The organism is uncultured Tateyamaria sp. (genome assembly GCF_947504105.1).
GTDB lineage: Bacteria > Pseudomonadota > Alphaproteobacteria > Rhodobacterales > Rhodobacteraceae > Tateyamaria.
Genome location: NZ_CANNGP010000030.1, coordinates 1 through 54,701, shown reverse-complemented (window position 1 = coordinate 54,701; position 54,701 = coordinate 1). Strand labels below are relative to the sequence as shown.

The window sequence follows — 54,701 nt, the reverse complement described above, 5'->3', positions numbered from 1 at the left end:
AGGGATGGGCGCTGGCCCTCTCGTGCATCGGCTCGCGCCGATACCCTGCCGGGCGACGCGCGCGGCCCAAGGCCGCGCGCTTGTTCGTGAATTGCCCTTGGCTCATACTTGCGGCATAGTTTGCGCATTCAGAGCGGGTAAACCCGCCAGAGCAGAGGCGAGCAGAGACATGAAACTCTCGACCACGATCATTGCCGGGGCAACTGCCCTTGGGCTGGCTGCCTGTGGCGGCGGATCCTCCTATTCCAGCGCGCGGGCGGTCTCCGCGACACCGGTGCTGTTTGCGACCGGTCCGATCTATTCCGCCTGCCGGAGTGGGGGCCGGGATCAGGCCAGCCGGGTGCGGTGTGGATGTGTGCAGGCCGTGGCCAACCAATCGCTGAGTTCCACGGATCAAAGTCGCGGGGCCGGCTTTTTCGGCAATCCGCAGCAGGCTCAGGAGGTACGTCAGTCTGATCGTGCCACGGATGAGCGGTTCTGGCGCCGCTGGAAGGACTACAGCGACAGCGCTGGGCGGCAGTGCTCGTGAGCTAGAGGTCCCTGATCCAGAACTGCAGGGGCTTTTCGGTTTCGTCCCCGTGATCCACGTCTCGCCATGCAAAATAGGACACAACACCGGGAATCCGCGTGTATCCGCGCCCTTCCCAAAAGGATTCAAGGGACCGATACGCACTGGGATAAAGAGGGTGGTCCCGCGACCGTATGACCGAAGCAAAGCACATCTGGCTGTAACCCAGGTCCCGCGCATGGGCTTCGCGCCGATCAAAGAAGGTGTGCCCGACCCCTCGGCCCCGGAAGCGGGGCAACAACACGCTTTCTCCGCAATAAAAGCAGGTGTCGATATCCACGCCACTGCCAGCAAATGCATCCCCGAACGCATCCGCGTGTTCCGCCAGCGGTGCAGCTGTCGCCGCCCCCACCATCCAGTCGCCATCATAGGCAGCCACGATGACCGCGCGGTCGCTTTGCTCGTAAACCTCAAGATAGCGGCGTTCATATGTGATGTCGCCTTCGTACAGGTATGGCCAATCCCGAAAGACCGCGAGGCGCAGCTTTGCCACGTCATCCAGCGCTTCGGTCAGGGCGGGCCCGGTGAGTGTCTCAACCCTCATGCCGCAACCTGTCGCACCCAATCCGCGAGGTTGTAATGCGTGGTGACACGCGCGATTTTGCCATCCCGGATGTCAAAGAACGACCCGGCAGGCAGGGCGTAGGTCTGGCCATTTGCCTCCGGCAATCCCGCATCCGTTTGCAGGTACGTGCCGTTCACGGTGTATTCGGCGGCGGCGCGTGCGCCATCCTTGCCCGAAAAAACAACCATATCGGTCAGCGTTTCAGCGTAGCACTGGTTCATGTGGGCGCAAAACGCCTTGAACAGGTCCTTGCCCCGACGCACCTGCCCCTCGTTCACGTGGTGGGCCACGTCATCTGTCAGACAGGCCAGCATGGCCTCCACATCACCTGCGTTGAACGCCTCGAAGTAGTCGGTCACGATCTGCATCAGCTGACGTCCCTCGCCGGTCCCCAACGCTCAACAAGCCGGGCAATGATCTGGTCGCGGGCGGCGCGGTAGCTCTCCAGCTTCGCATCGCGCGTCTCACCCAAACCTGTCGGGTCAAGGATCGGCCAATATTCGACCTCAAGATGATAGTAGCGCGTCAATTCCAGCGCGCGGCGCTGGCTGGCCGGGCTGAGCGCCACAACCAGGTCGAAGGACGACAGATCGTCGCCCCACTCCTCCATCTCGTCAAAGCTGCGCGAGCGGTGGCGGCTCAGTTCCACATCCAGTTCCTGGCACACAGCGATGGAAAAGCCGTCAATCTCCATGTCGTTCTTGACGCCGACCGATTGGACATAGGTGCCGGTGCCGTAGAACTTCTTCATGATCCCTTCGGCCATGGGGGACCGGACCGCGTTGTGATCGCAGCAAAAGAGGATGGATTGCGGCAGCGCTTTGGTCATCTATCCGCCGAAATGCAGCACGCAGATCAGGGTAAAGAGGCGGCGGGCGGTGTCGGTGTCGACCTCTGCCTTGCCTTCCAACCGCTCCTGCAACACGCGACTGCCCTCGTTGTGGATACCGCGGCGGGCCATGTCGATGGTTTCGATCTGGCTGGGGGGCAGTTTTTTGACCGCCTCGAAATAGCTTTCGCAGATCTGGAAGTAGTCCTTGACCACTTGCCGGAAGGGGCCGAGGGACAGGTGAAACTCGGCCGCCTTCTCGTCAGCTTCGGTGGCAACATCAAAGACCAGACGCTTGTCGCGAATGGACAGACCTACATTGTAGGGCCCCTGCGGTACCGGGCGGCCATCTCGGCCCGGCAGGACAAAGGTATTGTCCTCAAGCAAATCGAACATCGCCACCTTGCGTTCCTGTTCGATCTCGGGGGTTGGGGGCGGTAGGTTGGCATCATCCAACATGATGCGGGCAATTCGGGTCATGGCGCGGGGCCTTCGGCAACGAAACAATCTTTCGCAATGCTTAGGGTCTGGAACCGCGCAATACAATGCCACAATGCCGCGCACCACATTTCATGTCCAAGCGCAGGGATCGCCCTTCTTCTGGCTGAAAATACCTCGGGGGGCGGCGCAGCCGGGGGGCTGGCCCCCCTCTACCCGTTCAACTTGCGCAGTCGGGCCGTCACGGACAGCCCGTGCGCCTCAAGGCTTTCGGAGGCGGCCAACCGCTCTGCCCCCGGACCAATGGCGCGCAGCGCATCGGGCGTCATCTGCGCCAGCGTGGTCCGCTTGACGAAATCCATCACCGATAGGCCGGACGAGAACCGGGCAGAGCGGGCTGTGGGCAGCACGTGGTTGGGGCCACCGATGTAGTCCCCGATCGCCTCCGGCGTCCACTGACCCAGGAAGATAGCCCCGGCATGGGTGATCCTTTCCGACAGGGACACAGGGTCGGCGACACAGAGCTCAAGGTGCTCGGGCGCGATACGGTCCGACAGCTGTGCCGCAACACCAAGGTCCGGCACGGTGATGATCGCGCCGAAGTCCCGCCAGCTGACCCCCGCGATGGCGCGGCGCTCCAGCGTTTCAAGGCGTGCACTCACCGCATCGGCCACCGCCCGGCCAAAGGCGGGATCAGTCGTGATCAGCAGCGATTGCGCGCTTTCGTCATGCTCAGCCTGGCTGAGCAGGTCGAGGGCGATCCAGTCGGGGTCGTTGTCGGCATCCGCGATCACCAGAATCTCGGACGGACCTGCGATCATGTCGATACCGACCTTGCCAAAGACCCGCCGCTTGGCCGCAGCGACAAAGGCATTGCCCGGCCCTGTGATCTTGTCGACAGGCGTAATCGTGTCCGTGCCATAGGCAAGCGCCGCAATCGCCTGCGCGCCCCCGATGCGGTAAATCTCGTCCACGCCGGACAGTTGCGCTGCCAGCAGGACAAGCGGGTTGATGACACCATCGGGGGTGGGCACGGTAATGGTCAGACGTCCCACGCCGGCCACCTTGGCCGGAATAGCGTTCATCAGGACCGAGGACGGATAGCTGGCCAGCCCGCCGGGCACATAAAGACCGGCCGCCGACACCGGCGTCCAGCGCCAGCCCAGCGTCGCGCCCGCGTCGTCTGTCCACTGCGCGTCCTCGGGCATCTGGCGTTCGTGATAGGCGCGGATGCGGGCGGCAGCGAGCGCAAGCGCGTCGCGATCTTCCTGCCCAACCTCTGCCACAGCCTCGACGATCTCGTCCGCGCTGATGCGCAGCGTGTCAGGCGTCAGGGCAATGCGGTCGAAACGTTCGGTCAGCTCAATGACGGCGGCATCCCCCCGCGCCCGCACGTCGGCTATGATGTCGGCCACAACCGCATCCACATCCGGGCTGTCCTCGCGCTTGGCGGACAGAAGGGCGGCAAATTGCGCTTCGAAATCAGCGTCGCTGTAGTCAAGAAACTGGGGCATGGATGTCCTTTCCGGCTGAGGCGGGACATAGCGGGCCGACTGCACAGGCTCAAGGGGCGGGGCGGACGACACGTCCGCCTTACAGATTTAATGTAAGGGGCAGCTTGCTGCACCGGACACATGTTTGAGCGGATGCGCTGGTGATCACCTGTAAGGCGCACCTGTGGTGCGCCGGGCGGAGGGCACCTCCGCCTTACGTGATGGCCCGGATCATGATCAGGTCGGTTTCAGCATGGCCATCGCTCAACGTCGCGTTGGGGATTTGTCCGACTTCTTGAAACCCTGCGCGCGTGTAGAACGCGATGGCACGCCCGTTGCTGGCTGCCACGAACAGTTCCAACTGGCGGATCCCCAAGTCGCGTGCAGCATCCGAAATGCCATCAATGAGTGCACGCGCTGCACCGCTGCCCTGCGCATCGGGTTGGACAAAGAACGCACCCAGCTCAGCCCGGTGCTTTGTCTGCGCCTTGGTGAGAGGGATCAGGCTGCCGATGCCGACAAGGGTCGCAGCACGGAACACGCCAAAGCTATGGCCGATGTCCAAACGCTCTGCAATGGTGTCCAACGGCACAGCCGCAGCTTCATCATAGGTGGTCAGGAACGCCTCAGGATATGTCGACAGCCCCTCAAGCCGCAGCGCGCGCCACGCCGCCGCATCCGCGCCGGTCAACCGGCGCACGGACAGGTCAGTCATCGTGTTTGGGAACGGATTTCGACGGGGCCACGTAGGGTCTGGTCACATCCTTGAGCGTCACGTCAATCGCTTCGACCGACAGGCGCAGCGCCCCATCACCCGCCAACGTCAGCAGGATCTCCCCTGCCCCATCCTCGCCTGCCTCGAACGTGACCGAGAGCAGCGACAGGATCACATCCTTGTCCGACCGGTCCACGCCCTGGCTGGAAACCCGCAAAACGCCATCGAAGGCCAGCAGGGATTGCACACGTTCGGGTGCGTGACGATCTTTGCCTTCATCTTCCCAGCGGAAGCGGTTGACCAGCAGGGCAAAGGACCGCCCACGCGCATCCCAGCGCATTTCCGTGATCGGAAACACCGCATCCTGCACCAACGATGACACCACCTGCAGATCATCCGCATCCAGTGCCCCAAGGTTCAGCGGCGCCTCGCGCCCGTCTTCAAACCGTGCGTCTTGCATCAGTCCCCCGAAATCCGTTCAATATTGGCGCCCACGCCGGACAGCTTGCGCACCACATGTTCATAGCCGCGGTCGAGATGATAGACCCGGGCGACCCGCGTTTCCCCTGTCGCAGCCAGACCCGCGAGGATCAGGCTGACGCTCGCCCGCAAATCCGTTGCCATGACCGGCGCGCCTTTCAGTTGGTCGACCCCCTTCACGGTGGCCGTGCCGCCGTGCACCTCGATATCAGCACCCATGCGCACCAATTCCGGCGCGTGCATGAAGCGGTTCTCAAAAATCTTTTCTTCCAGCACCGATGTGCCCTCGGCCGTGCAGAGCAGCGCCATCATCTGCGCCTGCAGGTCGGTCGGGAAGCCGGGGAAGGGTTCGGTCGTCACATCCACGGCGCGGATGCGCCCGTTCTTGCGCGCGACCTTCAGACCCTTGTCGGTTTCCGTCACGCTGATGCCTGCCGCGTCCAGTTTTTCGCAGAAGGCGCCCACGAGTTCGATCTTGCCGCCGAGCAGTTCAACCTCGCCCCCGCAAATGGCCGGGGCCAGCATGTAGGTGCCCAACTCAATCCGGTCGGTGACAACGCGGTGGGTGGCGCCGTGCAGCTTGTCCACGCCTTGAATGGTGATGGAGGATGTCCCGTCCCCTTCGATCTGCGCGCCCATGGCCCGGAGGCAGGTGGCAAGATCCACGATCTCGGGCTCGCGCGCGGCGTTGTTGATGACCGTGGTGCCCTTGGCGAGCGTCGCCGCCATCATGATGTTTTCCGTTGCCCCGACGGAGGCAAAGGGGAAGTCGATCACCGCCCCCTTGAGCTTGCCCCCATCCGCCTTGGCGTGCAGGTAGCCGTCGCGCAAGTCGATCTCAGCCCCCATCTTGGCCAGACCGTCGGTGTGGATGTCCATGGGCCGCGCACCGATGGCACAGCCACCGGGCAGGGACACCTCGGCATGCCCTTCGCGGGCCAGAAGCGGGCCAAGGACAAGGTTCGAGGCGCGCATCTTGCGCACGATGTCATATTCGGCGCGGGTGTTGATCGCGCCGTGACAGGACATCGCCTGCACCTGCCCGTCCTGCATCGACGTGACCTCGGCCCCGAGCGATTGCAGCAGTTGCGTCATGGTGCGGATGTCCGACAGGCGCGGCGCATTGGTGAGCGTCAGCGGCTCGTCACTGAGCAAGGTCGCCGGCATCAGCGTCAGGCAGGCGTTCTTGGCCCCCGCGATGGGGATCTGCCCGTTCAGGGTGCCGCCGCCCTTGACCAATATGCTATCCATTGTCCTGCTCCTCTTTATTGCCTGCCTGTGCCCGTGCCTTGGCTTGTGCCTTGCGCTTGGCCATGTTTGCCTTTAGCGCCTGTTTGAGCCGCGCGTCGCGGTCGTCTTTTGCCGTGGGCTTGGGTGGGGATTTATCTGCCATGCCGCTTCTGTAACGCAGGGGGCATTTGGCGTCCAGAATGGGCTTGCATGGGTGGCGGTTTGGGGCTATCCCGCCGCGCACGGCGCTGCTGTAGCTCAGAGGTAGAGCACTCCCTTGGTAAGGGAGAGGTCGAGAGTTCGATTCTCTCCAGCAGCACCACCCCTTCCGCTTCCCGATGAAACCATAGAACTCGCAGCAAGCCTCGGGTCTCGACTTACGCGCGCCTCATGCGAGCCACGCTGAGTGCGAGAGTTCGATTCTCTCCAGCAGCACCACCCCTTCCGCTTCCCGATGAAACCATAGAACCCGCAGCAAACCTCAGGTCTCAACTTACGCGCGCCTCATGCGAGCCAAGCTGAGTGCGAGAGTTCGATGCCCTCCAGCAGCATCGTGACCTCTCGGACTCCGCGTGTGCACCGCCCAAGGCTCACCTGCCACAGCACAGGAACGAGCAACCGAAGGTCAGCGTTTGAAATGATGATCAAACATCTCTGGCCACAAAAAAGTGCGGCACAATAAATCACCCGTTAACCTCAACTTGCGAGGATCTTCGTCAGGTCAGGGTTCAGACATGGCACAAGAGCATCGCACATACGTCGCAATCATCGCCACCTGTGCGTTACTGGTGCTCGGCGTTTTTCTTTTTCCGCCGCTTACGACCAGTAGCGAACCTATTGCAGAGGGCATTACCCAGGCTGAATTCGAAGAGTCCGTGACCCAGGAGCTGGCCCATTGCGAAAGTCAGATAAGCAATGTCGATTGCGAATGCTTCGCCAGCATGTCCGGTTACATCCAGTCTCAAAAGGCGGCCAGAGTTCCCTTCGCGGTCTACGCTGACGGCCAAGAGCTTGCCAGAGGCCAAGCATCCAGCAGTTGTTGAAGGGCCGAAACTTGGATCAGCCCACCTAGCCAAGTGGGCTGTTGGTCTGTGCAGCCCGTGATAGAGCGCACCGCGCGCCTACGATGATCCAGTTGCGTGTCGACGTTCGCAGGTTTTCATTGTATCCTTTGGCCAGCACCAAAACGACTGTTCCCGTACGATGCCGCCTTGTGCTTTGAGCAAGGCGCAAATGCTTGTTTTGCAAGCAGACTCTGACGAATGGCAGAAGTTCGCCGACCGCCTTGTGCCGTGACGTCACTTCTACTCGACACGGCTTTGGTCTTTGTCGCACCTAAGCCACAGTACCAAGACCGAATTAATCAAAACCAACAGAAGGAGGCTCCTATGAAACGACGCCCGTTTCTTATCACCGCCCTTGCAACGACTTTTCTCACGGTCCCAGCCTTTGCCGCGGATGTCCCCGATGGAGTGACCCTCGCCGAAGAGCAAACCTTTACCTATCGCGACATTGACGAGTTCTCCTCCCTTGATCCGCAGGTCGTTGAAGACAGGCCTGGTTCTGACATCGCGCGTGACCTGTTCGAAGGGCTTTATAATCAGGATGCAGAGGGAAATACCGTACCTGGTGTTGCGCTGAGCCATGAAGCGTCAGACGATGGCCTGACCTACACTTTCACGCTGCGCGACAACGCAAAATGGTCCGATGGCACGCCTGTGACCGCGGGTGACTTCGTCTATGCCTGGCAGCGCGCCGTCGATCCCGAACTGGCTTCGCCATACGCGTGGTACATGGAACTGATGTCGATCCAGAATGGTGCAGCCATCATCGCCGGCGACATGGGACCCGATGCGCTCGGCGTCTCTGCGACGGACGACACCACGCTGGTGGTGAAACTGTCCCAACCCCTGCCATATTTTTCCAAGATGGTGACCCACGCCACCACCTTCCCGGCCCCCAAATGGGTGATTGAGGAACACGGAAGCCAATGGACGCGCCCCCAGAACATGGTGAGCAACGGCGCCTATGTTTTGACCGAACACGTGCCCAAGGAACGTGCCGTCCGCTCGCGTAACGAGATGTATTGGGACAACGAAAACACGGTGCTGGACAAGGTCACGACACTTGTGATCGGCGACGACGCGCAGGGGCTAACCCGTTGGCGGGCCGGTGAAGTTGACAAAACCGATATCCCGGCAGGCCAGTATCCCGCACTGGCGGAGGAATTCCCGGACGAAGCCTTCGCTCTTCCGGAGCTATGCAACTACTACTTCAACTTTAACCTCGCCTCCGGACCCGAAGCGTTCCAGGACGCACGCGTCCGCCAGGCGCTGGCTCTGGCTGTCGACCGCGAAGTGATCGTGGATCGCGTCTTGCAAGGTGGTCAGTTCCCGGCCTTCTCGTTCACACCAGCCGCAACAGCCGGGTTCGAGACGCCGGATGTCGACATGGCTGGCATGACCCAGGCCGAGCGCGATGCCAAGGCCAAGGAACTTTTGGCAGAGGCAGGCTATGGTGAAGGCGGCGAGCCGCTCAGTTTCACCTACCTCTACAACACCAACGAAGCGCACCAACAGGTCGCCATTGTGGCCAGCCAGATGTGGAAGCAAAAGCTGGGCGTGGATGTGACGCTGGAGAACCAGGAATGGAAAGTGTTTCTTGAAACGCGTGGCGCCCAGAATTACGACATGGCGCGCGGGGCATGGTGCGGCGACTACAACGAGGCGTCGACCTTCCTTGACCTTCTGACCACCGCGTCGGGCTATAATGACGCCAAGTTCTCAAACGCCCGCGTGGATGAGCTTATGGCCGAGGCCAAGTCGTCCAAGGATCCGCAGCCACTTTACACCGAGGTGGAACAAATCCTTGCGGCAGAGATGCCGGTCATCCCGATCTACCACTACTCGACCAACATGATGCTGTCCGAGAGCATCCAGGGTTGGCCTGTCAACAATGTCGAGCAGAATTGGTACGCCAAGGACCTGTATCGCGTCGCCGACTGACGCGACCGCAAACCCTACGCCCCGGCCCGGTGCCGGGGCGTAACAGCGGGGCATTTCCCCCGCCGGAACCTCGGAGCCCACAATGCTCAATTACACCCTTCGCCGTCTGTTGATGGTGATCCCGACGCTGTTGATCCTCGTGATCTTTGCGTTCTACCTGATGCGCCTTGCGCCGGGTGGACCTTTCACCTCGGAACGCCCCCTGCCGCCCGCCGTCATGGCCAACGTGCTTGAACGCTATGGCATGGATGAACCGCTGCATGTCCAGCTTTGGACCTACATCAAGAACATCATCTGCTGCTTTGATTTCGGCCCCTCCTTTGCGCAAAAGGACCGGACCGTGAACGACGTCATCACGCAGGGCTTTCCCGTGACGTTGACCTACGGGTTCTGGTCAGCTGTCTTCGTGCTGGCGCTGGGTGTGCCGCTGGGGATCATCGCGGCGCTTCGGCACAACGGGTTCTGGGACTACACGATGACCGGATTGGCCATCTTCTCCCAGATTTTCCCGAACTTCGTTTTGGCACCGCTGCTGGTGCTGCTCTTTACACTCTCGTGGGGCCTTTTGCCGGGCGGCGGCTGGAACGGGGGACAGTGGCAATATATTGTAATGCCCGCCATCGCGCTTGGTACGTCCTACATGGCGTCTGTCGCGCGCCTGACACGGGGATCGATGCTGGAAGTCCTTGGCTCACCCTATATCCGCACGGCCCGCGCCAAGGGCCTGCCCGAGCGGACAATCATCCTGCGCCATGCGCTCAAGCCAGCGCTGCTGCCAACGCTGACCTATATGGGGCCGGTCTTTGTCTACATGATCACCGGATCGGTTTTTGTCGACGTGTTCTTTTCCACCGGTGGCATCGGGCAGGACTTTATCGACGGGGCCTATAGCCGCGACTATTCGATCCTGCTGGGCCTTGCGATCCTGTATGCCGTTTTGACCTTTGCGCTGACACTGGCGGTTGACCTGCTTTATGCTTGGATCGACCCCAAGGTGCGGGCGGGCCTGTCATGATCGGAGCTGTCAAACGTCGCCTGAACTCCGCCACCTTCGCCGATGAACGCGCCGGAGAGATGGTCGCCTCCCGCTCGTTCTGGGCGGATGCGGGGCGGCGGTTCCTGCGCAATCGCATGGCCGTGTTTTCGGTGGGGATGCTGAGCGTCCTGGTTCTGTTCGCCATCTTCGGCAACCTGTTCTCCCGCTGGTCCTTTGAAGAGATCGACTGGAACGTGTTGGGCCGCATCAAGCAAGACGGTGGCCCGTCGCTGGAAAACGGTCACTGGTTTGGTGTGGATGAGCTGGGCCGCGACCTGTATGCCCGCGTTGTGCAAGGCACACGCACGTCGCTGCTGGTGGGCATCATCGCGGGTCCGGTCTCGGTGATCCTGGGCGCCACGCTGGGGGCACTGTCTGGCTACTATGGTGGGCGTTTTGACCGTACGGTGCTGGGCGCTTACACGATCTGGCTGGCGATCCCCTACATCATCTTCTTTGTTGTCTGGCAGGCCTTCTTTGGCCGTTCGATGAGCCAGATGATCCTTGTCATCATCCTCGTGAACTGGACGGCTGGCCTGCTGATCGTGCGGGGGCAGGTGATGATGCTGAAGAACCGCGAGTTTGTCGACGCCGCGCGGATGCTGGGCATGTCGGACCTTGCCATCATCTTCCGCCACTTGGCCCCCAACGTGCTGTGGGTGGTGGTGATCTACACCTCGCTCGTCATCCCCGAGGTCATCATGATGGAAAGCCTCGTGTCCTTCCTTGGCGTTGGTATTCAGGAACCCAATACGTCGCTGGGGGCGCTTCTGTCTGAAGGGGCCAGCACCATGACCTTTGGCACCCTGTGGCAGTTGGGCTTCCCGGCGGCAATCTTCGTGCTGGCCCAGGTCTCGCTGTTCTATATCGGCGACGGGCTGCGGGACGCGCTCGATCCGAAGGAGCGTTGAGATGAGCCAATTGAACACCACAAAAGCCCGAGGCAGACCATGCTGAGTGTCGAGAACCTGCACATCCGCTTCCGCACCGGCGACGGGCTGGTCCATGCGGTCAATGATGTTTCCTTTTCCGTCGATGCGGGCAGCCGTCTGGCTGTCGTGGGCGAAAGCGGGTCCGGCAAGTCGCAGATCGCGCTCGCCATCATGGGCCTGCTCGCCAAGAATGCCGAGGTTGAGGGGCGCATCATGTGGGACGGTCAGGACCTGCTGGGCACGTCCAACCGTGAAATGAACCGCATCCGCGCGCGCGAGATCGGGATCATCTTCCAGGACCCGATGTCATCGCTAAACCCCTACATGACGATCGAGCGGCAATTGACCGAGATCGTCGAGCATCATGAGGGGATGTCGCGCCGTGCCGCTCGCGCCCGCGCGCTTGAAGTGATGGATGCCGTCCGCATTCCGGATGCCAAGGCCCGCCTGCGCGCCTATCCGCACGAGTTTTCTGGCGGGATGCGCCAGCGGATCGTCATTGCCATGGCGCTGATGTGCCAGCCCAAACTGATCCTGGCCGACGAACCCACAACCGCGCTTGACGTGACAGTGCAGGCCCAGATCATGCAGCTGTTGCAGGACGTGCAAAGCGACCTTGGAACCTCCGTTGTGCTCATCACCCACGATCTCGGGGTGGTTGCGGGGTTCTGCGAAGACGTGCTGGTCCTTTATGGCGGTCGCGTCATGGAGACGGCCAAGACCATGGCCCTGTTCGATCAGCCCGGTCACCCCTACACCCGCGGCCTGTTGCGCGCCGTCCCGAATATCGAGGATCCGTCGGATGCATTGACGGCCATCCCCGGCAGTCCACCGAACCAACACCGCTTTCCAGTGGCGTGCCCCTTCGCGCCCCGCTGCGCGGATGTCGTGGACATTTGCCGCGAAACCCTGCCTCAACTGCGCGACGGCCGTGCCTGCCTGCGCCCCATCGAGGAGCTGACCTGATGCTCTCGGTCCAGAACGCATATGTCGAATTCCGCGTTGCCCAAACCAAGAAATGGCCCTGGTCGCCTGCGGGCGTCGTCCACGCGGTCAATGGTGTCTCCTTTGATCTGGAGGCGGGAAAGACGATTGGGATCGTCGGTGAGTCAGGCTGTGGGAAATCCACGCTGATCCGGTCTGTTGCGGGGCTTGCACCCTTGGTGTCCGGCACTGTGACCCTTGATGGCGAACAGGTGGAGTATGGCAATCGCGCTTCGATGCAGCGATTGCGCGCAACGATGCAGATGATCTTTCAGGATCCCATCGCCTCGTTGAACCCGCGCATGACGATCCGCGAGATTGTCACTGAACCGCTGACTTTCTTCCGGCCCGAGATGGGTGCCGCAGACCGCAAGGCCGCCGCGCTGGCGATGCTTGAACGGGTGGGCATTCCGCCCGCTCAGGCGAACCGCTTTCCGCACGAATTCTCGGGGGGACAATGCCAGCGGATCGGGATCGCGCGCGCGCTGGTGGCCGAGCCCAAGGTGTTGTTGTGTGATGAGCCGGTGTCAGCGCTGGACGTATCCATCCAAGCGCAGGTGGTGAACCTGCTCAAGGAATTGCAGCGCGAGATGGGGCTGGCCCTTGTGTTCGTAGCCCATGACCTTGGCGTCGTCCGCCACATCTCGGACGAGGTGCTGGTCATGTACATGGGTGCCCAGATGGAGCGCGCGCCTGCCGCTGACCTCGTCCGTGCGCCACAGCACCCCTATGCAAAGGCCTTGCTGTCGGCGGTGCCGGTGCCCGATCCAAATGTCCGCATTGCGCCACAGATGCTGGAAGGCGACTTGCCCAGTCCGATGGATTTGCCGCCGGGCTGCCTGTTCGCTTCGCGCTGCCCGCATGCCATGGCGAAGTGCATAAAGGCACGGCCGCCAATGGTGCAGCGTAAAGGACATGAAGCAGCGTGTTATCTGTTGGACGACGCGTCGAAGAAACCAGAACCATCCCTGATCGATGGTTGAGTAACCGGGCGTTCGATACCGTTCGATCCAGCCTGACGACGCGCGGGTGTTTATGGCTCGGCGCGGCCGGTGAAGTTGGTGATATCGGTCCGCAAGTTGGTGATGAACATATTCATCAGGCTTTCAGCCTCGTCATCGTCCAATTCGACCGTCATCCGAACCAGCGCACCGGTCAAATGCGTATTCATGAAACACATTGTTGCAAGCTGATCGTGCTGCGAATCGTCGACCAGGGGTTTGAGGTGACGAAGGAGCGTTTCACCGTTTTTGCGGCTGTCATCCAGATCAAGCTGCTGCAGTTTTTTGTCCCCCTGCGTCGAACAAAGTATGTCCCGCACAGTTGGATTGGATTTGAGAAATTGTTGGTAAGCACGCAAGGATATTTCGATCCGGTCCGCGGCATCCGCGAGACTTGAAACACCGATAAAGTCGGCATCGATACTGTCCCTGATATCAGACATGACCGAAGTCGCCAAAGTTTGTATCAGCGCGCTTTTGTTCGGAAAAAACTGGTAGACGGTTCCGATTGGTACATCCGCGCGCTTCGCAACAGCACTCATTTTCAAACCATCGCTTCCGTGATCCGAGATCATCTCTTCGGCTGCTTTGAGGATCTGCTCGACCCGCGCTTTGCTGCGGGCCTGCACGGGCGTTTTCCGTATTTTGATCGACGTTTCCATGACGATGAGCATCCTGCCAAAAATCCCAATGATTGACTAATATGAGAAAGTCTCACATATTACAAACATGACAGATACTCATATTTAAGAGGAAAGATCATGACAGACACTGTCAACCGTGCATGCATTGTCGGAGCTGGCCCGGGGGGCCTTGCGCTGGCGCGGGCTTTCAAAAATCTGGGTATCGCGTTTGACATATTTGAACGACACAGTGAGGTCGGCGGCGTCTGGGATCTGGAGAACCCGGGCACGCCGATGTACGATTCTGCGCATTTCATCTCGTCCAAGACGCACTCGTACTTCTCAGATTTCCCGATGCCGGATCACTACCCGGACTATCCGTCGAACCGTCAGATCTTTGACTATATGAAGTCGTTTGCGCGTGAGTATGATCTCTATCCTCACATCAGCTTCAACACCGAAGTGACCGAGACGTCGTTCGATGACGATGCCTGGACGGTGACACTGTCCAGTGGACAAAGCCGCACGTATCGTTGGCTGATCTGTGTCTCGGGGACGACCTGGCATCCCCAGCTCCCGGGTTGGGCACTCGAGGCCGGGCACTTCAACGGGGAAGTCCGCCACGCCAATTCCTTCCGCCACATGGACGAATTTCGCGACAAGAACGTGCTGATCGTGGGGGCAGGCAATTCGGGCTGCGACATCGCCTGCGATGCAGCCGTGAGCGGCAACAAGACGTTCATCTCTGTCCGGCGTGGATACCACTTTGTGCCGAAACACATCATGGGCAAGCCCGCGGATGTTTTTGCCGATTCAGGACCAAACTTGCCACTTTGGTTGTCCCAGCGCATCTTCAGCGGCATCCTGAAGGTCCTGAACGGGGATCTCACTCGGCTTGGGTTGCCCAAGCCCGACCACCGCGTGCTTGAAAGCCATCCCATCGTGAACTCGCAACTGCTCCACTATCTTGGGCACGGGGACATTCTTGCCAAGGGCGATGTCGAGCGGCTTGAGGGCAAGCATGTGGTGTTCAAGGGCGGATCCCGAGAAGAGGTCGACGTGGTCATCTGTGCCACCGGCTACGAATGGAAAGTGCCTTATGTCGATCCCAGCCTGTTCAGTTGGAAAGGCAACCGGCCCGACAATTACCTGCACATGTTCTCACGCGCCAACAGCCAGCTTTTTGGGCTTGGATTCACGGAAACGAATGGCGGTATCTACAAGCTCTTTGACGGGATGGCAGATCTGATCGGGCGCACGATTTTAGCGCAGCGGGACGATGCGGTTACATGGGCCAAGCTGCGCGCGCGGATGCAGTCCCACGTCCCGGATCTGAGCGGCGGTATCCGCTACGTCGCAAGCGACCGCCATGCCACATATGCAAACATCGATGCATTGAAGCGGGAGTTCAGGAACCTGCGCAAACACATGGGCTGGCATGAACCCGAAGCGGGTTACTTTAACAAGGCCAAGCAATCATCCGACACGCGAATGACGCTGGAGGCCGCATGATGGGACGCGCATTGATCACCGGTGCCGCGGGCGGTGTGGGCGAGGCGCTGGCGAAACGGCTGTCGCGCGAAGGCTACACTCTGGTACTGACTGACCGTGATGGGGACACCCTTGAAAAGGTGTCAGACGCCCTGCCCCAGCCAGCCGAGCTTCTTGTCGCAGACCTGCGCAGCGAAGTGGGCCTCAAGCAGCTTTGTGATCGCCTCGAAAACCCCAAGTCGCCGATTGATCTGCTGATCAACAACGCCGGAATCATTGTACCAGGGCCAGTCGGATCACTGCCCAATGACCTGATGCGGGCGCATGTCGACATCAACCTGACGGCGCCAATGGTACTGTGTGCTGCTGCCGCACGGGCAATGATCGCGCGGAAGAAAGGATATATCTTCTCCATCATGTCGCTGGCCGCCATCGGGCCGATGAAGAACAGCGCATCCTATTGTGGATCGAAATTCGGTTTGCGCGGTTTCAAGGCTGCGCTAGCGCTTGAACTCGAGCCCCATGGGGTCGGGGTTGGCGGCCTGTTCCCCAGTGCCATCGACACCCCGATGCTCGCAGCCGAGATGGCAAGCCCGGATGGATCACCCCTGAATTTCGTCGGCAATGCAAAGCCGCTGACGCCCGACCAGGTCGCGGACCATGTGGTCAAGGCGATGAAGAAGGGGCGGCTTGAAACCTGGTTGCCAAAGCCCGATGGCTTCATGGCATCGTTGATGATGATGTTCCCCAAGCTGTTCAAGCCGGTTATCGGTTACCTTGAAAAGCAAGGTGAGAAAAAGAAGCAGGATTACCTCAAGGCCCTCCGATCCTCTTGAGACCCCGCGCAACGTAGAACGACCGAAATGTAGTCCGGTCTTGCCATGGAGTTCCAGGTGAAGAACGCAGTACTGAAATACGCCGCCCAAAAGTGTTGCCGCCTTCCGGCGCCGATCGTGCGCTTGCTGGGCGGCAAGCCGATTGAAATTGACGGCCAGCGGCTTGATCCGCTGATCCAGATGATGGTCAAGCACTTCACCGATCCGCCGGGCAAGATCGGCACGGTCGAAAGCACGCGCGAAGGCTTTGACGTTCAGGGGGATTGGTTGACCCATCCACCACACCCGGATGTCACAATCGTCCAGCAGCGTTTCGACGGCCCAAACGGCCCAATTCCCTGCGAAATCCACCGGCCCAAGGCGTTGCCAGAGACAGATGCACCCGTGCTGATGTTCTATCACGGCGGTGGTCACGTCGGCGGCTCACTCAACTCGCATCGCGATATCTGTCGTCAATTGGCCTACGAGGTGAACATGGCGATAGTGGCCGTGGACTACCGACTGGCACCCGAGTTCAAATTCCCCGTTGGCATCAATGACTGCCTTGCTGCCTTTGATGCCGTCGCGCAGCAAGCAGGCGCTCTTGGGTTTGATCCCGAACGCATTGCCGTCGGGGGCGACAGCGCGGGTGGCAATGTCGCTGCCGTCATCGCGCAGCAGCGCCGCGATGCAGAGGTATCGCCCAAGTACCAGTTGATGTGGGTGCCATGGCTGGACCTGAGCAAACAATCGCGGTCTTACAAGCTGTTTGAGCTGGGCTACTACCTCGAAAAACCCAAGATGGAGTGGTATACTGACCACTACCTCCAGACCCCGGAACAGGCACTGGACCCTTTGGCTTCACCACTCCTGGGCGATGCGTCAGGTGTATGCCCCGCGGGTGTGCTGGTTGCCGGTTTCGATCCGCTCAGAGACGAAGGCTTGGCCTACGCCCAAAAGCTCGAAGCCGCAGGTGTGAAGACCGAGCTTCACCTTTTTGAAGACCTTGTCCATATCTTCATCAATATCGGCGGACATGTCCCCGCCGCACGGCGCGCATTCGATCAAGCCGTTGCCTTGCTGAAGAAGAACGTGTGACGCAAGGGGCAGCCCCCTCGCAACGTACGGCACGGTTTCTATAGGTCCTGAAGCGGCCGCACATGTTTATCCGCGTTGCGCGTGTGCAGGATGGGACCTGAAAGCGTGCGCAGCCCGAAATGCGCCTAGCGGACGAATTTCTTGTGCTTCAACCGCTTCGGCTCCAACGAGGGTCAACCCAACTGCCACCGGGTGCCGTTACGCGCGTTTGCTACGCAAACACCCTTTCGCGCACACCTTGAACCCAAATGTAAACCCAAAAAGTTTGTCCGCTTAGCGGACAAACTTTTTGTGTTTCAGTCGTTTGGGTTCAAGGGCATCTGGCCCCAGTCGGCGCTTCTTGTCTTCTTCGTAGTCCTCAAAGTTCCCCTCGAACCACTCCACATGCGCATCCCCTTCGAAGGCAAGGATGTGCGTGCAAATCCGGTCGAGGAAGAAGCGGTCGTGCGAGATCACGACAGCGCACCCGGCGAAATCAACAAGCGCGTCTTCTAAGGCGCGCAACGTCTCGACGTCCAGATCGTTGGTCGGTTCGTCGAGCAGCAGGACGTTGCCACCCTCTTTCAACAGCCGTGCCATGTGCACGCGGTTGCGCTCACCGCCGGACAGCAGCGACACCTTCTTTTGCTGGTCGCCGCCCTTGAAGTTGAAGGACGAACAATAGGCGCGGCTATTCACCTGCGCGTCACCCAGTTCGATCACCTCGGCCCCGCCAGAGATGGCTTCCCACACCGTGTCATTCGCCGCCAGATCATCGCGCGACTGGTCGACATAGGACAGTTGCACCGTGTCGCCCAATTCGATCGTCCCAGCATCAGGCGTTTCCTGCCCCGTCAGCATCTTGAACAGGGTCGACTTGCCCGCACCGTTGGGGCCGATAACGCCGACAATGGCACCCGGGGGCAGGCTGAAGTCCAGCCCTTCGACCAACAGCTTGTCACCCATGTGCTTGGACAGGCCCTGCACATCGATCACTTTCGATCCAAGGCGCTGCCCGTTCGGGATCACGATCTGCGCGCGCGTCAGCTTCTCGCGCTCGGACTGATCAGCCATCTCGTTATAGGCGTTGATCCGGGCCTTGGACTTGGCCTGCCGCGCCTTGGCGCCCTGCCGCATCCATTCCAGTTCACGCTCCAGCGTTTTCTGGCGGCTCTTGTCCTCGCGGGCTTCCTGCTGAAGCCGCTTGGCCTTCTGTTCCAACCATGCGGAATAGTTGCCCTCGTAGGGGATGCCGCGCCCGCGGTCGAGTTCCAGGATCCACCCGGTGATGTCATCGAGGAAGTAACGGTCGTGGGTCACGATCAGGATCGTGCCCTTGTAGTCGATCAGGTGCTGTTGCAGCCACGCGATGGTTTCGGCATCAAGGTGGTTGGTCGGCTCATCAAGCAGCAGCATTTCGGGCGCTTCCAGCAGCAGCTTGCACAGCGCGACGCGGCGGGCTTCACCGCCCGACAGGGTGGTTACATCGGCATCGTCGGGTGGGCAACGCAGGGCCTCCAGCGACACGTCAATCTGGCTGTCCAGATCCCACAAGTTCTCTGCATCGATCTGGTCCTGCAGGGCGGCCATCTCGTCCGCCGTCTCGTCCGAGTAGTTCATGGCCAGCTCGTTGTAGCGGTCCAGAACGGCCTTCTTCTCGGCCACGCCCAGCATCACGTTCTCGCGCACGGACAGGGCCGGATCCAGCTGCGGCTCTTGTGGCAGGTAGCCGACCTTGGCGCCCTCGGCGGCCCACGCCTCGCCGGTGAAATCCTTGTCCATGCCCGCCATGATCTTCATCAGCGTGGACTTACCGGCACCGTTCACGCCCACGACACCGATCTTCACGCCTGGCAGGAAGTTCAGGTGGATATTCTCAAAGCACTTCTTGCCCCCGGGGTACGTCTTGGAAACACCCGACATGTGGTAGACATATTGATAGGCAGCCATGGCATCCTCCCGGAAAAAACTGTCGGGGACCGTCTACCCGGCAAGCTGGCAAAGGGCAATGCGCCGCCGGTCGCGGAATTGCTATTTGGTGAAGCCGCACCACCTGTGTTAGCGGTGACAGACGAAACTTGCGGAAGTACCTGACATGCGGCGGTTTATCCTGCTTGCAGCCTGCTATGTTCTGGGAGGCTGTGCGGTTGGCATTAGCCTCGCACCGCCGCCGAACCTCTACAAGAGCGGGCTGAACTATCCAGATGATCTGGTGCCCGCTGTCTGGCGCACAGCTGAACCCAAGATCTTCTACATGACTGATCGCGAACCGAACGGTAAAACCTATGGCGCCAACAGGTCGGATTCGATGGCGTTCGGGGCAGCTACGGTCAAGTTCGGACGCGATCTGGGGTGGGAAGAACTGCTGGACAGGACCCGCAGCGACTCCGATCAAAGCATTTCGAGCCTCTGGGTGCCGGATTTCGAAGAGATCGTGCGGTTCGAAGCAACGCCATTGCCCTACGCCCGGGCAGACGGACAGCTCAACCACCTGCAAGAGTCATTGGATGTCTACAACGAACAGGCCGCCCGCTTTCAGGCTGTGATCGCGGACGAGATTGCCCAAACCGGCAACCGCAGCCTGCTGGTTTATGTCCACGGCTTCAACAACGATTTCGAAGACAGCCTGACGACGCTTGCCAACATGTGGCACTTTGCCGGGCGCGAGTCCGTTCCGGTTTCTTTCACATGGCCTGCCGGGAACGGGGTTGGTCCGCTTGGTTACTTCCGTGACCGGGATGCGGGTGTCTTTTCCGTACACCACACCAAGGAATTCCTGCGCATGCTGGCGGATATGCCCGAGGTCGACAACATCGACATCATTGCGCATTCGCGTGGCACGGATGTGGTCACGACGGCCCTGCGCGAATTGATGATCGAGGCGCGCGGCGCCGGAGTACACCCCAAGCTTGCCCTCAAAACGGGCACATTGATCATGGCGGCCCCCGATCTTGACGTTGATATCGTGCGCCAGCGCCTGCAGGCCGAACGCTTTTCGGAATCCTTTGAACAGATTAATCTGTACATCAACCCGAACGACGGCGCATTGCGCTTGTCGGCTTATCTGACCCGTTCGATCCGGCTGGGTGCTCTCAAAAACGAAGATTTTGTCGATGGTGAACTGGCAATCCTCCAGAAAGAGGGGCTGGTGCATTTCATCCGGGTGGAAAATGTGCGCGGTGGCTTCGGACATGCCTATTTCCGCGACAACCCGGCGGTGCTGTCAGACGTGGTTCTGGCCTTGCGCACGCGGGCCTTTCCCGGGGGCACATTGCGACCGCTTGAACAGGACGAGGCGGGCATCTGGGTGCTGCACCCGAACTATCCGCTTGAGCGGTTGCCGGATCTCGTTGGCCTCGAAGCGCGCAGGGCGCGTAGCGAAGAACGGTGAGTGACCTTCACGACATGATGGCCCGTTGGGCGCAGCCCGGAACGGTGGCATGGATTGGTGTGCGCCCAGCGCGGGCGGCAGACATACAGGTATTGGATCGGGCCGAGATTTCTGACAGCGGCATCGAAGGCGATCGCGGTCGCGCCGGTAAACGTGCGGTCACGTTGGTGCAGGCCGAACACTTGCCCGCCATTGCCTCCTATCTCGGGCGTGATCAGATTGACCCGACCTTGCTGCGCCGAAACATCATGGTGAGCGGCCTCAACCTTGCGGGCCTCAAGGGACGCGAGGTGCAAATCGGCACGGCTGTCTTGCGCTTCACGACCATATGCGCGCCTTGCAGTCTGATGGAGCGGCTCCTGGGGCACGGCGGGTATGCCGCAATGCGCGGTCACGGTGGCTGGTGCGCCGAGGTGGTGAAGCCAGGCGCGGTTGCAATAGGCGACGGTGTACAGCCAATTGATTGACAAGCCGCAGCGTTTGGCGTCCGGTTCTGCGCACTGACCAAGACGGACCACGACGTGACCCACCCCGCTTTTCCCATGGCCAGACCGGGCCAGATCATCGGCCTTTTGGGTGGCTCCTTTGATCCTGCCCATGACGGGCACGCCCATATCACGCGCCAGGCGATAAAGCGCTTTGGGCTTGACCACGTTTGGTGGTTGGTCTCCCCCGGCAATCCGCTCAAGGCCAAAGGCCCTGCCCCCCTGCCCACCCGTCTGGCGCGCGCGCAACAGGTGATGCAGCACCCGCGCGTAACCGTCACCGATATCGAAGCGCGCCTTGGCACATGTTACACCGCGCAAACCCTCGCAGCGCTGAAGCAGCGGTATCCCGGCGTACGGTTTGTCTGGTTGATGGGGGCCGACAACCTTGCCCAGTTTCATCTATGGCAGGATTGGACCTGGATCATGGAAAACGTGCCCGTGGGCGTTCTGGCCCGTCCCGGAGATCGGATTTCAGCGCGAATGAGCCCCGCCGCACGGCTTTATCGGTCCTATCGAATCTCGGGACGGGCAAGCCAACTTCTGGGTCAATCAGACGCACCGGCCTGGTGTTTCGTGAACGTGGCGATGACAGCGCAATCGTCCACGGCGATACGGGCGCAAGGCAAGTGGACGCCGTCTTCGGATTTGTGATCTCTGACCGCTTGTTTGCCGGGCAAAGCTGCGTTTACATGCGGCCATGTTGCGCACGATTTCGAGACGTTTCTTTCTTGCCAGCCTGGCCGGGTCCACGGCCACAGCTGGCCTCGCAGCGCCACCGACAGCGTCCTTGCGACCGCAAGCGCGTGGCGGCAATCACTTCAAGAAGGCCATTGCCGATCCACAGAACATCATTGCCGAAGCCAAGCTGGGCGGGCGTGTCTGTTATGCGGTGGCCGATGCCCGGACCGGAACAAAGCTGGAAGGCGACAACGCGAAGGTCGGCACGCCCCCCGCCTCCGTCGCCAAGGCCGTGACGGCGCTCTATGCGCTGAACACGCTCGGGGCGTCGCACAGGTTCCAGACGCGCATCGTCGCGACAGGCGGCGTGTCGAACGGCGTGGTGCAGGGTGATCTCGTGCTTGTGGGCGGAGGCGACCCGACGCTCGACACCAACGCGCTGGCAGACCTCGCTGCCGCGCTCAAGGCCAAGGGTATCCGTGAGGTGCGCGGCGACTTCAACGTGGCCGACGGCATGTTCCCTCAGGTCCCGACGATCGACAAGGATCAGCCCGATCACCTGGGCTACAGCCCGGCGCTGTCGGGCATTGCCCTGAATTTCAACCGGGTGCATTTCGAATGGCGGCGGCAGGGCAGCAGCTACAATCTGACCATGGACGCGCGGTCTGATCGGTACCGCCCCGACGTGGCCATTGCGCGGATGCAGCTCAGCGAACGACGCGCGCCGGTCTATACCTATTCGGATGGTGGCCGGACCGACAACTGGAGCGTTGCCCGTGGTGCGCTTGGGAACGGCGGAGCCCGATGGCTGCCGGTACGCAAGCCAGCGCTCTATGCTGGTGACGTGTTCCAGACACTCGCGCGGTCACAGGGTATCGTCCTGAAAAATCCCAAGGTGGTCAGTCGCATTCCGCAGGGTACGACCCTCGCACAGCATCAAAGCGACGATCTGCGCTCCATCCTGCGCGACATGCTGCGCTTCTCAACGAATGTAACGGCCGAGATGGTGGGTATGGCGGCCACCGCCAAACGTAGCGGTCGGCCCTCATCCTTGCGGGCCTCGGCGTCCGAAATGAATCGCTGGGCCAAGGCCGCGCTTGGCACGCCGCAGATACGGCTTGTTGATCATTCGGGCCTGGGAGGCGACAGCGAGATGACGGCGGACGATATGGTGGCAGCACTGGTCAAGGCACGGCAGGACAACGTTCTGCGCCCGATCCTCAAGCCGATCCCGATGCTCGATTCCCAACGCCGTGCGATCACGAACCACCCGATCGAAGTATACGCAAAAACGGGCACGCTGAATTTCGTATCGGGGCTGGCAGGTTACATGACGGCGCGGGACGGCACCGAGATGGCCTTTGCCATCTTCGCCGCGGACGAGGCAACGCGGTCCCGCATCACCCGCGCCAACCGCGAACGACCGCAGGGCGCACGCAGCTGGAACCGGCGGGCCAAGGCCATGCAGCAAAAGCTGATTGAGCGCTGGGGTGCAGTCTACGGCAGCTAGGCGGAGGACACCTCCGCCTTACGGGTTTTGTTCATCACACCATGTCAGAGGTGGATGGCGCAGCAAGCGGCACCTTACATGACCTCCGTCACGCTGCGTTCTTCATTCGGTTCACATCAATGATATCTGCCGTCGCCTGCGCCGTGGCCGCGGACAGAGTCCAGCCCAGATGCCCATGCCCGGTGTTGTAATAGACCCCGGGTTTTGCACCCGGGCCCACCTTGGGCATCATCGACGGCAGCATGGGCCGTAGTCCTGCCCATGGCACGCAATGCTCGGTCGATACATCGGGGAAGAACACCTCGCACCATTCCCGCAGGGGCCGGATACGATCATCGCGGATGTCGAGATTGTAGCCATTGAACTCGGCCGTGCCCGCAATACGGAACCGCTTGCGACCCAAACGCGATGTCACGACCTTGGCCTCATCATCCAGCAAGCTGACCCAAGGGGCCGCTGCCTGGCTCTCTGCATCATCCAGGTTGACGGTGATGGAGTAGCCTTTGACCGGATAGATGTTCACCCGATCGCCCAATTGTGCCGCGATGGCGCGGCTGCCAACGCCCGCACACACGACAATGCCGTCAAACGCCTGCGTCTCGGTTGCACCCGCATCCTCCCAGGTCAGGCGCACACCCGCACCAATATGCGTGATGTCCGTGACCTTGCACTTGTAGTAAAAAGACGCGCCCATCTTCTCGCACCGGTCGCTCAGCGCACGGGTATAGCGGTGAATGTCGCCGGTGAAATCGCTCTGGGTGTAAAAACCACCAATGGTGTCGGCCTGCAACGCGGGCTCCAGGCGCTGCACCTCGTCTGCTGACACCTCGCGACGCTCCAAACCTGCCTTTTCGAGCAGCGCATTCACGCGACGAGCATGATCGAATTCAGACGGCTGGCGGTACACATGAAGAATGCCACGCTGCTCCATGTCGAAATCAGCATCCACTTCCCGCGCGAACTCCAGCAGGTGTTCACGGGCGGCGATGGCCAGCCGTGCCGTTTCAATCGTGTTACGCTCGTAGTCGGGAATGTTGCCCATGAACTCAGCCATCCACGACAGTTTGTGCCAGCTGGGCGCCGGGTTGACGAGCAGGGGCGCATCGGATTTCAACATCCATTTCAGGCCCTTGAAGATGGTGCCCCAGCGGGTCCACACTTCGGCATTGCTGGCCGAGAGCTGGCCGCCATTGGCGAACGACGTCTCCATCGCGGCATAGCGGTTGCGGTCAAACACGCTGACGTCATAGCCACGGCGGGCCAAGGCATAGGCGGTGGTAATACCGGTAATACCGGCGCCGATCACGGCAATATGGGTCATGGGGATCCTCCCAGTGCACGCAGATATGGACGCATCCGGCACCGTGCCGGGCAAGCGTCCCCATCTGTCGCGAGACCTGAGAGCTTCACGGACCAAGAGGGCCGCTTTCTCCTTCGGTGGGCCGGGCGCGTGACGTCCGACCACTCTCCAGATCATCACATGTGCCCCTCCGAATGACATCGAACGGGACGCGGCCGACACGGTTCGTGGTGCCTGAGAGTTTCCGGGGCGTTGCTCCTTCGGCGGCGGGCATGTCCCGCGCTCTCCCATGTCGGCCTCTGCGACTGACCCGCGTATAGAAGGCATTGACGGGTCGTGCAAAGGGTTTTGTCACCCTTACGCAATCACGTGTCCGCCTGTGACGTCCGGGTCAGGCGGGCGGGCACACCAAGTTGCCAAACCGGTCAAATGTGACCGCAGGATTGGTCCAGACGATGGAGGCGTCCGGGTCATTGGCATCCCCGCGATAAGCGCGGTTGTCCGCGATGGTTTCGCATTCGGCAATCGTGCCAACAACCTCGGCAACATTGTCGACCGGAACGCTTTTCATACCCTGCCTGTCCTGCCATGCGCGGATCATCGCATTGGTGATGCAACCCGGCGTACGCGCGCCCAGGCGGCAACGACCTGCCGAGGTATCGCGCAAAAAGATGGACACATGATCGTCCAACTCGGGCACCGCTTCGCCCGAAGCAACCGGAATGGGTGCATTCACATAGGCCGCATAGGGCGAGCGCACCGCGCTGAGGTCGATGGTACAGTCGTCGCCGGCGGCAAAGCAGGCCTGCGCCATTTGTTCCAGTTGATCGAGGGCAAGAAGTGCGATGTCCTGTGCGTCCTCGACCTGCCGGAAGGCGTCCGGCTCTTTCAACGACACCAAGGTCGTCGAACATGTGTCTCCACAAGACCGGACGGGCGCGGCGTATCCCTCGCGGTCGGCCAGTGCCTCGGTCAGGTCGTCATAAAGCGTCTCGTAAGCGCCCATCAGCGCGGCGAGGTCTTCGTGTTCGTCCAGATCGGACAGGCGCGCGTCAGCCTCGGGATAGTTCGCCAGTGCCTCGTAGGGGCTGATTGAAATTTCGAACAGCTTGCCGGCATCCCGCGCGGCGGTGGCCAGTTTCCGGATGCGGGCAATAGCCTGGTCTGCATCAGCAGGCAGGTCACTGTCGGCCAAGGGATTGGGCGCGGGCGCATCCGGGTCGGCGTCGCCGGTGTCTGCGGTCACAGGTGCCGGGTTGGTCTGGGTGGCCGAGCCGCCTTCCTGAAAGAAGGTCAGATCACGTTCGTAACTGCTGGAGGTGGCCGTCTTGTCCGACCCGGCAGCAACCGATGCCTTCTGGCCCCAGCCTTCACCGGTCACGGATGCGCGCATGGTCTCGCGTTCTTCCTTGCTTTGGGTCTTGACCACAGACACCAGGTAGGCGCGCGCACCGCTGACGGCGGCAGAGACATACCCGTCCCCGCAGATCCGGCGAAATGCCGTCGGGTTGGACTGCGCCAGCGCCGCCGCTTCGTCGGTCAGCCGGACCGACGGACCGATGGGGGCTGGCGCGCCTGTCGTAACAGCGACTGTCTCGGCCTTTGGCACGGGACCGCCTGTGTCGCCACGCAGAGGGGGTGCTACGTAGACGCTGTCGTTCAGCACCTCGGCGCGCACCACGTAGGTAACGCTCATCGAGGTGATCTTGGAATTCTTGGAAATCGATGCCTTGCCGTCGACCTTGGCCCCAAACGCGCGCACCGTTGTCGAGGCTGACACGTCCATGGCCTTGGCCAGCGTGTAGCTGTCGGACACTTCCCGGATCGTGATGTTGCTGGTCTGCGCGCCACCGCTGCCTTCCGAAAAGAGAATGCACTCGGTCGGGATTGCCTCGCCGCGCTGTTCGCTCCAGCCCCAGCCCAGCTTGACCACCTCTGGTGCGGCGACCGCAAAGCTGCCGGGGATGTCGCTGCGCCCGCTGGAACGCGCCGACAGGGACGGCGCCGAAGCGAATGACAGCTCCATCGCGTTGTCAGTTTGGGTCGATTGGCTGCTGACGGGCACGGGGCCAAGTCCAACTGCCGCGGCGGCACAAATAGCCTTGATTGGGTGACGCATTCCAAAATCCACTTCATTTCAAATTACAGGTGGCGGGCGGAATATGTGCGCACGTCACCATCCGGGACACGGGGCAACACGGGTGCCCGGACACGCGAAAAAACTGTCGGCAAAAAAGCCATTAAACAAAACAGAACCGCGCGCCGAGGCGCGTGGCACTTACTATCCTAAGTCGAAAGGCCTTCAGTCGAAAGGCCTTCTCGGATCAAGAAAAGGCAGACCGTACGTGTTTCGGCTGGACGCCGCAGCGGGCTGTTACAGCGTCAAATGCCGCGCCCGCGCGCCGCGTTCGATGGCGGCGGCGTGCAAACGGTCGATGTTCAACTCGTACCGCATCTCTTCCAGCAGGCGCAGTTCCGCCTCGTCCAATGTGCCGTCGGCGGCTGCCACGTCGCAGGCCAGGGCATAGGCCGTTTCGAACAGGCGCTCTGGCAACGCCTCGCGCACCAGGCCAAACAAGGCATCCAGCCCGTCTTCCTGTTCGAAGAGGTCGAACACCATCTGCGCCATCCGGTTCAACCGGTCGAGGTCATAACCCGCAAAGACAGGCAGGTTGTTCACGGCCGAATTGATTTTGACCAGTTCGGCGGTGCGAATATCCTCGTCCGAGGCGGACACGGCGATCATCATGGCGACCAGTGCATCCTGCGCCGTGAGGGAGAGTTGTGAAGCGGCCATGGTCCGGTGTCCTTTCTGGGTGCTTTCCCCCTCAATATTGACGGCTGGGGCAGCCCGCAATAGGTAGCGGCGGGATTGTCCCTGCGGGGACAGTCAGCCAGGGCCGCGCATAGGGCGCAGGCCCACCACATGGGATCATATGAGATGTCGAGTTTCCGTGACGCCGCGATGAGCAGCAAAGCCTGGCCGTTCGAAGAGGCGCGCCGCTTGCTCAAACGCTATGAAAAGGCGCCACCGGAGAAAGGATATGTCCTGTTCGAGACGGGCTACGGCCCCTCGGGTCTGCCTCATATCGGCACCTTTGGCGAAGTGGCCCGCACCACGATGGTGCGCCGCGCGTTCGAGGCGATCTCGGACATCCCGACCAAGCTGATCTGCTTCTCGGACGACCTTGATGGCATGCGCAAGGTGCCGGGCAACGTGCCGAACCCCGAGGTGTTGGAACAGCATCTGCAGCGCCCGCTGACGGATGTACCGGACCCGTTCGGCACACATGAAAGCTTTGGCCATCACAACAATGCCATGCTGCGCCGGTTCCTTGACACGTTCGGGTTCGAGTACGAATTCATCTCGGCCCGCGAATTCTATGCCTCTGGCCGGTTTGATGAAATCCTGCTGCGCTGTGCCGAGAAATACGATGATCTGATGAAGATCATGCTGAAGTCGCTGCGCGAAGAGCGGGCGGCGAGCTACTCCATCTTCCTCCCGCTGCATCCGGAAAGCCGCCGGGTGATGTATGTGCCGATGAAGCACGTGGATGCGGTGAACGGCACGGTCACTTTTGATGATGAGAGCGGCAAGGAATGGACCCTGCCCGTCACCGGCGGCAACGTGAAGCTGCAGTGGAAGCCTGACTTCGGCGCCCGTTGGGCGGCGCTGGGTGTCGACTTTGAAATGTATGGCAAGGAACACGCCACCAACGAAAAGATCTATGACGCGATCTGTCGGGCGCTGGGGGTGCAGCCGCCGAACCACTTCAGCTATGAGCTGTTTTTGGATGACCAGGGTCAGAAAATCTCCAAGTCGTCGGGCAACGGGGTCAGCATCGATGAATGGCTGACCTATGCCAGCACCGAGTCACTGTCGTATTTCATGTACCAAAAGCCGAAGACGGCGAAGCGGATGTTCTTTGACGTCATCCCGAAGGCAGTGGATGAATACCACCAGCAACTGCGCGCCTATCCGGGGCAGGACGACAAGGGCAAGGCGGCGAATCCGGTGTGGCACATCCATTCCGGCGACGTGCCGGAAAGCGATATGGTTGTGCCCTTTGCGATGCTTCTGAACCTTGCGTCCGTCAGCCAAGCCGAGGACAAGGACAAGCTGTGGGGGTTCATCCGCCGCTACGCGCCCGAGACCGGACCCGAGACGCATCCAGGCATGGATAAGGCCGTGGGACATGCAGTGCGTTACTACAACGACTTCGTGAAACCGGCCAAGGTGTACCGCCTGCCGACCGATCCCGAACGCGAGGCGCTGGAGGCGCTGAAGGCCGAGTTGGAAGCCTATGACGGACCCATCGATGACGAGGCATTGCAGTCGGTTGTCTATGCCGTTGGGCGCGACCGGTTCGATCCGCTGCGGGGCTGGTTCACAGCGCTGTACGAGGTGCTTTTGGGGGCCTCGCAAGGACCACGATTTGGTGGGTTCATTGCCCTTTACGGGGTGCAGGAAACCATCGCGCTGATCGAAAAAGGGCTGGCCGGAGAGCTGGTGAGCTGATCTGCCCCCGCGGGGACAAGGTGTTCGGTCATGTCATTGAAATTTAAATGACTTGTGAAAGCCGGGCGGGATCAACCGCTTGGCTTCTGCACGTTGGGGTCAGGCAAAATTAACCATGCGCGACGCATGCTGCTGCCCGAGGACGGGCGGCATTGTATCATTGGCCGATATGACAGGCCTTTGCGCCAATCCGTATTGCGCCGTCCAGTTTGTTGGTGCCCACGGAGCCTTGTCCTCGGATCGTTGCCACTGGATTGCCGGTCATTCCCGAGGCAAAAGTAGTTGAGCGGATAAAACCGATCAGCCACCAACACGCGCTTCATAAATTAATACGTTCATCAGCGACGGAAATCTTCGGGCTTTGCGTTTGATATGGACACAACTTCGCAGGAGTGTCCGATGAACCAATCTGCCATTGCAGTCCTTGTGTCCGTTCTTGCCACCTCTTCGCTGTCCGCTGAAACCTTTTCTGCCGAAGTCTGGGCCGACAACTGGTTCGAGATGCGCGTCAACGGAGAGAAAGTGGCCGAGGATAGCGTTCCGATCACCACGGAACGCTCTTTCAACGCCGAGAGTTTCCAATTCGAAGCCGCCCGGCCAATGGTGATCGGCCTTGTCGCAAAGGATTTCAAGGAAAACGATACCGGTCTTGAATACATCGGCACAGGACGCCAACAGATGGGTGATGGCGGTGTCATCCTGCAGATCAAAGATGCCGCAGGCGAGACCGTCGCAGTCAGCAACTCGGAATGGCAGTGTCTGGTGATCCACACTGCACCGCTGGACAAATCCTGCGAAAGTGAGGCCAACCCGGTTGCGGGACAAGGATCTTGCAGTTTTGACATGACGCAGGAACCGGTGGGCTGGGATCTGATCGACTTTGACGCGTCGGATTGGCCACAGGCGAATGAATTTTCCGCGCGCGAAGTCGATCCGAAAGACGGCTATGACGAGATCGATTGGGTCGAGGGTGCCGAGCTGATCTGGGGACCGGACCTTGAGCAAAGCAATACCGTTCTGTGTCGCCTGACCATCAACTGATCACCAGGACAAGGAGCTGCACGCATGACCCGCACTGCATTTGCTTTCCTCTTATCTTCCATGACCCTCTTCGGCTTTTCCGCAGCTGCGCATGAAGACCATTGCGCAGCGGTTGCAGCATCGGTGGCTGATGCTGGCTTTGATGAAAGCGTTGTGGTGTCCTGCACGGATACCCATGCGACCATCACCTCGGACACCTATCCCGATCATGAATTGATGACCGGGATCGTCGGTACAAATGAACAGGTGCCTGTTCCGGCGGAGTATGCGGCGCCGATCATCCTCGGGCCCGTGTTGGGGGACACCCCCCTGACCCGGGACGCGGCGTTGGGTGTCGCTGTCAACGGTGTGCCGATCTATGACTACACCGCTGGCGGAGAAATGAGCGAAGCTGATCTGGCGCGCCATCAGGCCCAACATGACACGTGGCAAACCCAGCAACTTGACGCATGCGGCGGGCATGCGGGACGCGGCGATGACTATCACTACCATGTCAAACCGACTTGCATGATTGAAACCATGGAGAATGCCGGAGATGACGCCATCATAGGCTGGGCGTTTGACGGGTTTCCAATCTACGGGGACAATAACCCCGACGGCACTGCAATTGCCGATGGTGCGCTGGATGTCTGCAACGGGCAGCCTGACAGCATTTTTGGCTACCGTTACCACACTTCGGAAGATGCGCCTTACATCGTGCAATGTTTGATGGGTGAGGTGCGTGATTTTGACAGCCTTCCTCGTGTTCGCCCTCTGTCAGCCGCAGACGGTGGCGGTGTTGAGTCCGGAAGGCCGCCGAAAGGCGGGGTCGAGAACCTGATTTTTACGCAAAACGACGATGGCAGCCGCAGTATGGACTACCGCTATGAAGGAGGCGAATACTACATCCGCTATGCGCCTTCCGGGCGTCCGAACTGCTATGATTTTACAACGAAGACCGTCACGAATGAGGGTCAAGTGACGGAAGGCGAGTTCTGTCGGTGATGGTCGTTTCGGCATTTGGTTGAGTGTTGAGCTACGGACCTCGTCCGATTGATATTGGGGCCATGACGCCCGAGGCTCATTTCGGTGGGAATTCGCGCAAACGGGCCGTCTCACAGCCAAATTCTTGCCATGGTTGCATTTGCAGCCGACAATTCACTGATTCGAACATGCGACTTTCGTATCGACACCGCTAGCCATCGTCTTGGGGAACAAAGAGGTATTCTATGCCTGTTTTCTTAACGATCACGGACTCCGACATCACCAATCCCACGTTCTGGGCGGCGCTGGATATTGGCCGGGACAGCACGATTGACGTCTCTGGCGTCAGTGACACGACCAACATTACCCTGACAGACAGTTCGATCACATTCGAAGACACCGTGTCCGGTGTCGTGACGACCTATTCAGATGCCGACATCACCTCGGGATCGTTCAGCCAGTTCGTTGAATTCGTTGGCAACAATGGGAACAGCGAGGTCGGCGGGTCGGTCGGCTTGAACGCGGGGGGTTACACCGGAGGCAGTGGCAACGACACTCTCACCGATGACGGAACCCTTGGCGGAGCCATAAACGGGGGCGGAGGAAACGACACCCTGACAGGCGGTGTTGGCAGTAACAATATTGATGGCGGTGAAGGCAACGATCTGCTGCTGGGCGGAGGCGGCAACAACAACCTTAGTGGCGGTGAAGGGAACGATACGCTCTTTGGTCAGGACGGCAGCGGGAACCTGGATGGCGGTGTTGGTGACGACGTTATCTTTGCCGGTCTGAACACCACTTTTGTCCAGGGCGGCGCAGGAACGGATTCACTGATCCTGCCTGATGGATCGACATTCACACCCTTCTCTGCTGGCTCCGACGGCGGCAATGTCACGCTGCCGAACGGAGAAAACTTCGTCTATCTGAGAATCGGAAGTGTCACGATTGCCTGCTTCACCGCTGGCATGCGGATAAGGACAGCGCATGGTGATGTTCCGGTGGAACATCTGGAGCAGGGCGATCGCGTTGTGACGCTGGATCATGGGCCCCAGCCAATCAAATGGATCGGAAAGCGCACTGTTAGTGGACGCGGCCCTCATGCGCCGATACGTTTCCTGCCCGGCAGTATTGGAAACAGCAGGAGCCTCAGGCTTTCGCCGCAACATCGCGTGCTTTTGTCCGGCTGGAAATGCGAGCTTCTGTTTCATTCCCGCGAGGTTTTGTGCGCTGCCAAGCATCTGTGTGACGGCGACCGGATCTTTCGAGAGCCTTGCGCGGACGTCACCTATGTCCATTTCATGTTTGATCGGCACGAAATCGTGTTTTCTGACAATGCTCTGCTGGAGAGCTTTTTCATTGGCGACCATATCACCGACGCGGAACAGGGTTGCTATTCAGAGCTGGTTGACCTTTTTCCGGAACTGGCCCGTCACGGCCCCGATACGATGCACACCGCCCGCCCCTGTGTGAAGGCATTCGAGACCTCTTTGTTGTCGTAGGGCGCCCTGCCCGAATGACGGGCGGCCCTTACCGGGTCGCGATTTAGCCTTTGTCAGGTGGAACACGCGGCATTGCCTGCACTTCATGGCGTTCTAGGTTTTTCCCAAACAAAAGGGAGAAGACAGATGCGCAAGTGGATGATGGGAATGGTTCTGGCCGTCGGTCTGGCGGGTGCTGCAATCGCGCAGGAGACCGAGATCGAAGCGGTGATCACCAGCCAGATCGAAGCCTTCAAGACGGATGATTTCGCGCAGGCCTTTACCTTTGCCGCACCGTCGATACAGGGGATTTTCCGCACACCCGAGAATTTTGGGCGGATGGTCACCCAGGGATATCCGATGGTTTGGCGTCCGGCGGACGTCACCTATCTGGACCTGCGCGAAGAGGCCGGAGGGTATATTCAGACCGTGCGGATTGAAGATGCGGACGGGGTGATCCATTTTCTGGCCTACAGCATGATCGAAACCGGGGACGGCTGGAAAATCAGTGGGGTACAGTTGTTGGACGCGCCCGGCGCAAGTGCGTGAGCGTCATGGTCGTGATCGGCACGTCTGCTGCACTTGAAACTTTTCTTATCATATGATAAATGGTATCGTATCTTTTGAGGATGCTGATATGATTCATGCTGCACAGCAGGTTGAACAACCACAAGCCATCGCGCCCCTGAGCGATCCCCAGCGCATTGCCACGGTGGTCAAGGCCATCGTGCGGGTCGCAGAGGCGTGGTCCCTGACCAACGCGGAAGCGGCCGCCTTGTTTGATGTGCCCACGGCCACGTGGAGCCGGATGAAAGCGGGTGCCTTCAAGGGCAACCTTGATCAGGACAAGATGATGCGCGCCAGCTTGTTGATCGGTATCTTCAAGGGGCTGCGCCTGCTGTTCAATGGTCCACTGGAGGCGGGTTGGCCCAAACAACCGAATACAGGTCTGGCCTTTGGTGGTCAGGCCCCGATTGATCGCATGATTGCCGGCGGTATTCCCGCGATGATATCCGTTCGGCACCATATCGATGCGCTGCGGGGCGGCGTGTGAGCGATGTCGATGACATCCCGGTTCGCCCATTTGTCGAGGCCGCAACCACACGTCTGATCTCGACCGCTTACATTGATGAGCCCGCGCTGGCGCCATTGGCCGATGATGAGGACGATCTTGCCTTTTTGGCAGAGTTGGAGGGTCGGTCGTCGTCGCGTCGCGGCCTGCCCGGGTTCATTCCATCGGGGATCCATCCGGACGAATTGGTCACCGAACATCATGGCTACGGCTGGACCTATATCAACGCCGCATTTTGTTACACGCGGGAAACGGGGAACCGTTTCAGCGGCCCCGAGCGCGGAGCCTGGTATGCGACGTGGGGAGAGGACCGGGTTGAGACGGCCCAGTCCGAGGTGGGGTGGCACCTGACGCAGGAACTGCATGCCACCGGTATTTATGAAAACGTGACGGCCTACCGGGAGCTTAACGCCTCGTTTGCGACGGAATTGCACGATCTGAACGGAGCGGGTCTGGGCACCGAGTTGGACCCTGATCCCGTCGTTGGGTACCCGGCCGGTCAGCGTTTGGCCTCCCGGTACATGGCTGCGGGGTCAAACGGCTTTCTTTACCCTTCAGTTCGGAGGGCCGGAGGCGCGTGCATGGCCGCATTTCGACCGCATCTGATCCAGAATGTCAGACAAGGGGATACCTGGGTATTCACATGGTCAGGGCAGCCTGACCCGCTGATTTCAGCCGCTTGACAATAACCGTAGCCGTGGAGGCACGCGCCATCAAACAGACCTTGATCAACCGATGGCCGCTTCGACCGCACGATAGAACGGGGCGCTGGCATGGACCTCCTGCCATGGCTTGTGCCCGCAGTGTTCCAGCAGCGTGAAAGTCGCAGCGGGAAGTGCAGCCTGCAGCGGCAACCGTACACCTTCTGCGGGGCGCGGATCGTAATCGCCGTGCAGTGCAACGACCGGACAGCGGATGGCTGACAAGGCCTGCAAAAGCGCACCGGATTTGCGCATAGCGTCGGCCTCGGTCCAAACAGCTTTGTGGATCGCAGCATCGAACCGCACCTGCGGGATCGGCGAGGCATCCCGCGCAAAAGTATCCGATACGTCATTGAGCTCGATGAACCGGTGGACTTGATTGGGATCGCCGTCTTGTGGGCGGAGCGCGGCGAGTTCCACCCGCTCCTCATCAGTCAGACGGGACGCCTTTGTCGTTTTGATTGCACCGGTGTACCGTGCATCGAACGGACCGCTGCCCACAAGGATCAGCGTGCGCAGCAACGCAGGATGGCTGGCTGCAAGCAAACAGCCCAGCCATGCCCCCCATGACCATCCGATCACGACAGCAGGTGGCGCGCAGTACCGTTCGATTTGATCCCGCAACTGGGCGACCTGTCCATCCACAGATCGTTCTGTCTGAAAGGGTTCCAGTACCGCATGCCCTCTGCGCCCGAGTTCTTGCGCGAAGGGTTCGATCTCTCCCGCACCGCCGGGGCCACCGTGAAGCACGACGACAGAGGATGGGGTTGGCCCATGTTGGCGCATGTCTTGCTGCATTTCGGACATTCTGAGCCTCGGCTCTACCTCTGGCTGGGTGGCATTGTCGGACCAAGACCGGCGCAGATACGACCGTCTATTCAGCAGCCTGTGCTGTCGGTTTTGGCTCGGTATCGTGATCCTCGTGCAATGGCCTGAGACCGGTAATCAACCGCGCCCCTTTCGAGAAGGTGAGGTAGGACCAGAACCAATTCATCGCGACGAAGATCGGGTTGCGTACGCCGATCAGGAAGTAGATGTGCGCAATCCCCCATAGCCACCACGCCACAAAGCCCGAGAGTTGCAATTTGCCGAAGTCGATGACGGCGGCGTGCCGCCCGATGGTCGCGAGATTGCCGGCGTGCCGATATCGGAAGGGTATGTTGTGCGATTGGCCCGCCGCCAGTGCCGCGATCCGTTTGCCCACATACTTGCCGCCCTGTTTGGCGGCTGGCGCAATGCCCGGCACGTCGAGGCCGTCTTTCCACAGCACTTGGGCGGCATCCCCGATCACGTAAACATTCGAGTGATCCGGTACGCTGAGGTCGTCATTCACAGCCACCCGGCCGGTACGGTCCGTGGGCGCGTTGAGCCAACGGCCAACGTTTTTAACTGCAACGCCCGCGCCCCAGACCTTGCACGCCGACGGGATGAAAATATCAGACAATTGCACCCCCGCTTCGGTGATGTCTTCGACGCGGGTGTCGACCATCACCTCGACCCCCAGTTTCTCGAGCGATTTATGCGCTTTTTGGGACAGGTTCTCTGGAAGGGCTTTGAGCAACCGATCGCCTGCCTCGATCAGGATGATGCGGGCATCGCGCGAGTTGATGCGATGGAAATCTGCGGCCAGCGCGTGGTTTGCCAGTTCAGCGATAGCACCTGCCATTTCTACGCCCGTGGGGCCACCACCCACCACAACAAAGGTCAGTTGGCGGCGCTGTTCAGCGTCCGAGTTTGAAATCTCGGCCCGTTCAAAGGCCATAAGCACCTGTTTGCGGATTTCGGTCGCATCGATGATCCGTTTGAGGCCGGGGGCGTGTTTTTCCCATTCGTCGCGCCCAAAGTAGGAGTGGTGCGCACCCGAAGCCACGATGAGGTAATCGTAGTCGAACTGCTCCTCTTCGGTGATGACCTGCTGTTTGCCCTTGTCCACGTCCAACACTTCGGTGAGCGCGACCGAAACGTTCTGCTGGTTTGAGAAAATCCCCCGGATGGGCCAAGCCACATCTGCCGGCGACAGGTCAGCCGTCGCCACCTGGTAAAGCAATGGTTGGAACAGGTGGTAGTTTCTGCGATCGATAACCTTGATATCGACCGGGGCGTTTTTCAGCGCGCGGGCCGCGGCAAGACCGCCGAAGCCTGCACCAATGATAACGACCTTTGGACGGGGTTGTTTTGACATGATCCACCTCGCTGCGGTTGCAAAGAGTATTGCTGCACGTGCATCTAACATAGGTCGTGGCTGTGCGCAGACTATTCCAGATTTGATGCACAGGATGTGAGCCGCTGTAACAATTGGCCCCGGCGTTGCGCGTGTGCGGCCTGCGCCGCACGGTCCTGTCGGCACCCGTTAACCCCTTGTTGATACTTCCCTTGCCCGTGACAGCCGGGTCCCCTGGCTGGGTTCAGGTTGACTGCGTGACATGGGCCGTTTCGGCCTCTGCGGAAAAGGGATGAATGGATGAACAAGGCAATTACTGATGGCGTGCTGCTGATGCCGCCCGCCTTTGCGGATGGTTTGAGTGTCTGGTCGAGCGGCGATGGTACCCCGGGGTCAGACAGCTATCAAAACGCGCCCAATGCGGCGTTTGTACCAGCGGACCAGGATTTCGGCGGTTGCCTTGAATTGCAGAAGACGTCGAACACCACGCGTGTTCGGTACAAGGGTGAAACGCCCTTGCTTCCCGGTTGCTATCTGCGCGTGACCGCGCGCCTGAAAGCGATCAGTGGCAGCCTGCCTTCGGTGAGCATCGCAGGCTATGCCGCGCGCACCGACGGCACTCCGGTACCCGGTGTTGATACGACCGGAGACAGCGTGCCCCTGACCAATTATGGCGAGATCGTCGAAGTGTCCGCCATCATTGGAGCGGGCAACCGCCCTGGTGTGGATCTTGTGTGGGGCGCGGACGCAGATTACGGCCACTTCGGTCTGGACCTGACCGGCCCCAACGGCGGGATCGTTCGCATTGACGATATCATCATCGAAGACATCACATCCGTGTTTCTGCGCGACATACTGGCCGTTGTGGATGTCCGTGACTTTGGCGCCATTGGCGATGGTGCAACCGACGACAGCGATGCGTTTGACGCGGCAAACACAGCAGCCAATGGTCGGACCATCCTCGTTCCGGAGGGCGTGTTCCGGCTTGAGCAGAACGTCACGTTTGACGAGTTGGTCAAGTTCGAAGGCACGCTGAGCATGCCGGACGACAAGATGCTTTTGCTGCGCAAAAGCTATGATCTCCCAACCTATGTCGAAGCATTTGACGACGAGGTTTTGGCTTTCAAGAAGGCCTTTCAGGCCCTTTTGAACAGCTCGGACCATGAAAGCCTGGACATGGGCGGACGCCGGATTGCCGTGTTCGAACCCATCGACATGCAGTCGGCTGTACCGAACCGCGATCAGTACAACACACGCCGGGTGATCCGGAACGGTCAGTTCGAAGCGTTGGGTGACGGTTGGAGCACACAAACGGTCACCAGCCAAGCGACCTATTCGTCATCAGACGGGCGCACCCTGACCAATGTGACCAACATTGCCAACGTACCGGTAGGTGCCCTTGTCACCGGGAACGGGTTTGGCCGCGAAGTCTATGTTCGCAGCAAGAACGTGGGCGCCGGTACCATCGAACTGAATGCCCCACCCTATGATGCGGAAGGCACACAAGTTCTGACGTTCAACCGGTTTGATTACCTGATCGACCTGAGCGGCTTTTCGAAGCTGTCGAAGTTCAACATGTCGAACATCGAGTTCCAGTGTAACAACAAGTGCTCCGGCATCATGCTGGCCCCTGCCGGTCCAACATTCGAGTTGCAGGAATGCTTCATAAGCCGTCCGAAGGATCGTGGAATCACCTCCATCGGAGGAGGATGCCAGGGCATTCTGATAGATCGCTGTCAGTTCCTGTCCGCCGAGGAATCTCAGACCGTATCGAACCGCAACTCGATCGGGTTCAATGTCAATTCCAATGACGCCAAGGTCCGAGATTGCCGGGCCACTCAGTTCCGACACTTCATGTTGCTCGGCGGTCAAAACCATCTGATCAAGGGCAACCATTTCTTCCAGGGTGACGGTGAGCCTGACGGCTTCCGCACCGCCGGTATTGTTCTGCAGGCCAACTACACCGCCAGCGTGGTCACTGGGAATTACATCGACAACTGCTTTGTCGAATGGACGAATGAACGTGACCCCACACCGGAGTTTACTGCTGGATTTTCTTTCAGCTCGTTCAGTCTGACCGACAACGTGTTCTTGTCAGGCGATGTGGCACCCTGGTTCAGCTACCTCGTGGTCAAGCCGCATGCTGCTGGCCATTTCCTGAACGGCGTTACAGTGACCGGCAACCGCTTCCGGTCGATCAATGGCAACATTGATCGCGCAGAGCGTGTCGATACAAGCTTTGCCGATCTGGACTATGATCGGAACCGCGCCGTCTGGTTCAAGGGGAATTCGTACCACAATGTGCGTGAACATGCTGAAAACCCGCTGGTTATCTCACATACACAGGGTACGAACAGCCGCACCTGGACGGTCGAGACCGACAATAGGCTGCCCTTTGAAAGCTACTGTCAGTTCGTGGATTCTGTCTCGTTGACCGGGGACTTGCGCAACACGTCGAACCAGCGCCGCTACGAAGCGCCTGTGGGTCGTGGCCGTGCAGGGTCAGAGGAAGACGCATTCACGCTGGAGTTCAGCGAGGACATGAGAGGTTCGATCCGGGCGACAGTTCGGATGGACCGGGGCTGATCCGGCACGGATCAGAACGACCGCCACATTCCAAGCTTGAGGGCGAGGATTCCATCCTCGCCCTCAAGCCCAAGAACGAAGCTGGCGCCGTCGGGCTTGGGCTGCCAGATCACGGATGGGGCAAGGGTCGCCGATGCGTCACCGTCCGCACTGGTTACAAAAACCTGCATCATCACCTTGAACCGGTCGTTGAGGGCGAGGCCAAGGGTTGAGTCCAGCTTCAGCGTATCGGGGCCCTGGTCAATCGCCCATTCCACCGCACCATCGACTGCCATCCAGCCGTGGCGGTCCCACAGCTTAATCCCCCGCCCATAGCTAAGACCGGTGCGCAACAACGGCTCCATGACCAGTCCAAAGGTGCTGCCGATCCCGATATCGTAGGCCAGTTTGTACTCCCGCTCTCCGGTGGGGATCGGTTTGCGCATGAAGACGAATGCCGTGCCTTCACCCAGCCGCCCTTGCGTCATGTCTACATCGACCTTGACCCCCAGCGTAAGCTTGGGTCGGAACCCGTACTCGGCATAAAGTGTTCCATCAAGCCGTCCGGTTTCTTCGTAGACACCACTGTACGAGAGGAACCCCTTTTTGTGCTCTTGCAACCACGCCCCTCCCTGCGCGCCCGGCGCAAGCGCCAGCAGCAAAAGGGTCAGGACGAGGCGCATAACGGGTTCTTCTTGTTTCGTTAACAAGGAATGACCGTGGCCCGGACATGGTTAACAATTGATTAGGATCAGGTTTTAGCCTTTTTTTGCCGGTCCGCCCTGCGGCATGGGCTGTCCTACCCTATATGGAGCGGGAGCCATTTGGAGAGACGCCCATGCAATGCCCCATCGACGGAACGCCCCTTGTCATCACCGACCGCAGCGGGGTCGAGATTGACTATTGTCCGCAATGTCGGGGCGTGTGGCTGGACCGGGGTGAGCTGGACAAGATCATCGAACGGGCCGCCGCCTATTCCGCGCCGCCCCCACCGCCCGAAGCGCCCCGCGCGCAGCCAGACAGAGACTATGAAGATCGCGGCGATCGCCGGTATGATCAGCGTCGCGGTCGGCGCAAAAAGGGGATGGGCGACTTGTTGGGCGACATCTTCGATTTCTAGGTCAGACGGCTCATCAGAACCATCGCCAACAAAGCGCAGCCAAGACCTGCATACTCTCTGGCGTGCAGCGTTTCACCGAAATGGAGCGCGCCGATCAGCGCCAGAGCGATAAGCGTGAGCATGGAATACGCCACCCCCGCTTGCGCCAGCGTGACATGTTGCATGGCGTAGAACCAGAAAAACGCCGACACACCGTAGAGCGCGACACCAAGCAGGACGAGGGCCGACCACACGGGTTGGTTCCCGTCGGCGGCGAGTTTCAGCACGTAGTCGCCTGCAATGACAACCAGCGCTGTCACGAAAGTAAAAGCAAATCCAAAAACAATGTGGTCCATTTGAAAGCCCTTGAATGAGGGCCTCGCGATGGTCTGCGGGGCTATGAAAATATGAAGTATCTTAGCACGTCGAAGTACTGCCCCGTAGTCGGGTATTCCTGACGTGTCAGGCGACGGGCGCAGTAGCGCAGGCGCGGAACCTCTGCACTTCGGGTGCGGCGCCTGTCAGCGAGACGGTGACGGCGGCGGTTTGGGTGAAAGCGGTGACGGTTGCGTTGAATTCGAGCCCGTCCAGCACGTTGCCAAAGCCCACATCGGTGACAATGAGTGTATTCGCCTCTGTGCTGTGGCGCGTTGTCGAGATCGTGTTGGGTTGTGCACCATCAAAGCGGATGGAGAACGCGGCTGCGTTGGGCCAGCCGTCGGGGCTGGTGACCGCGATGGCATAGAGGCGGGTGGCGTGGTCGTAGGTGACCGCGATGTCAACCGTCGGTTCGGTGTGTGAGAGAGTGCAGATGGGGGTTGGTGTGAACTCCCATGCGAGGGCTGGTGTGGTGAGAAAGATAAGAGAAAAAATAATACGCATGGCATGATGGTAGCGCAGTTTTGGGCCTGGTACACACTTGGAGATGTCGGTCAGGCACAATCGAAAATGCTTGTGCTTTGGCTCCGAAGCTGTCAGGGCGGGCGCGCATAGCTATTCTACTCGATGTTCTGTTTTTCCTCACGGCACGCAGTCTCTCGATCATGACGACTACGCCGGACCGCTGCATCCTGTGAGCGGTATCAATTGAAGGAAGATATCACATGGCCACTGGCACAGTGAAATGGTTCAACACCACCAAAGGTTTCGGTTTCATCGCTCCTGACGGCGGCGACAAGGACGTGTTCGTCCACATCTCGTCCGTCGAGCGTTCCGGTCTGACCGGTCTGGCAGACAACCAGAAGGTCACGTTTGACCTGGAATCCGGCCGCGACGGCCGCGAGAGCGCAGTGAACATCGCTCTGGTGTAAGGGGATGGTGGGGTAAAGCCCCACCCGACCCGTTTGAGATTTGGCGCGGCGTCCGAAAGGAGGCCGCGTTTTTTTGTGCGGTGCCAATTTCTGCTATGATGGATGTGTAGGAGGAGACAGATGCTCAAAATTGATCCCGCCGCCAATTGCCAGACCGTCATCACCACGTTCGAATGCTCCCCCGGCACCTGTGCCGACCTGCTGGACAAGCTGCAGGGGGCATACGCTGCCTTCATCTCGCGCCAGCCAGGGTTTGTGGCCGCCGGGCTGCACGTGAACGACGCGCAGACGCGGATTGCCAATTACTCGCAATGGCAGCGGCGCGAGGATTTTCAGGCGATGCTGCGGACGGAGGAGATGCGCGAGCGGAACCGCGAGATTGCCGGATTATGCACGCGGTTCGAGCCGGTGATGTATGAGGTTGCGGGGGTGTTTTGAGAGTGTAGGGGCGGGCAATACTGCCTGCCCTAAGGATTTCTCATGGTCTCTCAGCGACGAAACGCAGAGTTCAGGTCTTCGATGGCATTTTGTTGTTGAGCGGACAAATCAGCCGTGACCAATCCCGACAAGACGTCCTGAAGACTGTCCCAAGACGACCCGGTGTCGATCTTAACCAGTCGCCGCGCAAGACGACGGACCGCATCGGACGCGTCATTGCATTGTGTCAAAAGCCACCGGCCAAGGACCTCCATCTCGCGCGCTTCGTCATTGGTGCACGTTGAGTGGGCAAGCATAAGCTTGTGCAATTTGTCACGTTGTTCACTGGTCGGTAATCCATCCAATTCGATAAACGCCTGAGCAATTGCACAAATCGCAATGCGTTCGTCATCAATGCCTTCGACCGGATGTGCATTGGTTTGGCGGCGGAAGGCCAGTCTGCGCGGGGCGTTGATGGCTGTGGTGGCCAAATCCTGTGCCGTATCAAGCGCTTCGCGTGGGTTGGTGCGGATCCACCACCAAATTGCGCCGCCGACAGCGGCTAGGATCGCTAGTAATACGGGCATGTACGGGTCCTCGTTACGCACTCACTTTCAGGCACTATTCAATTGTGTGGGGAATAATTCAATACGTGGGTGAATTGAATTTTCTATTTGGCCCGAAGCGATGAAGTTTAGCATGAACCGGGGAGTTGAGTGCTGAGGGCAGCGACCGGCCTGGAGGGCGCTTTGGCTGGGTGGGTCAGTGTGGTCGCCCTTAAGCATAGATGTCGCGTGTGTTGTGAAGGTCCTCGCCAATAGCGCCCTCCGGGGGGAGGTCGGGCGCTGCCCGGCGGTGCCGCCAGACGAGGGAATAAAACGGACTGACCGCTCGGTCAGCTCAGAAATCAGTATTGGGAATTGGAGAAAGCGGTGGCTGGCTAAACCCAAAACTAGTTGCTGCGTTCCGGAATCCTTTTAAGGACGTCAGTGGGCTTAAAACTTTCTAAAAAGCCCATTGTCGCTTCAACCAAGTCACCTGAGTCTACAACAGAACCAGATATTTCGAATTTCATACCTTTATCAAAACCTATCACCGACAGCTCTGCAAAAATTGGCCGCCCGTTGTTTGCCAGTTCTTGCTTTGCGAATGGAATTCGCACTCTTTTGAGTTCTCGTTTTATCTCCCGAAGCTCTTCCATCTTTTTTTCGCGAAAACAGTCGCTGTGCTGGTCCAGCGTCCGGATTACTTCGAATGCCCCGAGCACCCAAAACCAAAAGTTATCGTAGTAGTCAGTAAAGTCATGGATGACCAAGCTACCTGACTCATCAGGGCCCCAAGACGCCGCAATCTCCTTGAGTTCGACCGCTTTTCTACCAAGGGCTTGGACTTGGGTGCTTGTGTAGATGGAGAAACCCAACAGTGGATTCTCTTCCAATATGTCACTAAGTGCAGATGTAACCATATCTAACGCTTCCGCCGCTTCACATTCCCACCGCGTTGCCCAGCCCGCCCAGCCGTTGACCGTCCCGATGCCTTCTGCGCGTCGTCCACGGCCTTCTCCACCGCGTATTGCCGCGCCAGGGGGTCATCCGCCACAACCAGATCGACGGTTTCCAGCCGTTTGACCTCGTCCCGCAGCCGCGCCGCTTCTTCGAACTCCAGGTTCTCTGCCGCCTTGCGCATGTCGGCGCGCAACCCGTCGAGCACCGCTTGCAGGTTGCCACCTGCCATCTGGTTGTCGATCTTGGCGGTGACGCGGTTCATGTCCGTGTCGCCTTTGTAGAGGCCCGCCAGCACATCCTCGACGTTTTTCTTCACCGTCTCGGGCGTGATGCCGTGTTCTTTGTTGTAGGCTTCCTGCTTGGCGCGGCGGCGGTTGGTTTCGGCCAGTGCGCGCTCCATCGAACCCGTAACCTTATCGGCGTACATGATCACGCGGCCGTCGGCGTTCCTTGCCGCGCGGCCGATGGTTTGGACCAGCGACGTCTCCGAGCGCAAGAACCCTTCCTTGTCGGCATCCAGAATGGCCACCAGGCCGCATTCGGGGATGTCGAGCCCTTCGCGCAGCAGGTTGATGCCGATCAGCACGTCGAAGGCCCCCAGCCGCAGGTCGCGCAGGATTTCGATCCGTTCCAGCGTGTCGATGTCGGAGTGCATGTAGCGGACGCGGATACCCTGTTCGTGCATGTATTCGGTGAGGTCTTCAGCCATACGCTTGGTCAGCGTGGTGCAGAGCGTGCGCATGCCTTGCTTGGCAACCTTTTGGACCTCGTCCAGCAGATCATCGACCTGCATTTCAACGGGGCGGATTTCGACCGGCGGATCCAGAAGGCCGGTGGGGCGGATGACCTGTTCGGTGAAGACACCGCCGGTCTGTTCGATCTCCCACGCCGCCGGGGTAGCCGAGACGAAGACGGATTGCGGGCGCATGGCATCCCATTCCTCGAATTTGAGGGGGCGGTTGTCCATGCAGCTTGGGAGCCGGAAGCCGTGTTCGGCCAGCGTGAACTTGCGCCTGTAGTCGCCTTTGTACATGCCCCCGATCTGGGGGACCGAGACGTGGCTTTCATCCGCGAACACGATGGCGTTGTCGGGGATGAATTCGAACAGCGTGGGAGGAGGTTCGCCCGGAGCGCGGCCCGTGAGGTAGCGGGAGTAGTTTTCGATGCCGTTGCAGACGCCCGTTGCTTCGAGCATTTCCAAATCGAAGTTGGTGCGTTGTTCGAGCCGCTGCGCTTCGAGCAGCTTGCCCTCGCCCACGAGCTGGTCGAGCCTGATCTTGAGTTCTTTTTTGATGCCGATGATGGCCTGGTTCATCGTCGGCTTCGGGGTCACGTAGTGCGAGTTGGCGTAGACGCGGATGTGGTCCAGCGTGGCCGCCTTTTCCCCGGTAAGCGGGTCGAATTCCGTGATGTTTTCCAATTCTTCGCCGAAGAAGGACAGTTTCCACGCCCGGTCTTCAAGGTGGGCGGGGAAGATCTCCAAGCTGTCGCCGCGCACCCGGAAGCTGCCGCGTTGGAAGGCGTGGTCGTTGCGTTTGTATTGCTGGGCGACCAGATCCGCGATGACCTGTCGCTGGTCGTATTCCTTGCCCACCTTGAGGTCCTGCGTCATCGCCCCGTAGGTCTCAACGCTGCCAATGCCGTAGATGCACGAGACGGACGCCACGATAATCACGTCGTCGCGTTCCAGAAGCGCCCGCGTGGCCGAGTGGCGCATGCGGTCGATCTGTTCGTTGATCTGGGATTCTTTCTCGATATAGGTGTCGGACCGCGCGACATAGGCTTCGGGCTGGTAGTAGTCGTAGTACGACACGAAGTATTCCACGGCGTTGTCGGGGAAGAACCCTTTGAACTCGCCATAGAGCTGGGCCGCGAGGGTCTTGTTCGGCGCTAGAATAATGGCCGGGCGCTGCGTTTCCTCGATCACCTTGGCCATGGTGTAGGTTTTACCGGTGCCCGTTGCGCCCAAGAGCACCTGATCACGGTCGCCGCCCATGACGCCTGCGCTCAATTCCTTGATCGCCGTGGGCTGGTCGCCTGCGGGCTGGAATTCTGTGTTCATCACCAGTTGCTTGCCGCCTTCGAGTTTCAGACGGGTTCGGACATCCTCGGCGGGGTTGGCGAGGTAGGTGACGGGTTCGGGGGAATCGGTGCGCGCGTATGCCATGCCGCTAACTTGGCGCGATAGGGCGCAAGCGCAAGTGGCTGCGACGCCTTGCTGACAGGAATTGACAGTTACTCCTGCGAATGCAGCCACGCAGAGGTTGGATATTATGCCCGCATAAACGCATATGGCATCGGAACAACGAGCCAAGACTGCACGGCCCATAGTCTGGTCACTGATACTTCCCGAATTGGTCGCCCAGTTGAAAAACCCCCGAGACGCTGTTTTGCTAAAACTCGCGGAGTGATGCCCAACCTCTGACCCACAGGGCCGTGATAGATTTGAGACACTTGCTGACAGTGACTGTCGTGGGATCCCGCAGCCGTGCAAAGTGTTTTGGTCTCAAATCACTTGGTTCTATCTTGTGGCGAAACCATCCACGCAGGCATCGTGTGCGCAGGGCTATACATGGCACCAAACACCCCATCTGTCCGGTCGGCGCATGACCGCGTAAAGGAGATCCACTCGATCGCCCTTGCCGAGGTTCTGACACGGTCCGGCGCCTTCGATGTGTGGCGTTACTTCGGAGAGTTGAACGACCTCAAGCAACGGCCAGTGTCGACCACTTGGCGCGAGGCCTTTGTGATGGTGTGTTGCGTAGGTCAAATTCGAGCCGCCAAGGTGGTTGGGAACCTCAAGCGTCTGCGCAACATGCTTCCTCCCGAAGAATTTGCAGAATTCGACACACGGATGCGCGACTACCTCGCACCCATTGCTCTGACCAACCACGGCTTTAGAGAAGGCAACTTTGCGACCGTCGATCCAGCACCAATCTGGTCGCATGTGAAGGGCCTGACACAGCAGTTGGAATCAGAAGGGCTACGGGTCTTTTTGAACTCAGGGACGCTTTTGGGGGTGGTTCGTGATCAATCGCTGATTGCACATGATGATGACATTGATCTTGCTGTGATACTGGATGCAGACAGTGCCGTTTCTGCGGCGGCCGCATGGCGCCGCCTTTCGGAGCGCCTGCGCGAGATCGGTCTGTCGGACGCAAGCACCCAGAAGGCACCAGAGATCCACAAATTGACGCCCATTGGCACCTTCGAAGTCGACCTGTTCCCAGTCTGGATAGAGGCCGGGAGGGTCTTTGTGTACCCGCACACATTCGGAGATTTGACCTATGACGATCTGTTGCCGCTGGGTGTGTGCAACATGACAGGCTGTGCCATTCCGCGTGCGCCTGAGAAGATGCTGGCCGTCAACTACGGGGAAGACTGGCGCGACCCCGACCCGCTGTTCACCTTCAAATGGACCAAAGCAAACGAAAAGTTTGTGGATTTCATGCAGGCGCTCCGCGGATGATAGGACCTGACCGACGACAACGCACTTTGCTGACCTATGGCACATTTGACCTTTTTCACATTGGGCATGTGCGGCTTCTTGAACGATTGAAGGCCTTTGGCGATCGGCTGATTGTCGGTTGTTCAACGGATGCCTTCAACGGGATCAAAGGCAAGGCCTCTGTCATGCCCTATGAGGAGCGGCGCGATATCCTTTTGGCGTGCCGTCACGTGGACATGGTCATTCCCGAAACCTGTTGGGAGCAGAAACCGGAGGACGTGCGCACCTATGACGTTGATCTGTTCGCCATGGGGGATGATTGGGCCGGGCGTTTCGATTTCCTGAGCCCGCTATGCGAGGTGATTTACCTGCCGCGCACGCCTAATATTTCGACAACAGAGCTGCGCGAGAAGACGTTGGAATTTAGGGGCATGTCGCCTCCGTCCAATGCGGCGGAATAGACCCTTGCGCGCCTGGGGTTGTGTCGTGCTAAACACCCAGCGCACGAGGGAGCCAGCTTATGCGCGCACGAATCTTTCAACCTGCCAAGACAGCCATGTCGTCGGGTACTGCCATGACCAAGCACTGGGTGCTTGAATTTGCACCAGCGTCGGCCCGGTCGGTCGATCCGCTGATGGGCTGGACGTCGTCCTCGGACACGCAGGCACAGGTGCGCATGTCGTTCGATACGAAGGCGGCGGCGCTGGACTATGCCAAGGAACATGGCATCGATGCGCAAGTGCAAGAGCCCAACAAGCGCAAGGCCAATGTCCGGCCCGGTGGTTACGGCGAGAACTTTGCCACCAACCGGCGCGGGTCTTGGACTCACTAGCGGCGTTGTAAATCGGGCCAAAGTCGTCTTGGGATCGGGCTAGAGATTCCGCGAGAGCATGCTTGATCCTTTATAGTCAGTGCTTGTGCGTCCTTTTCCGGTGGATGAGCTGTTGAGGCGAACTTATTCAAAATACCTGAGGCACCTTCTGGCTGGCGAGACGCTCTAGGAAAGCCTCACACTTGTCGGCCTCGTTTTCGCTGTGCAAACCGACAGCGCCAGATCAACGACCGTGGGTTTTATTCTGCCCTTTTCCGGACATTGACCGCCATCGTCCACGCAACCGCGCAGCTTCCCCGAAGCAGATATCGACCATGCAGTGCAGCATTTGGTCAGCTGGACGACGGCAAACCGAGGCAAAGCTGCCGCCGCTCAAGTTCGTTTTCGGTCCGTCATTGGATTTTAGATGACCCACCCAAAGACGTATCCCGCCGCAAGTGACCCCAGAACCGCAAGAAGCAGATAGAGAAGAAACGGCTTCAGTTTAAGTACCGGAGCAATAGCCATGGCGCCCCATATGCTGACTACACCACCCGAAACCAAAAACGCCATGGCAGCACCTTCGGACATGCCGTTGTCAATCAGGCCGCGCGTCAACGGCAGAGCGGCATAGCCGTCAATGTAGGCCGGCGCACCGACGAAGACAGCCGCAGGTATGGCCCACCATTGATCTTCGCCAACATAGGCCGCAAGCGCCCCTGGGGTCAGCGCTGCGTTCAAGGCATATTCTGCGGCAAATGCCGGGATCAGGCACATCAGGATGAGCCGCGTTGTGGCCCAGAATTGTTTGCTGAAAGACCGCCGACGCGCGCCCGTTTGCCAAATCCATGGATCAAAGGACTGATCTCTGCTGCATCGTGCAGCGCTCAGTTGGCGGGCCAGACCATTGTCGCGAAGCGCGTTCAATGCCCAGGGTTTCTTGGCAAACAGTCCGGTGATTGCGCCACCGAACATACCCAATCCAAACGCTGCGAGCGTCTTTCCAACAGCAAAACTCAGGCCAAGAGTTGCCGCTGTTGTCGCCAGCATTGCGGGGTCTGTGATCGGGGAGGATAACCAGAACGCCATGATCGGAGCCAGCGGAACACCAGCCGCCAACAATCCAGCCATCAAGGGCAACACTGTCACACCGCAGACTGGCGTGATGGCTCCGATCAATGACGCGGCCACCACCGTGCGTACTGTCCTGCCCTCGAACACGCTGGCAATATGTGCATCCGCTCCGCTGGCGATGATCCACGCTGCAAGAAGAATGCCCGGAATGACGATGGGGGCGACCGCAACCAATCCCCACACGACGAACTGGGCGGCATTCATCGCATGTGCCGGCCAGGATAGACCTATGCCGATCAAGAGGAAAAGGCATACACCCCACACCACAGATTTCTTGTTTGCATGTCGGCGCGCAACAGTCTGATCGGTCATCGGATACTCCTCTGACCTTGAAAAGTAAGGCCAGACAAAGCATATGTGAAACGAATAGTATAAATTTCTGATATTGGAAAAACAGATGGGAAAGCTGGACAGCGACTTGCTGCGCACCTTTGTCGCCGTGGCCGAAGCGGGAAGCGTCACGGAAGGTGCGGCGCGCATCCACCGATCACAATCCGCGACCAGCCTTCAGGTCAAACGCCTCGAAGCAATCCTCGGACATCCGGTTTTTGAGCGCCACGGGCGAGGCGTTGTCTTAAGCGATGCAGGTCGTCTACTGCTGCCCGTCGCACAAGACGTGACCATGCGCCTCGACGCAGTGTTGCGGGACATTTCCCAAGATGTGGTTACGGGAAAACTATGCGTTGGCATTCCCGACGATCATGGACGGGCCAAGCTGGCGGAGATCGTCGCGGCATTCACCCGTCATCATCCAAAGGTTGAACTGGATGTGACCTGTGCGTTGAGCACGGAATTCCCGGAAGCGCTCGCAAAGGGAACTCTGGATCTTGCAATTTACGAGGTGGAGCGCCCCCAAAAGTACGAAGAAGTGCTCTTTGAAGATCCAACATGCTGGGTCGCATCAAAGCATCGGGACTTTTCAGCCGATGAAATCCTGCCGGTGGCCTTGTTCGACCACGCTTGCTGGTGGCGCGACGCAGCCATCGCGTCCCTGGAAGCCAGAGGGAAACCATACCGGGTCGTCTACTCCAGCCAAAGCGTCTCTGGCGTGATCGCAGCCGTCGAAGCCGGGATCGCCATCGGTCTGCTGGGCCGCTCATCGCTACATTCAGACCTATCAATTGTGGGGACGGATTTGGGTTTCACGAGCACGCTCGCCTCGAAACTCGTGATGGCCGGAAACACGGCGACGGAGACCGGACCGCAGGACGCGATGAAAGCAGCTATCCGCGCCGCATTTTTGGTCAAGGCCTAAGAAAGCATCCGTTTGATGGGTCGCAGCGAATACACGTCCTTGGCGCCAATGCAACTGAGGCACGCGAGTTCATAACCGCAATTGGTGCCGATCTTGGAATTAAGCCTTTGGCAAAACCATAGCCAAGGCGCATGATAGTTTGTCGATCAGTTCTTCAATCTGCCCCTCTTCCACAATGAATGGCGGTGCCAGTAGGATGTGGTCCCCATGCTTACCATCGCGGGTACCGGACATGGGATAGCAAATCAAACCCTCCGCGAAGGCTGCCTTCTTGATTTTTCCAGCCAGACCAAGTTCGGGCGCGAACGGTGTTTTGCTCTCGCGATCTGCGACAATCTCAACCCCGCGGAACAGTCCACGCCCACGGACATCACCAATATGAGGATGCTGGCCGAAAGCGGTCTCGAGGGCGGCGTGCAGCTTGTCGCCCATCACACCTGCGCGGGCGGGCAGATCACGTCCGGTCAGTTCCTGCACGACCGCCAGGGCCGCGGCCGTCGCAACCGGGTGGCCAAGATAGGTGTGACCGTGTTGGAAAAAACCTGTGCCGTTTTCGATGGCAGCGTAAATCTTATCGGTACACATCATCGCACCAATCGGCTGGTATCCGGCTCCCAGCCCCTTGGCGATACACAAGATGTCAGGGGTCACCCTGTCATGAGCGCAGGCAAACAAGTGCCCGGTCCGCCCCATGCCACACATGACTTCGTCCAGGATCAGCAGCACACCGTATTGATCACAAATCTCGCGAATACGGGCAAAGTATCCATCAACCGCAGGGACCGCACCCAGTGTGGCACCCACGACCGGTTCAGCCATGAACGCCATGACTTTTTCCGGTCCAATGCGCAAAATCTCGGCTTCGAGTTCGTTGGCGACGCGCTGGCCGTAATCAAAGCTGCTCTCGCCATCGGCGCGCCCAATGTATTCGTAACACGGCGCAATATGACTCATGTCGACCAGAAGCGGCCCGAATTGCGCGCGCCGCCATTGGTTCCCGCCGGCAGACAGCGCACCCAGGGTATTGCCATGATAGCTTTGCTTGCGGGCGATGACGTGTTGACGTTTTGGTTGGCCGATCTCAACGAAGTACTGGCGGGCCAGTTTGATCGCACTTTCAACCGCTTCTGAGCCGCCGGAAACGAAATAAACCCGGTCCAGAGTCCCCGGGGCATGTGCAACCAGAAGATCGGCCAATGCTTCGGCCGGTTCTGACGTCATGAACCCTGAATGTGCAAAGGCAACTTTCGCGACCTGATCCTGAACGGCTGCGATCACGGTTTGGTCCGAATGGCCCAGACAAGAAACCGCCGCGTCGCCGCAATCGAGATAGCGCTTGCCCTCCGCATCGATCAGGTAACACCCGTCTCCGCCAACAGCGGTGGGTAGAATTGTCTTGGTGTGACGTGGAAACACATGGCTCATGTCGGTTCTCCTTGAAGCATTGGCATCAAAGCCGCGACCGAAGCTGCATATCCACACGTGGAGTGCCCGAGGCCTCCGGGCGCACGCGTACCATTGGGCGCAGCCAATACGTCAGGACGTGTCACGACCTAGCCTTTCATCCTGTTGCCAGCAGGATCGTAGAGCGGCCCGATGGTCACCGTCGCGTCGAACATGTCGCGCGCAATGTCGATTTGCACTCGACTGCCGTCATCGATGCTGCTTTTGACATGACCCAGCGCAACGGGCTTGCCCACACGGTAGCCAAAGGCGCATGAACTGGTCTGACCGATGATCTTGCCATCCAAATAGATCGGCTCGTGCCCCAAGGGCACCGCAGTTTCATCGTCAAGCTTAAGCGAGATCACATGCGACATTGCGCTGTTCGCGCGCCGTTCAGCCAGCGCGTCGGCCCCGATAAACCCGCCTTTCTTGCGGGTGGCAAAATCCAGGCCGGCCTCGATCGGAGAAACGTCACTATCCAACTCATGCCCCATAGCGCAAAACCCTTTTTCAATTCTCATCGAGGACTGGGCGAACAGGCCCGCTGGCTTTGCTCCTGCAGCCGTCAGCGCGGCATAAACGGTCGATGCGTTTTCAGATTTCATGGTAATTTCCCAACCCGCCTCGCCAACATAGGACAATCGCGCAGCTCGCACATGTTTGCCCCCGATGTGAGCAGGGCCAACCTTGAAATAGCCCAGCGCGTTCAGTTCCGGCGCGCCACATTCACTCACGATCCGCGCGGCATCTGGCCCCATGAGGCCCAGAACCGCATAATCTGTCGTGCTATCTGTCAGCGTGACATCAAAGGCATCGGAATGCATGCGGAACCAAGCCAGATCACGCTTGATTGCATTGGTGCCAACAAAAAGACGGTAGTGGTCTTCGGCGATGCGTTGCGCGGTTATGTCGCTTTCAAAAGTGCCGCGCGCGTTCAGCACGGCGGTGTAGATCACAGACCCCGGCGCACGGGCCACAAAACCCGAACAGGTTTTCAAGAGGAACGCTTCCGCGTCCGGTCCCTGCACCTCGATCTTGCCAAAAGGCGAGGCATCGAAAATCGCGGCACTTTCGTGTGCGGCCATAACCTCGGCGCGCACGTTTTCAAACCAGTCGGGCCTGCCGAATGTCATGGCAGGTTCAGCCGACTTACCGAAATAGAGCGGACGCTCCCAACCGTAGAACTGCCCCATATGCGCACCAGCCGTCCTGTATTCACTGTCAAGCGGTAGCGCACGCAAGTTGCGAGCTGTAGCGAGTTGCTTGCCCGGAAAGGCGATGTCGTAGTGGGTGCCAAGAATCTCTGGGGCCCGCGCCATCAGGTGTTCAATATTGTTGAAAACAGGTGCAAAACGTTTGGCATCGGCCTCGGTCAAGTCATAGGCCGGGTGGTCATGCACAATGCAATGAGCCAAGTTCATGCCTGCACCGCCACCAGATGCAATCCCGACCGAGTTCATACCACACCCAAGGAACAGCCCCTTGGTTTCAGCAGTTTCGCCCAGCATGAAAGTACCATCGGGCGTGAAACTTTCTGGTCCGTTCAGCAGCGTTTTGACTTCGGCAGTTTCCAATGCTGGCAGACGATGAAGCGCGTTCATCATCATCGGTTCAAAATGATCCCAATCCTCTCCCAACAGGCCGAACTCAAAACTCTCATCCAACACACCGGGCGCGATGGGCTTGCCCATAGGTTCAAAACAGCCAACCAAAAGCCCGCCGGAATCATCGCGGATATAGAGGTGGTTATCGTGATCTGACAGCGTTGGCATGTTGCCTGCGATGCCGTCTACGGGTTTGGTCAGCAGGTAAAAATGCTCGCACGCCAACGCAGGCACTTCGGCCCCCGCCATCGCGCCGATCTCACGCGACCACAGACCTGTACAAAGCGCGATGGCGTCACACATCACCGTACCTTGCGTGGTTTCCACACCTTTGACGCGCCCGTTTTCGGTCAGGATTCCGGTAACACCCGTGTCTTCAAACAGCTTTGCGCCCAAGGATTTTGCGCCTTTGATCAGTGCAGCGCAGACATCTGAGGGCGAAACACGCCCGTCATCCGGCGACCAGACGGCCCCCAGAACATCCTCTGCGTGCATCAGCGGCCAACGCGCCTTGGCTTCCTCTGGCGACACCGATTTGGCATCAATGCCGTACGCATGGGCCAGCGCCTCCTGCCGCTTAATATGGATCAGGCGATCCGGATTCGTCGCAATGGACAGAGACCCCTTTTGAATCCAGCCGACATTCTGACCGGTTTCTTCTTCGAGCTGCGAATAGAGCTCTACCGAATACTGGATCATCCGGGTGAGGTTTTGCGAATGGCGCAGCGCCCGACCTGCGCCGCCGAATGCCACGTGGTGCCGCTGGTGAGCTTGTTTCGTTCAAGCAATACCGTATCGGACACGCCCATTTTGGCGAGGTGATAAAGGGTGGAGCAGCCCATGATACCGCCGCCGATCACGACGACCGAAGCATGCGAAGGAAGATCAGACATAGACGTACCCCATCAGGATCGGATCGTGCTCGGAGCCTTCATTCATCAGCGCATCAAACAAAATTCTTTGATTCAGCATCGGACAGTGAAGCTCCGAGCCCAACTCTCCCAAAAAGAAGATGCGGATCGCGGCGCAGTGCACCCGGCCAATTTCAACCACTTTGGAGGTCATGAACAGGAAGTCATCAAATGTCCCGCCGGAGAGTACATTCAACAGATCACACAGTGGCTGCCGACACAATCTGTACGACCGCTGTTTCACTGCTCACACGTCCCCGCCACCAAGTTGCCGGAGATGGTGACTGAAAGTGCCGCAGACTATCGCAAAAAGCTGATAGGGCTGGTGCGTGACCAAAAGGAACTCTCGCTATTGCGGAGCGTGATCTCTGGAAACAGATGCAAGCTGCCCAGAAATGCATCAACAGCCGGTGTTTGAGCAACTTGGCCCGAGGCAAAATGTCGAACCTATTATTCAGCCACGATTGGCGAACAGAATCACTCTGTCGGCCACAGCAAATGACAACACGAGACTGGGGGCAGACGAAAATCAATGCAAAGAGGTGGTCGCGGAATTTCGGACCGGTCGTTAAGGTGGATCGCATGATGAAAGTGACGATCCAGAATGAAGAA

The 54,701-nt window shown here is 59.4% G+C and carries 54 protein-coding genes, 1 tRNA gene, 1 pseudogene and 2 riboswitches; of the genes and pseudogenes, 30 read left to right on the top strand and 26 right to left on the bottom strand.

Annotation, left to right across the window (positions count from 1 at the left end):
- Positions 1-169: 169 nt before the first annotated feature.
- A complete protein-coding gene (locus tag Q1A75_RS16805) occupies positions 170-529 on the top strand; it encodes a hypothetical protein (RefSeq protein WP_299551473.1) in 360 nt (119 codons plus the stop codon).
- 1 nt (position 530) lies between these two features.
- On the opposite strand, the gene Q1A75_RS16800 is transcribed toward Q1A75_RS16805, so the two are convergent.
- The 9 genes from Q1A75_RS16800 to Q1A75_RS16760 form a co-directional block, all read right to left on the bottom strand.
- Positions 531-1,112, bottom strand: coding sequence for a GNAT family N-acetyltransferase (locus Q1A75_RS16800; RefSeq protein WP_299551471.1), 582 nt, complete (start codon positions 1,110-1,112; stop codon positions 531-533).
- Entirely contained in the window at positions 1,109-1,504 is a 396-nt protein-coding gene (locus Q1A75_RS16795; protein WP_299551479.1) for a ketosteroid isomerase-related protein, read from the bottom strand. The genes Q1A75_RS16800 and Q1A75_RS16795 overlap by 4 nt, the downstream gene beginning before the upstream one ends.
- Positions 1,501-1,962 carry a low molecular weight phosphatase family protein gene (locus Q1A75_RS16790; protein ID WP_299551468.1) on the bottom strand — a complete coding sequence of 154 codons (462 nt, stop codon included), beginning with the start codon at positions 1,960-1,962 and terminating at the stop codon, positions 1,501-1,503. The genes Q1A75_RS16795 and Q1A75_RS16790 overlap by 4 nt, the downstream gene beginning before the upstream one ends.
- Positions 1,963-2,442: a UPF0262 family protein gene (locus Q1A75_RS16785; RefSeq protein WP_299205767.1), complete on the bottom strand. Its 480-nt coding sequence runs from the start codon at positions 2,440-2,442 to the stop codon at positions 1,963-1,965.
- Positions 2,443-2,612: 170 nt separating this feature from the next.
- On the bottom strand, positions 2,613-3,914 hold the full coding sequence (hisD, locus tag Q1A75_RS16780; protein WP_299551465.1) for a histidinol dehydrogenase: 1,302 nt from the start codon (positions 3,912-3,914) through the stop codon (positions 2,613-2,615).
- Positions 3,915-4,107: 193 nt separating this feature from the next.
- Positions 4,108-4,608 (bottom strand): GNAT family N-acetyltransferase, encoded by a 501-nt coding sequence (locus tag Q1A75_RS16775; RefSeq protein WP_299551462.1) that lies wholly within the window; start codon positions 4,606-4,608, stop codon positions 4,108-4,110.
- Positions 4,601-5,068: a DUF2948 family protein gene (locus Q1A75_RS16770; protein ID WP_299551459.1), complete on the bottom strand. Its 468-nt coding sequence runs from the start codon at positions 5,066-5,068 to the stop codon at positions 4,601-4,603. Before Q1A75_RS16770 ends, Q1A75_RS16775 begins: the two co-directional genes overlap by 8 nt.
- Complete coding sequence (murA, locus tag Q1A75_RS16765) at positions 5,068-6,339, bottom strand: UDP-N-acetylglucosamine 1-carboxyvinyltransferase (RefSeq protein ID WP_299551456.1); 1,272 nt, start codon at positions 6,337-6,339, stop codon at positions 5,068-5,070. The genes Q1A75_RS16770 and murA overlap by 1 nt, the downstream gene beginning before the upstream one ends.
- Entirely contained in the window at positions 6,332-6,481 is a 150-nt protein-coding gene (locus Q1A75_RS16760) for a hypothetical protein (protein WP_299551454.1), read from the bottom strand. The genes murA and Q1A75_RS16760 overlap by 8 nt, the downstream gene beginning before the upstream one ends.
- A gap of 84 nt (positions 6,482-6,565) precedes the next feature.
- Between Q1A75_RS16760 and Q1A75_RS16755 the strand changes: the two genes are divergently transcribed.
- From Q1A75_RS16755 to Q1A75_RS16725, 7 genes are all read left to right on the top strand, one after another.
- Positions 6,566-6,640 (top strand) — tRNA-Thr (locus Q1A75_RS16755).
- A 412-nt stretch (positions 6,641-7,052) separates the two neighbouring features.
- The gene (locus Q1A75_RS16750) at positions 7,053-7,361 is read left to right on the top strand and encodes a hypothetical protein (protein WP_299551451.1); all 309 of its coding nucleotides are present in this window, start codon (positions 7,053-7,055) and stop codon (positions 7,359-7,361) included.
- 345 nt (positions 7,362-7,706) lie between these two features.
- Entirely contained in the window at positions 7,707-9,323 is a 1,617-nt protein-coding gene (locus Q1A75_RS16745; RefSeq protein ID WP_299551448.1) for a peptide ABC transporter substrate-binding protein, read from the top strand.
- An 82-nt stretch (positions 9,324-9,405) separates the two neighbouring features.
- A complete protein-coding gene (locus Q1A75_RS16740) occupies positions 9,406-10,338 on the top strand; it encodes an ABC transporter permease subunit (RefSeq protein ID WP_299551445.1) in 933 nt (310 codons plus the stop codon).
- Complete coding sequence (locus Q1A75_RS16735) at positions 10,335-11,270, top strand: ABC transporter permease (protein WP_299551442.1); 936 nt, start codon at positions 10,335-10,337, stop codon at positions 11,268-11,270. The genes Q1A75_RS16740 and Q1A75_RS16735 overlap by 4 nt, the downstream gene beginning before the upstream one ends.
- Before the next feature lie 39 nt (positions 11,271-11,309).
- A complete protein-coding gene (locus Q1A75_RS16730) occupies positions 11,310-12,257 on the top strand; it encodes an oligopeptide/dipeptide ABC transporter ATP-binding protein (RefSeq protein ID WP_299551439.1) in 948 nt (315 codons plus the stop codon).
- On the top strand, positions 12,257-13,258 hold the full coding sequence (locus Q1A75_RS16725) for an oligopeptide/dipeptide ABC transporter ATP-binding protein (protein ID WP_299551436.1): 1,002 nt from the start codon (positions 12,257-12,259) through the stop codon (positions 13,256-13,258). The genes Q1A75_RS16730 and Q1A75_RS16725 overlap by 1 nt, the downstream gene beginning before the upstream one ends.
- A 50-nt stretch (positions 13,259-13,308) precedes the next feature.
- Here the strand turns inward: Q1A75_RS16725 and Q1A75_RS16720 are convergent, their stop codons facing one another.
- Complete coding sequence (locus Q1A75_RS16720; RefSeq protein WP_299640528.1) at positions 13,309-13,938, bottom strand: TetR family transcriptional regulator; 630 nt, start codon at positions 13,936-13,938, stop codon at positions 13,309-13,311.
- 99 nt (positions 13,939-14,037) lie between these two features.
- On the opposite strand from Q1A75_RS16720, the gene Q1A75_RS16715 reads away from it, so the two are divergent.
- From Q1A75_RS16715 to Q1A75_RS16705, 3 genes are read left to right on the top strand one after another with little or no spacing between them, the layout of a single operon-like run.
- On the top strand, positions 14,038-15,411 hold the full coding sequence (locus Q1A75_RS16715; RefSeq protein ID WP_299551430.1) for an NAD(P)-binding domain-containing protein: 1,374 nt from the start codon (positions 14,038-14,040) through the stop codon (positions 15,409-15,411).
- Positions 15,411-16,226 carry an SDR family NAD(P)-dependent oxidoreductase gene (locus Q1A75_RS16710; RefSeq protein WP_299551427.1) on the top strand — a complete coding sequence of 272 codons (816 nt, stop codon included), beginning with the start codon at positions 15,411-15,413 and terminating at the stop codon, positions 16,224-16,226. The genes Q1A75_RS16715 and Q1A75_RS16710 overlap by 1 nt, the downstream gene beginning before the upstream one ends.
- Before the next feature lie 57 nt (positions 16,227-16,283).
- The gene (locus tag Q1A75_RS16705; protein ID WP_299551424.1) at positions 16,284-17,303 is read left to right on the top strand and encodes an alpha/beta hydrolase; all 1,020 of its coding nucleotides are present in this window, start codon (positions 16,284-16,286) and stop codon (positions 17,301-17,303) included.
- Between the two features lie 273 nt (positions 17,304-17,576).
- Here the strand turns inward: Q1A75_RS16705 and ettA are convergent, their stop codons facing one another.
- A complete protein-coding gene (gene ettA / locus Q1A75_RS16700; protein ID WP_299551421.1) occupies positions 17,577-19,232 on the bottom strand; it encodes an energy-dependent translational throttle protein EttA in 1,656 nt (551 codons plus the stop codon).
- Positions 19,233-19,377: 145 nt separating this feature from the next.
- On the opposite strand from ettA, the gene Q1A75_RS16695 reads away from it, so the two are divergent.
- The 4 genes from Q1A75_RS16695 (at position 19,378) to dacB (ending at position 23,349) form a co-directional block, all read left to right on the top strand.
- Positions 19,378-20,673: an alpha/beta hydrolase gene (locus Q1A75_RS16695; protein ID WP_299551418.1), complete on the top strand. Its 1,296-nt coding sequence runs from the start codon at positions 19,378-19,380 to the stop codon at positions 20,671-20,673.
- The gene (locus Q1A75_RS16690) at positions 20,670-21,140 is read left to right on the top strand and encodes an MOSC domain-containing protein (protein WP_299551415.1); all 471 of its coding nucleotides are present in this window, start codon (positions 20,670-20,672) and stop codon (positions 21,138-21,140) included. The genes Q1A75_RS16695 and Q1A75_RS16690 overlap by 4 nt, the downstream gene beginning before the upstream one ends.
- 75 nt (positions 21,141-21,215) lie before the next feature.
- Positions 21,216-21,812: a nicotinate-nucleotide adenylyltransferase gene (locus Q1A75_RS16685; protein WP_299551476.1), complete on the top strand. Its 597-nt coding sequence runs from the start codon at positions 21,216-21,218 to the stop codon at positions 21,810-21,812.
- A gap of 46 nt (positions 21,813-21,858) precedes the next feature.
- Positions 21,859-23,349: a D-alanyl-D-alanine carboxypeptidase/D-alanyl-D-alanine-endopeptidase gene (gene dacB / locus Q1A75_RS16680; protein ID WP_299551412.1), complete on the top strand. Its 1,491-nt coding sequence runs from the start codon at positions 21,859-21,861 to the stop codon at positions 23,347-23,349.
- Between the two features lie 88 nt (positions 23,350-23,437).
- Here the strand turns inward: dacB and Q1A75_RS16675 are convergent, their stop codons facing one another.
- The 3 genes from Q1A75_RS16675 to Q1A75_RS16665 form a co-directional block, all read right to left on the bottom strand.
- Positions 23,438-24,670 carry a D-amino acid dehydrogenase gene (locus Q1A75_RS16675; protein ID WP_299551409.1) on the bottom strand — a complete coding sequence of 411 codons (1,233 nt, stop codon included), beginning with the start codon at positions 24,668-24,670 and terminating at the stop codon, positions 23,438-23,440.
- Between the two features lie 54 nt (positions 24,671-24,724).
- Positions 24,725-24,831, bottom strand: a riboswitch (glycine riboswitch).
- Positions 24,832-24,860: 29 nt separating this feature from the next.
- Positions 24,861-24,949: riboswitch (glycine riboswitch) on the bottom strand.
- A gap of 91 nt (positions 24,950-25,040) precedes the next feature.
- Positions 25,041-26,768, bottom strand: coding sequence for a hypothetical protein (locus Q1A75_RS16670; RefSeq protein ID WP_299551406.1), 1,728 nt, complete (start codon positions 26,766-26,768; stop codon positions 25,041-25,043).
- 255 nt (positions 26,769-27,023) lie between these two features.
- Positions 27,024-27,446, bottom strand: a complete 423-nt coding sequence (locus tag Q1A75_RS16665; RefSeq protein WP_299205837.1) for a tellurite resistance TerB family protein — start codon at positions 27,444-27,446, stop codon at positions 27,024-27,026.
- Between the two features lie 144 nt (positions 27,447-27,590).
- On the opposite strand from Q1A75_RS16665, the gene Q1A75_RS16660 reads away from it, so the two are divergent.
- The 7 genes from Q1A75_RS16660 (at position 27,591) to Q1A75_RS16630 (ending at position 34,405) form a co-directional block, all read left to right on the top strand.
- The gene (locus Q1A75_RS16660; RefSeq protein ID WP_299551403.1) at positions 27,591-29,168 is read left to right on the top strand and encodes a lysine--tRNA ligase; all 1,578 of its coding nucleotides are present in this window, start codon (positions 27,591-27,593) and stop codon (positions 29,166-29,168) included.
- A gap of 399 nt (positions 29,169-29,567) precedes the next feature.
- Positions 29,568-30,209: a PEBP family protein gene (locus Q1A75_RS16655; protein ID WP_299592475.1), complete on the top strand. Its 642-nt coding sequence runs from the start codon at positions 29,568-29,570 to the stop codon at positions 30,207-30,209.
- 24 nt (positions 30,210-30,233) lie between these two features.
- Positions 30,234-31,193 carry a YHYH protein gene (locus Q1A75_RS16650; protein ID WP_299555436.1) on the top strand — a complete coding sequence of 320 codons (960 nt, stop codon included), beginning with the start codon at positions 30,234-30,236 and terminating at the stop codon, positions 31,191-31,193.
- Between the two features lie 224 nt (positions 31,194-31,417).
- Positions 31,418-32,671: a Hint domain-containing protein gene (locus tag Q1A75_RS16645; protein WP_299555439.1), complete on the top strand. Its 1,254-nt coding sequence runs from the start codon at positions 31,418-31,420 to the stop codon at positions 32,669-32,671.
- A 126-nt stretch (positions 32,672-32,797) separates the two neighbouring features.
- A complete protein-coding gene (locus Q1A75_RS16640) occupies positions 32,798-33,199 on the top strand; it encodes a DUF4864 domain-containing protein (protein ID WP_299555442.1) in 402 nt (133 codons plus the stop codon).
- 88 nt (positions 33,200-33,287) lie between these two features.
- On the top strand, positions 33,288-33,704 hold the full coding sequence (locus Q1A75_RS16635) for an antitoxin Xre-like helix-turn-helix domain-containing protein (RefSeq protein WP_299555445.1): 417 nt from the start codon (positions 33,288-33,290) through the stop codon (positions 33,702-33,704).
- The gene (locus Q1A75_RS16630) at positions 33,701-34,405 is read left to right on the top strand and encodes an RES family NAD+ phosphorylase (protein ID WP_299555448.1); all 705 of its coding nucleotides are present in this window, start codon (positions 33,701-33,703) and stop codon (positions 34,403-34,405) included. The genes Q1A75_RS16635 and Q1A75_RS16630 overlap by 4 nt, the downstream gene beginning before the upstream one ends.
- A gap of 45 nt (positions 34,406-34,450) precedes the next feature.
- Here Q1A75_RS16630 and Q1A75_RS16625 read toward each other — a convergent pair whose 3' ends face one another.
- The gene (locus tag Q1A75_RS16625; protein WP_299555451.1) at positions 34,451-35,230 is read right to left on the bottom strand and encodes an alpha/beta hydrolase; all 780 of its coding nucleotides are present in this window, start codon (positions 35,228-35,230) and stop codon (positions 34,451-34,453) included.
- A gap of 67 nt (positions 35,231-35,297) precedes the next feature.
- A complete protein-coding gene (locus Q1A75_RS16620; RefSeq protein ID WP_299555454.1) occupies positions 35,298-36,605 on the bottom strand; it encodes an NAD(P)/FAD-dependent oxidoreductase in 1,308 nt (435 codons plus the stop codon).
- A 279-nt stretch (positions 36,606-36,884) separates the two neighbouring features.
- Between Q1A75_RS16620 and Q1A75_RS16615 the strand changes: the two genes are divergently transcribed.
- Positions 36,885-39,170 (top strand): glycosyl hydrolase family 28-related protein, encoded by a 2,286-nt coding sequence (locus tag Q1A75_RS16615; RefSeq protein ID WP_299555457.1) that lies wholly within the window; start codon positions 36,885-36,887, stop codon positions 39,168-39,170.
- Between the two features lie 11 nt (positions 39,171-39,181).
- On the opposite strand, the gene Q1A75_RS16610 is transcribed toward Q1A75_RS16615, so the two are convergent.
- Positions 39,182-39,832: a hypothetical protein gene (locus Q1A75_RS16610; RefSeq protein ID WP_299555460.1), complete on the bottom strand. Its 651-nt coding sequence runs from the start codon at positions 39,830-39,832 to the stop codon at positions 39,182-39,184.
- A 155-nt stretch (positions 39,833-39,987) separates the two neighbouring features.
- Between Q1A75_RS16610 and Q1A75_RS16605 the strand changes: the two genes are divergently transcribed.
- Positions 39,988-40,269, top strand: coding sequence for a zf-TFIIB domain-containing protein (locus Q1A75_RS16605; protein WP_299555504.1), 282 nt, complete (start codon positions 39,988-39,990; stop codon positions 40,267-40,269).
- On the opposite strand, the gene Q1A75_RS16600 is transcribed toward Q1A75_RS16605, so the two are convergent.
- Complete coding sequence (locus Q1A75_RS16600; protein ID WP_299555463.1) at positions 40,266-40,604, bottom strand: DMT family transporter; 339 nt, start codon at positions 40,602-40,604, stop codon at positions 40,266-40,268. The genes Q1A75_RS16605 and Q1A75_RS16600 overlap by 4 nt on opposite strands.
- A 106-nt stretch (positions 40,605-40,710) precedes the next feature.
- Complete coding sequence (locus Q1A75_RS16595) at positions 40,711-41,130, bottom strand: hypothetical protein (RefSeq protein WP_299555466.1); 420 nt, start codon at positions 41,128-41,130, stop codon at positions 40,711-40,713.
- 221 nt (positions 41,131-41,351) lie between these two features.
- Here Q1A75_RS16595 and Q1A75_RS16590 point away from each other — a divergent pair, with 221 nt between their 5' ends.
- Both Q1A75_RS16590 and Q1A75_RS16585 read left to right on the top strand, forming a co-directional pair.
- On the top strand, positions 41,352-41,558 hold the full coding sequence (locus Q1A75_RS16590; RefSeq protein ID WP_299208486.1) for a cold-shock protein: 207 nt from the start codon (positions 41,352-41,354) through the stop codon (positions 41,556-41,558).
- A 120-nt stretch (positions 41,559-41,678) separates the two neighbouring features.
- Positions 41,679-41,996 (top strand): antibiotic biosynthesis monooxygenase, encoded by a 318-nt coding sequence (locus tag Q1A75_RS16585; RefSeq protein WP_299555469.1) that lies wholly within the window; start codon positions 41,679-41,681, stop codon positions 41,994-41,996.
- Positions 41,997-42,046: 50 nt separating this feature from the next.
- On the opposite strand, the gene Q1A75_RS16580 is transcribed toward Q1A75_RS16585, so the two are convergent.
- From Q1A75_RS16580 to uvrB, 3 genes are all read right to left on the bottom strand, one after another.
- The gene (locus Q1A75_RS16580; protein WP_299555472.1) at positions 42,047-42,562 is read right to left on the bottom strand and encodes a hypothetical protein; all 516 of its coding nucleotides are present in this window, start codon (positions 42,560-42,562) and stop codon (positions 42,047-42,049) included.
- Between the two features lie 365 nt (positions 42,563-42,927).
- A complete protein-coding gene (locus tag Q1A75_RS16575) occupies positions 42,928-43,440 on the bottom strand; it encodes a hypothetical protein (protein WP_299555475.1) in 513 nt (170 codons plus the stop codon).
- Between the two features lie 2 nt (positions 43,441-43,442).
- On the bottom strand, positions 43,443-45,647 hold the full coding sequence (uvrB, locus tag Q1A75_RS16570) for an excinuclease ABC subunit UvrB (protein WP_299555478.1): 2,205 nt from the start codon (positions 45,645-45,647) through the stop codon (positions 43,443-43,445).
- 405 nt (positions 45,648-46,052) lie between these two features.
- Here uvrB and Q1A75_RS16565 point away from each other — a divergent pair, with 405 nt between their 5' ends.
- From Q1A75_RS16565 to Q1A75_RS16555, 3 genes are read left to right on the top strand one after another with little or no spacing between them, the layout of a single operon-like run.
- The gene (locus Q1A75_RS16565; protein WP_299555482.1) at positions 46,053-46,949 is read left to right on the top strand and encodes a LicD family protein; all 897 of its coding nucleotides are present in this window, start codon (positions 46,053-46,055) and stop codon (positions 46,947-46,949) included.
- The gene (locus tag Q1A75_RS16560; protein WP_299555485.1) at positions 46,946-47,389 is read left to right on the top strand and encodes an adenylyltransferase/cytidyltransferase family protein; all 444 of its coding nucleotides are present in this window, start codon (positions 46,946-46,948) and stop codon (positions 47,387-47,389) included. Before Q1A75_RS16565 ends, Q1A75_RS16560 begins: the two co-directional genes overlap by 4 nt.
- Positions 47,390-47,448: 59 nt before the next feature.
- Complete coding sequence (locus tag Q1A75_RS16555) at positions 47,449-47,760, top strand: ETC complex I subunit (protein WP_299555488.1); 312 nt, start codon at positions 47,449-47,451, stop codon at positions 47,758-47,760.
- A 402-nt stretch (positions 47,761-48,162) separates the two neighbouring features.
- Here the strand turns inward: Q1A75_RS16555 and Q1A75_RS16550 are convergent, their stop codons facing one another.
- Positions 48,163-49,185, bottom strand: coding sequence for a permease (locus Q1A75_RS16550; protein ID WP_299555491.1), 1,023 nt, complete (start codon positions 49,183-49,185; stop codon positions 48,163-48,165).
- Between the two features lie 85 nt (positions 49,186-49,270).
- Here Q1A75_RS16550 and Q1A75_RS16545 point away from each other — a divergent pair, with 85 nt between their 5' ends.
- Positions 49,271-50,128, top strand: coding sequence for a LysR family transcriptional regulator (locus tag Q1A75_RS16545; RefSeq protein WP_299555494.1), 858 nt, complete (start codon positions 49,271-49,273; stop codon positions 50,126-50,128).
- 99 nt (positions 50,129-50,227) lie between these two features.
- Here the strand turns inward: Q1A75_RS16545 and Q1A75_RS16540 are convergent, their stop codons facing one another.
- The 3 genes and pseudogenes from Q1A75_RS16540 to Q1A75_RS16530 all read right to left on the bottom strand — a co-directional run bounded on the left by Q1A75_RS16540 (position 50,228) and on the right by Q1A75_RS16530 (position 54,333).
- Positions 50,228-51,553, bottom strand: coding sequence for an aspartate aminotransferase family protein (locus tag Q1A75_RS16540; protein ID WP_299555496.1), 1,326 nt, complete (start codon positions 51,551-51,553; stop codon positions 50,228-50,230).
- Positions 51,554-51,681: 128 nt separating this feature from the next.
- Positions 51,682-54,071: pseudogene (locus Q1A75_RS16535) on the bottom strand (FAD-dependent oxidoreductase).
- Entirely contained in the window at positions 54,064-54,333 is a 270-nt protein-coding gene (locus Q1A75_RS16530) for a hypothetical protein (RefSeq protein ID WP_299555499.1), read from the bottom strand. The pseudogene Q1A75_RS16535 and the gene Q1A75_RS16530 overlap by 8 nt, the downstream one beginning before the upstream one ends.
- Positions 54,334-54,701: the final 368 nt, after the last annotated feature.

Coding starts and splice junctions, on each gene's coding strand:
- Q1A75_RS16805 (WP_299551473.1), top strand. CDS start 170: ATGAAACTCTCGACCACGATCATTGCCGGGGCAACTGCCCTTGGGCTG.
- Q1A75_RS16800 (WP_299551471.1), bottom strand. CDS start 1,112: ATGAGGGTTGAGACACTCACCGGGCCCGCCCTGACCGAAGCGCTGGAT.
- Q1A75_RS16790 (WP_299551468.1), bottom strand. CDS start 1,962: ATGACCAAAGCGCTGCCGCAATCCATCCTCTTTTGCTGCGATCACAAC.
- Q1A75_RS16785 (WP_299205767.1), bottom strand. CDS start 2,442: ATGACCCGAATTGCCCGCATCATGTTGGATGATGCCAACCTACCGCCC.
- hisD (WP_299551465.1), bottom strand. CDS start 3,914: ATGCCCCAGTTTCTTGACTACAGCGACGCTGATTTCGAAGCGCAATTT.
- Q1A75_RS16775 (WP_299551462.1), bottom strand. CDS start 4,608: ATGACTGACCTGTCCGTGCGCCGGTTGACCGGCGCGGATGCGGCGGCG.
- Q1A75_RS16770 (WP_299551459.1), bottom strand. CDS start 5,068: ATGCAAGACGCACGGTTTGAAGACGGGCGCGAGGCGCCGCTGAACCTT.
- murA (WP_299551456.1), bottom strand. CDS start 6,339: ATGGATAGCATATTGGTCAAGGGCGGCGGCACCCTGAACGGGCAGATC.
- Q1A75_RS16760 (WP_299551454.1), bottom strand. CDS start 6,481: ATGGCAGATAAATCCCCACCCAAGCCCACGGCAAAAGACGACCGCGAC.
- Q1A75_RS16750 (WP_299551451.1), top strand. CDS start 7,053: ATGGCACAAGAGCATCGCACATACGTCGCAATCATCGCCACCTGTGCG.
- Q1A75_RS16745 (WP_299551448.1), top strand. CDS start 7,707: ATGAAACGACGCCCGTTTCTTATCACCGCCCTTGCAACGACTTTTCTC.
- Q1A75_RS16740 (WP_299551445.1), top strand. CDS start 9,406: ATGCTCAATTACACCCTTCGCCGTCTGTTGATGGTGATCCCGACGCTG.
- Q1A75_RS16735 (WP_299551442.1), top strand. CDS start 10,335: ATGATCGGAGCTGTCAAACGTCGCCTGAACTCCGCCACCTTCGCCGAT.
- Q1A75_RS16730 (WP_299551439.1), top strand. CDS start 11,310: ATGCTGAGTGTCGAGAACCTGCACATCCGCTTCCGCACCGGCGACGGG.
- Q1A75_RS16725 (WP_299551436.1), top strand. CDS start 12,257: ATGCTCTCGGTCCAGAACGCATATGTCGAATTCCGCGTTGCCCAAACC.
- Q1A75_RS16720 (WP_299640528.1), bottom strand. CDS start 13,938: ATGGAAACGTCGATCAAAATACGGAAAACGCCCGTGCAGGCCCGCAGC.
- Q1A75_RS16715 (WP_299551430.1), top strand. CDS start 14,038: ATGACAGACACTGTCAACCGTGCATGCATTGTCGGAGCTGGCCCGGGG.
- Q1A75_RS16710 (WP_299551427.1), top strand. CDS start 15,411: ATGGGACGCGCATTGATCACCGGTGCCGCGGGCGGTGTGGGCGAGGCG.
- ettA (WP_299551421.1), bottom strand. CDS start 19,232: ATGGCTGCCTATCAATATGTCTACCACATGTCGGGTGTTTCCAAGACG.
- Q1A75_RS16695 (WP_299551418.1), top strand. CDS start 19,378: ATGCGGCGGTTTATCCTGCTTGCAGCCTGCTATGTTCTGGGAGGCTGT.
- Q1A75_RS16685 (WP_299551476.1), top strand. CDS start 21,216: ATGGCCAGACCGGGCCAGATCATCGGCCTTTTGGGTGGCTCCTTTGAT.
- dacB (WP_299551412.1), top strand. CDS start 21,859: ATGTTGCGCACGATTTCGAGACGTTTCTTTCTTGCCAGCCTGGCCGGG.
- Q1A75_RS16675 (WP_299551409.1), bottom strand. CDS start 24,670: ATGACCCATATTGCCGTGATCGGCGCCGGTATTACCGGTATTACCACC.
- Q1A75_RS16670 (WP_299551406.1), bottom strand. CDS start 26,768: ATGCGTCACCCAATCAAGGCTATTTGTGCCGCCGCGGCAGTTGGACTT.
- Q1A75_RS16665 (WP_299205837.1), bottom strand. CDS start 27,446: ATGGCCGCTTCACAACTCTCCCTCACGGCGCAGGATGCACTGGTCGCC.
- Q1A75_RS16660 (WP_299551403.1), top strand. CDS start 27,591: ATGTCGAGTTTCCGTGACGCCGCGATGAGCAGCAAAGCCTGGCCGTTC.
- Q1A75_RS16655 (WP_299592475.1), top strand. CDS start 29,568: ATGAACCAATCTGCCATTGCAGTCCTTGTGTCCGTTCTTGCCACCTCT.
- Q1A75_RS16650 (WP_299555436.1), top strand. CDS start 30,234: ATGACCCGCACTGCATTTGCTTTCCTCTTATCTTCCATGACCCTCTTC.
- Q1A75_RS16645 (WP_299555439.1), top strand. CDS start 31,418: ATGCCTGTTTTCTTAACGATCACGGACTCCGACATCACCAATCCCACG.
- Q1A75_RS16640 (WP_299555442.1), top strand. CDS start 32,798: ATGCGCAAGTGGATGATGGGAATGGTTCTGGCCGTCGGTCTGGCGGGT.
- Q1A75_RS16635 (WP_299555445.1), top strand. CDS start 33,288: ATGATTCATGCTGCACAGCAGGTTGAACAACCACAAGCCATCGCGCCC.
- Q1A75_RS16625 (WP_299555451.1), bottom strand. CDS start 35,230: ATGTCCGAAATGCAGCAAGACATGCGCCAACATGGGCCAACCCCATCC.
- Q1A75_RS16620 (WP_299555454.1), bottom strand. CDS start 36,605: ATGTCAAAACAACCCCGTCCAAAGGTCGTTATCATTGGTGCAGGCTTC.
- Q1A75_RS16615 (WP_299555457.1), top strand. CDS start 36,885: ATGAACAAGGCAATTACTGATGGCGTGCTGCTGATGCCGCCCGCCTTT.
- Q1A75_RS16610 (WP_299555460.1), bottom strand. CDS start 39,832: ATGCGCCTCGTCCTGACCCTTTTGCTGCTGGCGCTTGCGCCGGGCGCG.
- Q1A75_RS16605 (WP_299555504.1), top strand. CDS start 39,988: ATGCAATGCCCCATCGACGGAACGCCCCTTGTCATCACCGACCGCAGC.
- Q1A75_RS16600 (WP_299555463.1), bottom strand. CDS start 40,604: ATGGACCACATTGTTTTTGGATTTGCTTTTACTTTCGTGACAGCGCTG.
- Q1A75_RS16595 (WP_299555466.1), bottom strand. CDS start 41,130: ATGCGTATTATTTTTTCTCTTATCTTTCTCACCACACCAGCCCTCGCA.
- Q1A75_RS16590 (WP_299208486.1), top strand. CDS start 41,352: ATGGCCACTGGCACAGTGAAATGGTTCAACACCACCAAAGGTTTCGGT.
- Q1A75_RS16585 (WP_299555469.1), top strand. CDS start 41,679: ATGCTCAAAATTGATCCCGCCGCCAATTGCCAGACCGTCATCACCACG.
- Q1A75_RS16580 (WP_299555472.1), bottom strand. CDS start 42,562: ATGCCCGTATTACTAGCGATCCTAGCCGCTGTCGGCGGCGCAATTTGG.
- Q1A75_RS16575 (WP_299555475.1), bottom strand. CDS start 43,440: ATGGTTACATCTGCACTTAGTGACATATTGGAAGAGAATCCACTGTTG.
- uvrB (WP_299555478.1), bottom strand. CDS start 45,647: ATGGCATACGCGCGCACCGATTCCCCCGAACCCGTCACCTACCTCGCC.
- Q1A75_RS16565 (WP_299555482.1), top strand. CDS start 46,053: ATGGCACCAAACACCCCATCTGTCCGGTCGGCGCATGACCGCGTAAAG.
- Q1A75_RS16560 (WP_299555485.1), top strand. CDS start 46,946: ATGATAGGACCTGACCGACGACAACGCACTTTGCTGACCTATGGCACA.
- Q1A75_RS16555 (WP_299555488.1), top strand. CDS start 47,449: ATGCGCGCACGAATCTTTCAACCTGCCAAGACAGCCATGTCGTCGGGT.
- Q1A75_RS16550 (WP_299555491.1), bottom strand. CDS start 49,185: ATGACCGATCAGACTGTTGCGCGCCGACATGCAAACAAGAAATCTGTG.
- Q1A75_RS16545 (WP_299555494.1), top strand. CDS start 49,271: ATGGGAAAGCTGGACAGCGACTTGCTGCGCACCTTTGTCGCCGTGGCC.
- Q1A75_RS16540 (WP_299555496.1), bottom strand. CDS start 51,553: ATGAGCCATGTGTTTCCACGTCACACCAAGACAATTCTACCCACCGCT.